The organism is Chryseobacterium hagamense (assembly GCF_007991455.1).
Classification (GTDB): Bacteria; Bacteroidota; Bacteroidia; order Flavobacteriales; family Weeksellaceae; genus Chryseobacterium; species Chryseobacterium hagamense.
On record NZ_BJYJ01000016.1, the window covers coordinates 1 to 49564 of the forward strand.

Annotated in this window: 44 protein-coding genes, 9 tRNA genes and 1 pseudogene; 48 read left to right on the top strand and 6 right to left on the bottom strand. The window is 41.4% G+C overall.

The window, feature by feature from the left end; genetic code table 11:
- Window positions 1-102: 102 nt before the first annotated feature.
- The 32 genes from CHA01nite_RS13705 to CHA01nite_RS13855 all read left to right on the top strand — a co-directional run bounded on the left by CHA01nite_RS13705 (window position 103) and on the right by CHA01nite_RS13855 (window position 24502).
- Complete coding sequence (locus tag CHA01nite_RS13705; protein WP_146942309.1) at window positions 103-735, top strand: conflict system bpX4 domain-containing protein; 633 nt, start codon at window positions 103-105, stop codon at window positions 733-735.
- Window positions 736-744: 9 nt separating this feature from the next.
- Entirely contained in the window at window positions 745-1344 is a 600-nt protein-coding gene (locus CHA01nite_RS13710; protein WP_146942311.1) for a DUF4919 domain-containing protein, read from the top strand.
- A 2-nt stretch (window positions 1345-1346) separates the two neighbouring features.
- Window positions 1347-2060, top strand: coding sequence for a hypothetical protein (locus CHA01nite_RS13715; protein WP_146942313.1), 714 nt, complete (start codon window positions 1347-1349; stop codon window positions 2058-2060).
- Window positions 2061-2167: 107 nt separating this feature from the next.
- A complete protein-coding gene (locus CHA01nite_RS13720) occupies window positions 2168-3301 on the top strand; it encodes an AAA family ATPase (protein WP_146942315.1) in 1134 nt (377 codons plus the stop codon).
- Window positions 3274-4017 (top strand): hypothetical protein, encoded by a 744-nt coding sequence (locus tag CHA01nite_RS13725; RefSeq protein ID WP_146942317.1) that lies wholly within the window; start codon window positions 3274-3276, stop codon window positions 4015-4017. Before CHA01nite_RS13720 ends, CHA01nite_RS13725 begins: the two co-directional genes overlap by 28 nt.
- On the top strand, window positions 4008-6395 hold the full coding sequence (locus CHA01nite_RS13730) for a hypothetical protein (RefSeq protein WP_146942319.1): 2388 nt from the start codon (window positions 4008-4010) through the stop codon (window positions 6393-6395). The genes CHA01nite_RS13725 and CHA01nite_RS13730 overlap by 10 nt, the downstream gene beginning before the upstream one ends.
- Window positions 6385-8082, top strand: coding sequence for a bpX3 domain-containing protein (locus tag CHA01nite_RS13735; protein ID WP_146942321.1), 1698 nt, complete (start codon window positions 6385-6387; stop codon window positions 8080-8082). The genes CHA01nite_RS13730 and CHA01nite_RS13735 overlap by 11 nt, the downstream gene beginning before the upstream one ends.
- On the top strand, window positions 8075-9094 hold the full coding sequence (locus tag CHA01nite_RS13740) for a soluble NSF attachment family protein (protein ID WP_146942323.1): 1020 nt from the start codon (window positions 8075-8077) through the stop codon (window positions 9092-9094). Before CHA01nite_RS13735 ends, CHA01nite_RS13740 begins: the two co-directional genes overlap by 8 nt.
- A gap of 27 nt (window positions 9095-9121) precedes the next feature.
- Window positions 9122-9379: a hypothetical protein gene (locus CHA01nite_RS13745; protein WP_146942326.1), complete on the top strand. Its 258-nt coding sequence runs from the start codon at window positions 9122-9124 to the stop codon at window positions 9377-9379.
- Window positions 9380-10220: 841 nt separating this feature from the next.
- Window positions 10221-10294: transfer RNA gene (locus CHA01nite_RS13755), tRNA-Ile, on the top strand.
- 289 nt (window positions 10295-10583) lie between these two features.
- Window positions 10584-10656: transfer RNA gene (locus tag CHA01nite_RS13760), tRNA-Arg, on the top strand.
- Between the two features lie 5 nt (window positions 10657-10661).
- Window positions 10662-10732: transfer RNA gene (locus CHA01nite_RS20520), tRNA-Asp, on the top strand.
- Between the two features lie 65 nt (window positions 10733-10797).
- Window positions 10798-10869 (top strand) — tRNA-Pro (locus CHA01nite_RS13765).
- Between the two features lie 273 nt (window positions 10870-11142).
- Window positions 11143-11216 (top strand) — tRNA-Lys (locus CHA01nite_RS13770).
- 346 nt (window positions 11217-11562) lie between these two features.
- Window positions 11563-11644, top strand: a tRNA-Cys gene (locus CHA01nite_RS20525).
- Window positions 11645-11812: 168 nt separating this feature from the next.
- Window positions 11813-11897: transfer RNA gene (locus CHA01nite_RS13775), tRNA-Tyr, on the top strand.
- A gap of 318 nt (window positions 11898-12215) precedes the next feature.
- Window positions 12216-12289, top strand: a tRNA-Leu gene (locus tag CHA01nite_RS13780).
- Window positions 12290-12377: 88 nt separating this feature from the next.
- Window positions 12378-12450, top strand: a tRNA-Gln gene (locus tag CHA01nite_RS13785).
- A 399-nt stretch (window positions 12451-12849) separates the two neighbouring features.
- A complete protein-coding gene (locus CHA01nite_RS13790; protein ID WP_146942330.1) occupies window positions 12850-13335 on the top strand; it encodes a ribonuclease H-like YkuK family protein in 486 nt (161 codons plus the stop codon).
- Window positions 13336-13521: 186 nt separating this feature from the next.
- On the top strand, window positions 13522-14256 hold the full coding sequence (locus CHA01nite_RS13795; RefSeq protein ID WP_228458420.1) for an ATP-grasp domain-containing protein: 735 nt from the start codon (window positions 13522-13524) through the stop codon (window positions 14254-14256).
- Between the two features lie 12 nt (window positions 14257-14268).
- A complete protein-coding gene (locus tag CHA01nite_RS13800) occupies window positions 14269-15045 on the top strand; it encodes an ATP-grasp domain-containing protein (RefSeq protein ID WP_146942332.1) in 777 nt (258 codons plus the stop codon).
- Between the two features lie 112 nt (window positions 15046-15157).
- Window positions 15158-15427 carry a cyclic-phosphate processing receiver domain-containing protein gene (locus CHA01nite_RS13805; RefSeq protein WP_307725994.1) on the top strand — a complete coding sequence of 90 codons (270 nt, stop codon included), beginning with the start codon at window positions 15158-15160 and terminating at the stop codon, window positions 15425-15427.
- On the top strand, window positions 15427-16005 hold the full coding sequence (locus CHA01nite_RS13810; protein ID WP_146942334.1) for a DinB family protein: 579 nt from the start codon (window positions 15427-15429) through the stop codon (window positions 16003-16005). Before CHA01nite_RS13805 ends, CHA01nite_RS13810 begins: the two co-directional genes overlap by 1 nt.
- 119 nt (window positions 16006-16124) lie before the next feature.
- Entirely contained in the window at window positions 16125-17141 is a 1017-nt protein-coding gene (locus CHA01nite_RS13815; protein WP_170234735.1) for an RNA ligase family protein, read from the top strand.
- Window positions 17142-17153: 12 nt separating this feature from the next.
- Window positions 17154-17747 (top strand): RNA ligase 1 family protein, encoded by a 594-nt coding sequence (locus CHA01nite_RS13820; protein ID WP_146942338.1) that lies wholly within the window; start codon window positions 17154-17156, stop codon window positions 17745-17747.
- Window positions 17748-18015: 268 nt separating this feature from the next.
- Window positions 18016-18960: an MBL fold metallo-hydrolase gene (locus CHA01nite_RS13825; protein ID WP_146942340.1), complete on the top strand. Its 945-nt coding sequence runs from the start codon at window positions 18016-18018 to the stop codon at window positions 18958-18960.
- 45 nt (window positions 18961-19005) lie between these two features.
- Window positions 19006-19884, top strand: coding sequence for a nucleoside hydrolase (locus CHA01nite_RS13830; protein ID WP_146942342.1), 879 nt, complete (start codon window positions 19006-19008; stop codon window positions 19882-19884).
- A 117-nt stretch (window positions 19885-20001) separates the two neighbouring features.
- Window positions 20002-20565 (top strand): metallophosphoesterase, encoded by a 564-nt coding sequence (locus CHA01nite_RS13835; RefSeq protein ID WP_146942344.1) that lies wholly within the window; start codon window positions 20002-20004, stop codon window positions 20563-20565.
- A gap of 175 nt (window positions 20566-20740) precedes the next feature.
- On the top strand, window positions 20741-21286 hold the full coding sequence (locus CHA01nite_RS13840; RefSeq protein ID WP_170234736.1) for a 3'-5' exonuclease: 546 nt from the start codon (window positions 20741-20743) through the stop codon (window positions 21284-21286).
- Between the two features lie 248 nt (window positions 21287-21534).
- Window positions 21535-22083, top strand: a complete 549-nt coding sequence (locus tag CHA01nite_RS13845; protein WP_146942348.1) for a 3'-5' exonuclease — start codon at window positions 21535-21537, stop codon at window positions 22081-22083.
- Window positions 22084-22383: 300 nt separating this feature from the next.
- Window positions 22384-22659, top strand: a complete 276-nt coding sequence (locus CHA01nite_RS13850; RefSeq protein ID WP_146942350.1) for a hypothetical protein — start codon at window positions 22384-22386, stop codon at window positions 22657-22659.
- 745 nt (window positions 22660-23404) lie between these two features.
- A complete protein-coding gene (locus tag CHA01nite_RS13855; RefSeq protein ID WP_146942352.1) occupies window positions 23405-24502 on the top strand; it encodes a slipin family protein in 1098 nt (365 codons plus the stop codon).
- A gap of 148 nt (window positions 24503-24650) precedes the next feature.
- On the opposite strand, the gene CHA01nite_RS13860 is transcribed toward CHA01nite_RS13855, so the two are convergent.
- On the bottom strand, window positions 24651-25115 hold the full coding sequence (locus CHA01nite_RS13860) for a VOC family protein (RefSeq protein ID WP_146942354.1): 465 nt from the start codon (window positions 25113-25115) through the stop codon (window positions 24651-24653).
- 275 nt (window positions 25116-25390) lie between these two features.
- On the opposite strand from CHA01nite_RS13860, the gene CHA01nite_RS13865 reads away from it, so the two are divergent.
- Entirely contained in the window at window positions 25391-26908 is a 1518-nt protein-coding gene (locus CHA01nite_RS13865; RefSeq protein ID WP_146942356.1) for a TROVE domain-containing protein, read from the top strand.
- A 488-nt stretch (window positions 26909-27396) separates the two neighbouring features.
- A pseudogene (locus CHA01nite_RS13870) lies at window positions 27397-27774 on the top strand (DUF4145 domain-containing protein); the annotation flags it as partial.
- Window positions 27775-29571: 1797 nt separating this feature from the next.
- Here the strand turns inward: CHA01nite_RS13870 and CHA01nite_RS13875 are convergent.
- Both CHA01nite_RS13875 and CHA01nite_RS13880 read right to left on the bottom strand, forming a co-directional pair.
- On the bottom strand, window positions 29572-29919 hold the full coding sequence (locus tag CHA01nite_RS13875; RefSeq protein ID WP_228458421.1) for a helix-turn-helix domain-containing protein: 348 nt from the start codon (window positions 29917-29919) through the stop codon (window positions 29572-29574).
- A 12-nt stretch (window positions 29920-29931) separates the two neighbouring features.
- Window positions 29932-30348 (bottom strand): transposase, encoded by a 417-nt coding sequence (locus tag CHA01nite_RS13880; RefSeq protein WP_146942360.1) that lies wholly within the window; start codon window positions 30346-30348, stop codon window positions 29932-29934.
- Window positions 30349-31062: 714 nt separating this feature from the next.
- Here CHA01nite_RS13880 and CHA01nite_RS13885 point away from each other — a divergent pair.
- On the top strand, window positions 31063-32601 hold the full coding sequence (locus tag CHA01nite_RS13885; RefSeq protein ID WP_146942362.1) for a SulP family inorganic anion transporter: 1539 nt from the start codon (window positions 31063-31065) through the stop codon (window positions 32599-32601).
- A gap of 265 nt (window positions 32602-32866) precedes the next feature.
- Here CHA01nite_RS13885 and fusA read toward each other — a convergent pair whose 3' ends face one another.
- Both fusA and CHA01nite_RS13895 read right to left on the bottom strand, forming a co-directional pair.
- Window positions 32867-34933, bottom strand: a complete 2067-nt coding sequence (fusA, locus tag CHA01nite_RS13890; RefSeq protein ID WP_146942364.1) for an elongation factor G — start codon at window positions 34931-34933, stop codon at window positions 32867-32869.
- A 453-nt stretch (window positions 34934-35386) separates the two neighbouring features.
- A complete protein-coding gene (locus CHA01nite_RS13895; RefSeq protein ID WP_146942366.1) occupies window positions 35387-36325 on the bottom strand; it encodes a LamG-like jellyroll fold domain-containing protein in 939 nt (312 codons plus the stop codon).
- A 349-nt stretch (window positions 36326-36674) separates the two neighbouring features.
- Between CHA01nite_RS13895 and CHA01nite_RS13900 the strand changes: the two genes are divergently transcribed.
- The 7 genes from CHA01nite_RS13900 (at window position 36675) to CHA01nite_RS13930 (ending at window position 42699) form a co-directional block, all read left to right on the top strand.
- Window positions 36675-37349 carry an HAD family hydrolase gene (locus tag CHA01nite_RS13900; protein ID WP_146942368.1) on the top strand — a complete coding sequence of 225 codons (675 nt, stop codon included), beginning with the start codon at window positions 36675-36677 and terminating at the stop codon, window positions 37347-37349.
- A 2-nt stretch (window positions 37350-37351) separates the two neighbouring features.
- Window positions 37352-38176, top strand: a complete 825-nt coding sequence (locus tag CHA01nite_RS13905) for a phosphoribosyltransferase family protein (protein WP_146942370.1) — start codon at window positions 37352-37354, stop codon at window positions 38174-38176.
- The gene (locus CHA01nite_RS13910) at window positions 38166-38720 is read left to right on the top strand and encodes a TerD family protein (protein ID WP_146942372.1); all 555 of its coding nucleotides are present in this window, start codon (window positions 38166-38168) and stop codon (window positions 38718-38720) included. The genes CHA01nite_RS13905 and CHA01nite_RS13910 overlap by 11 nt, the downstream gene beginning before the upstream one ends.
- Window positions 38721-38726: 6 nt before the next feature.
- Window positions 38727-39899 carry a toxic anion resistance protein gene (locus tag CHA01nite_RS13915; RefSeq protein WP_146942374.1) on the top strand — a complete coding sequence of 391 codons (1173 nt, stop codon included), beginning with the start codon at window positions 38727-38729 and terminating at the stop codon, window positions 39897-39899.
- A 13-nt stretch (window positions 39900-39912) separates the two neighbouring features.
- Window positions 39913-40863, top strand: coding sequence for a hypothetical protein (locus CHA01nite_RS13920; RefSeq protein ID WP_146942376.1), 951 nt, complete (start codon window positions 39913-39915; stop codon window positions 40861-40863).
- A 57-nt stretch (window positions 40864-40920) separates the two neighbouring features.
- Window positions 40921-41532 carry a TerD family protein gene (locus tag CHA01nite_RS13925; RefSeq protein ID WP_146942378.1) on the top strand — a complete coding sequence of 204 codons (612 nt, stop codon included), beginning with the start codon at window positions 40921-40923 and terminating at the stop codon, window positions 41530-41532.
- 126 nt (window positions 41533-41658) lie between these two features.
- Window positions 41659-42699, top strand: a complete 1041-nt coding sequence (locus tag CHA01nite_RS13930; protein WP_146942380.1) for a TerC/Alx family metal homeostasis membrane protein — start codon at window positions 41659-41661, stop codon at window positions 42697-42699.
- A gap of 532 nt (window positions 42700-43231) precedes the next feature.
- On the opposite strand, the gene CHA01nite_RS13935 is transcribed toward CHA01nite_RS13930, so the two are convergent.
- A complete protein-coding gene (locus CHA01nite_RS13935) occupies window positions 43232-44233 on the bottom strand; it encodes a catalase family protein (RefSeq protein WP_146942382.1) in 1002 nt (333 codons plus the stop codon).
- A gap of 225 nt (window positions 44234-44458) precedes the next feature.
- Between CHA01nite_RS13935 and bamJ the strand changes: the two genes are divergently transcribed.
- The 6 genes from bamJ to CHA01nite_RS13965 all read left to right on the top strand — a co-directional run bounded on the left by bamJ (window position 44459) and on the right by CHA01nite_RS13965 (window position 49374).
- On the top strand, window positions 44459-44893 hold the full coding sequence (gene bamJ, locus CHA01nite_RS13940) for a BamJ family beta-barrel-assembly machinery protein (RefSeq protein WP_146942384.1): 435 nt from the start codon (window positions 44459-44461) through the stop codon (window positions 44891-44893).
- 183 nt (window positions 44894-45076) lie between these two features.
- Window positions 45077-46027: a hypothetical protein gene (locus tag CHA01nite_RS13945; RefSeq protein ID WP_146942386.1), complete on the top strand. Its 951-nt coding sequence runs from the start codon at window positions 45077-45079 to the stop codon at window positions 46025-46027.
- Window positions 46028-46063: 36 nt separating this feature from the next.
- On the top strand, window positions 46064-46639 hold the full coding sequence (locus tag CHA01nite_RS13950) for a helix-turn-helix domain-containing protein (protein WP_146942388.1): 576 nt from the start codon (window positions 46064-46066) through the stop codon (window positions 46637-46639).
- Window positions 46640-46726: 87 nt separating this feature from the next.
- Window positions 46727-48193, top strand: coding sequence for a serine hydrolase domain-containing protein (locus tag CHA01nite_RS13955; RefSeq protein WP_146942391.1), 1467 nt, complete (start codon window positions 46727-46729; stop codon window positions 48191-48193).
- A 60-nt stretch (window positions 48194-48253) separates the two neighbouring features.
- Window positions 48254-48661, top strand: a complete 408-nt coding sequence (locus tag CHA01nite_RS13960; protein WP_146942393.1) for an Rrf2 family transcriptional regulator — start codon at window positions 48254-48256, stop codon at window positions 48659-48661.
- 62 nt (window positions 48662-48723) lie between these two features.
- Window positions 48724-49374 (top strand): NAD(P)-dependent oxidoreductase, encoded by a 651-nt coding sequence (locus CHA01nite_RS13965; protein WP_146942395.1) that lies wholly within the window; start codon window positions 48724-48726, stop codon window positions 49372-49374.
- The last annotated feature ends 190 nt before the right edge of the window (window positions 49375-49564 follow it).

Consider the following 49564-nt stretch of genomic DNA (forward strand, 5'->3'; position numbering starts at 1 on the left):
GATTGCTGATTGCTGATTGCTGATTCCCCATTTATTGTACCGGTTGATCACTCTTTTCAGGAAAAATTCAGAATTCATAAATAATATTTCTATTTTTGTTGGATGACGGAAAACAGATCGCCTTTCCTGGATACCCTTTTTTTACTTCGTCAGGAAGAATGCATTACTATTTTTTCGAATATCCACAACATTTCCAGAAGGGAAGAAGAGGATGCCCTGGATTATTTTCAGACAGAGTTTGAAAAGGAAAGACTTGAGTTTTTATCCGATACAATAATTTGCGATAGGGAAACCGCGGTGTGGGCGGCGAAAGTGCTTTATCACAGTGCCCAGCTTCACCTGATCAGGGAAAATACAGCTGCCGGCTTAGAAAGGTTAATTCCTCCTTTTACAGGAAAGAGAGATGTTTCCGCTTTACTATCTGCTGATCTTTCACTCCGGTTTTTACCACAGATCGTTTCTGCTTTACAGATTGCTGATCCGGAAGATCCTCTGGTACAAATGCTGGAATCTGTTTTAAAGCAATTCCATTATTCTGCCATAGGATTTGATCTGGAACTGGAAGGCGTTAACTGGGAAGAAGAATTAAAAGATAAAACCTACCGGAAATTATACCTGGAGCGAATTGTGGAGAAAAAAGCTTATAAACTGGCTGAAATCCCGCATATCAATCAATTGCTGATTGCCGAATTCGGCCTTTACAAAGATATATTTTGGAAAGAATTAAAACAATAACTGAATAAAATGGAAACTTACGAGAGCGTATTTGAATTCTTAACGGACCCTACCAAAGAGACTTTTCTAAAATGCAGAGAACTTGTCATTAATGATCCGGCTTATGATCCTTATTCCGAAGATACAGGTAATGTTCAGGATCTTCTGAATGAAGGGAAATTTAAGGAAGTGATCAGCTATGTAAACATTAATGTTTTATTGAGTCCGAGTGTTCATATTTTTAAATATTTTGCTCATCGGGAATTAGGTGATGAAAAAGCGATGCGTATTGAAATGAGTATTGCTCAGATTCTTTTTGAATGTATTGAGAAAACAGGAGACGGAACAAGGAACTTACCATATATTGTGACAAGAATTTCGGATGAAAGAGATCTGATCAGATACCATTTTAACAAAGAAGATACAATGCAGAGGCTTATTAAAACAGAAGATCAAATACTGGACGTTCTTTCGCTGACTGATGGCTCAGAGGTATACTTCGATATTTCTGTTCCGTATCGTAGAATCGCTTTTTCATTCAGTAAAAGAAATACCGGAAAAGAAAAAGCAGAACTAAAAGTTGAGCAGCCAAAAAAGAAGAACTGGTGGAATTTTTTAAATAAAAATTAGTGATGGAAATTAATACTGCTGTTACGGTTGGCCTTATATTTTCTACATATGGCTTTTTATTCTGTATTTTATCTTACTATGTCAACATCGGACTTCTTAATATGAAAGTAACGGAAGTAAATGTCTTTTCAACATTTACCAAACCGGTTTACTCCTATATTTTGCAGAACGGAGTTAAAATAAACTTCGGCTACATCCCCATTAATTATAATATAAGTTTTGATATGGGCAACTTTGTAGTGGATTCCGCTGAAGAAAAGAAGTACCTTAAAAAGCTGACTAAAAATATTGCCCTCTTTCAATTGATGATCGTTGCTTTGCTTATTATTGTTGTAAGCTCTGCAAGTCTGATGTCGGGATATAATCCGGCTAAAATTCTTAACGACTTCATCGACAACGGGTATAATCTCCTAGCAGGGAAACGGAGCTTTTCGGAATTCAGGGCCATCGTCCATTCACAATATGCAATATATGGAAAGCATTTTTATATCTTTTTTGTGCTGATGACATATTTTACCTGTATTTCCTTTCTCATGGCATTATCACCGTTATCGATGTATATGAGCATATTTGTCATGTTGTTTATTCTGGGATCCTATTTGGTGATTGGCTTGAAATACTTTGAACTGCCGGTTACTTTTTATATCGATCTTTTAATTTCACTGATAATAAGCGGATTCATCTACTTCTTGTCATTAAGATTTTTTATTAAATAAATCAGCTGAACCTTCGTTTGTTTTATAAATTGGCACCGCTAAAAAAACAGGTGATGAATAAGCTTTGCAGGCTTTACTTAAAAAGCAACCGTAAAAACAATAATTAAATGACGCAAAATACAGAAAAACTAAATAAAGTACTCACTTACGTAAAAGAGACGTTTATCGGCAAAAACGATGTAGTGGATTTGCTGGGAATCTGTCTGCTGGCCAGGGAAAATGCATTTTTGTACGGACCTCCCGGCACAGCAAAATCAGCGATCGTGAGGACTTTGGCTAAAACCATAAAAGACGGTAAAAACTTTGAGTACCTCCTGACCCGTTTTACCGAACCGAATGAAATCTTCGGGCCGTTCGATATCCGTAGATTAAAAGAAGGAGAACTGCTTACCAATACCGAAGGGATGATGCCGGAAGCCTCATTGGTTTTCCTGGATGAAATATTCAATGCGAATTCAGCGATCCTGAATTCCCTGCTGATGGCTTTAAATGAAAAGATGTTCAAAAGAGGAAAAGAAACCAGGCATCTTCCCGCGCTCATGTTTGCGGGAGCGAGCAACGTCCTTCCTGAAGATGAAGCATTGAACGCCCTGTTTGACCGTTTTCTTGTCCGGATCAATGTAGATTATGTAGATCCCGACCTTCTTCATCAGGTACTTCTGGCCGGAAGAAAGCTGGAAAGCAATATTGAGACGGAAATCCCTGAAATTCTTTCGCAGGAAATCCGGGACCTGCAGGAACTTTGTAAGACCATAGACCTGAGACCGGTTTATGAAGTCTATTTAAATACCATCCTTAATCTCAGGAATACGGGAATTGCCATTTCCGACCGCAGAGCCGTAAAACTGCAGAACCTCATCGCAGCAAGTGCCCTAATCTGCGGCAGAAGCGAAGCCATTCTTTCGGATCTGTGGGTATTGAAACACATCTGGGATACCGAAGAACAGATCGAAATTCTGGAAGGGATCATCAACAGGACCATTGAAAAAGACGACCATCCAAAATCTCATCCGCAGGCCATGCAGAACAAAACGCCGGATCCGGAGGAAGTAATGAAAGATGTAAAAATCTTAGTGGAAAAATGGAATGCAGGATCTTTGAGTTTTGAGGAACAGAATGTGATCAAAGATAAATTAAGATACCTTCAGACCCGTTGCGACTGGATCAGGAATCCCGAACAGAAACAGTATATCCAAAAAGAAATCGAAAGTCTATGGCAAAAGATTCTCCAGGCCCTTTAAAAGAATTCCGGGCAGAAATTCCCCGTGCCGATGAAGATTTTTTAGGTTCGGTCCGCGACTGGAAAAATGTTCAGATTGCTCGGGAAGAGGAGGTGATTTGGCTGAAAGGTTTCACGGAGGAGCAGGCGATTTCTCCGGAAATTCAGCAGCTGCCGGATTTTATAATGTATGAATTAAGAGACGGGCTTTTGTTCCGGAAAGATGCACTGGTACCAAGTAAAAAAATGAGAACGGCTTTGCTGTGGACTCCTATTGACCAAGCATTACGCCTGACCTTTCCATCCTTCAACCTTAATTTTTTCGGGATTGATGAGAAAATTGAAGTTAAATTAAAACCCAGCGAGGAGGAACATCCTGCTGCTGCCTTATTGTCTTCGATAAAAGAAATCAGGGAAGCTTTGATTACACTGCCAAAATTTAAATTGGAAAAAATCGATTGGATGGTCATTAATGATAAAGCCTTATTTATCGGACATCCCCTGCTAAGTTTGCCGGGAAAGACATTCTGGTCCAAAGACGGCCATCTTTTACCGGCAGGATACGATTTTGAATTTAAAAACCTGAGTTCCTTGTTGCAGAGAAAATATAATACAGCCCGCGACCAGTGGCTGCTGTGGAATGAAAACGGAAGTCTTTTATCCCTTGATAAAGAAGACTTCCGGAAACTTTCCGTAAGCTCATTCCGTCTCACTGAAAAATCACAGGAATGGAATTAAATGATTATTTACAGTCATATAAAGATTATTTCTGGGAATGGACGACGGATGAAGACGTCCCGGATGATACCGGCTACCACGAAAATAACCTTGTTTCGATTCCGCAGGTGGGGGCCGTGGCTTACAGAGCTTATCTGATTGAAGTGCTGAAGCAGTTTCAGATGATCGGTCTGCCGTTTTTCACGCCTCTTGTGTTGGCACTGTACGCCACCAACGAAGGCTATCTGGATATTAAAGGAATTAAGGAAGGAATACGGAAGCATCCGCTTGCAACGCATGAACAGGTAAAACACCTCATCCGTCCTGCGTTTCAATTTCTGGAGACCCTGAAGTCTTTACCGGCTAAATATAAAAAAGGAAAAAACAGGATACTTCTTCTGCAGACGGTATTTTCCGGAGCGTTTCGTGCCGTCCCGCCGGGGCAATCGGAATATATCATAAAATTCTACTTGAGACACCCTCAGCAAATGGGCGATTCGGCTCGCAAGGCAGAGCTTACGGTTTCCAGATTTTCGAAGGATCTGAATATTTTAGCAACGTTAAATGAAAGATTTCCTTCAGCAGCAACCCTTATTGAAGCCATGAAAGGGTTTACGGATATTCCGGAACTGGAGGATGAAGTCGCGGAAGAAGAAACAACGGTGGAAACCGGTGCGGATTTCATTCAGGAACTCATTGAAGAACCGAAAACGTTCCAGGTCGGAAGCCTGATTAAGAGAATCTGGAGCGGACTGAAAATTCCGATGCGCCATCTTTCGCCGGGAGAACAGCCGATCGGCGGAATTTCGGATATGACGAATAAAGGCGAGCTGCACCGGATGCTCCTCTCAGAATTTGCCAATGAAGATGATGTCTTTATGAACCGGGTGGCCAACAATGAAGCCTTGTATATCCAACGGGAAATTCCCCCCGAAGAAAATATTTTCGAAAGGGTTATCCTGATCGATACTTCCCTGAAAAACTGGGGAACGCCGAAAGTGTTGGCGTTTGCATCAGCCATTGCGGTTATTAAACATCCGAAGGCCCATTCGGCATGTAAAGTTTTTGCATTGGGCCAGAACATCATCCCGATTGCTCTGGACAAAGTAGATGAAGTCTTGGAAAACCTGAATCAGGTAAGTCCGGTTCTGGAAGTCTCGCACACGCTCGAAAGGTTTTTTGAAGAAGAGCATAAGGAGAAAGATCTGGAAGTATTTTTTATCACCCATCAGGAAAATTTAGCCAATCAGAATCTTCAGCGGGTTATCCATGAAAACAGGGACCGCCTTAAATTTCTGGTGACGACTTCCGCAGAGGGTGAGCTGAACTTTTACAAGCATCATAAAGGGACACGGAAACACATCCAGAAGATTATGCTTCCGCTGCAGGAATTATGGGCAAATCCGCCGAAAAGAAACAGAGAGGGCAATTTTCAAGACAACAGTATTAAAACTCCTGTTCCTGAAAATTATCCCCTTTTGTTTCCCACCCCTAAAGACCGGATAAAAACGTTTTTGTACGAGGGCGATTTCTATATTCTGAGCAACAGGAAACAGCTGCTGAAAACGTACCTGTCTGATAATTATTACAACCGGAATATTTACCGGAATATCAGTACCCAAAAGGGCTGTGAAGTCATTGCTGAAAAAATTTCCGTAAGACCGAAAGGCAGTTTTGCACTGGCTAAAGATAAAGCCGGCGATTATATTCTGGCCCAATACCAGCCGGATAAAAAAATCCTGTCGAAGCTGAATCTGAATACAAAGGAATATAACGAAATGAACCTGACGGGGCAGTATATCCCTGAAGATTTTAACCTGATTTATTTTAACCGGAATTTTTATCTGTACCGATCTGATGCGGTTTCGATTTTTAAGATGAACCTGGAAGGTGAGCCTGCTGCGGAGCCAATAAAAAACCACGATGAAATAGTTAAAACCGGAATCAAGATTGATACTGAGCTCCGCAGGCTAAACAATACGGGAATTAAAATATTGAATAATTTCAACAGGATCGGGATTAGCAATGCCGGGGAACTGATCATTGATAAATTTGCTTTGGGGCTTGTAAGCAAAAATGTGTACGGTTTAAGCAGGAATTATAACAGAATTCAGGTACTGGCCATCCGGAGTAAGAACAAATTCATGTTTGATGACGGCAGCGAAGTGATTACGGATTCCCGTGGAATGCTTACTTTTATCAGCAGTAATAAAAATATCCCGGTATTCTATATGCCTTCCACCCATTACGGATATATAGCACTGGCTACCGAAAAAGAATTCGCCGGATCGGAATATTATCTGCCCAAGAATTCAAAACTGAAAATCAGGGAGACGGATGAAATGTACAGGGAATATATGGGCGCCTTTATCAGGCATGTTTTAGAGTATGGAACTTAGAATCAAACCTTTTCTGAAAAACAGCTATCCTAAAAAAGGACTTTTAATCAAAGGTTCCTCACCGCTCGTATGGCTGCATGAGATGGAACTTTTAGGCATCCGTCTGAATGAGGTCATGGCATTTCCGGTTCCTTCTTCCGAACCGAATGTCTTATACGGGTGTTTCCTGGTTTTCGAAAACCTGGCTCCGAATGACATCGGCAGAAATGCGTATTTCCAATGTATCGATGAAAAATTTTTCATTCCTGAGAATACCACATTCTATCCGAAAATCAATCCCGAAGACTGGCATCAGGCCGATGCCGTGTTCCTGATCATGCATCCTGAATTCGGATTGGTAAAACTAAATGAAGAAATCGACTGGATTTCATTAATTCAGAATCCGAAGCCTTCGGAAGATAAAGTTAGGAAACCGTCAAACGGAGTGCGCATTCCACAGAAAATCGAGCGCTTCACGGTGGAAATGGATGATGAAAAAATCCTGGAATCCCTGGAGAAGCCGCAGACCGAAGAAGAATGGATGAAGAATCTGCCGTTCGACATGAGAAAGGTAATGGCCGGCAACAAAAAGGAAATCGAAAAGTATTTAAAGTATATCGAGAAATACCCCGACCGGGCGGTTGAATTAGGCGTTCCTCTGGATATTATGGGAACATCGAGAGGTGACGGTTTCGGAATTTTCAAATTTAAAATCCCCTGGCTGGAAAAAATCTTCGGTAAAAAAGAGGACGATGGTTTCAGTGAAAAATCATCGAAAAGAAATTATGCATGGGTATTCTGGGTGGTCCTGTTAATGCTCGGGTTAGTCAGAGTATTTATAAATCTTAACACAGACAAGTCTGGAGAATCCCCTGAAATTTCTTCGGGTAAAATTCAGACACCCGACAAAACCATGATGGCTCCCATAGTAGCTTATAAGTCAGGTGTTACGGATATCGATCTGAAGATCGATTCCCTGTACGGAAAGAAACGAAGGGGGCTCATGAATGAACAGATGAATGCTTCATTAAGCATGAGCAAACCCGGTGAAAAAACTTATCAGGAATACCTCAAAAACGGCGGAAGGCCAATCGATAAAATTCAGAATGATATCTCTAAGCTGAATGAGCAGACAGATGTGGCAACGGATTCCCTCAAACGGGTTTACCGCAAAAAGATTGTAAAATATCTGGCACAAAGCGAAGGGAAAATCAGGCAAAAAATAACGGATTCCATCCGGAAGACAGGTTCGGGAAAACCGGCGGATGAAGAAATCGTAAAAACCGTCATGAAGAAGAAAGCCATTCTGATAGAAGATTCCCTTGGAAGGCTTTACGGAACCAAAGAATATCCGCAGCTTCCGCCTACAGTGGCCCCGTCAGATTCCGGAAGCAGGAAGGCTGAAGAAAAAAACACCTCTTTTGCCGAAATCTTCTGGCTGATTGTTGCCATGACAGGAGCCGTAGGATTATATTCCTTTTTTGTGAAGAGAAAACCGCTGAATGCAGGAGGTGAGAATATTCCGGGCAGCACCAAGATTTTTTTAATGATCCTGTTGGTCGTTATGCTGGCGTATATTTTCTACCCGCTGATCGGAATGTTCGGCTACAACTGGTTTGTATGGCTTCTCATCATCGCCATTGTATTGCTGCTTTACCGGCTTTTCAGCGAAGACAAAACCATTTTAAAATCGGATAAAGATGAATAGGCAAAAGTTTACAGACAAATTTATGGCGGCCTTTTTTATCCTCGCCATCATCAAAATCATCGGAATTCTGGCGCAGCTCTTCCATCAGAGTTTTTGGAGCGTCGTTGGGACCCTGGTAATCTTTGTCGTCATTGCTTTTATTATTTTAATCGTACTGATGCAGCTGGAAAAGAAGGAAAAGGAGAACAACGCATCAGGAAAAGGAAGAAGCGGCGGAGGAAATTCTTACCTCGAAGCTTCACTGTTTGATAAGATCAGGGACCGGTATGAAGAGCTGGCCCAAAAATACATCAGGGAAAAAGATTATCAGAGGGCCGCCAAAGTATATATGAATCTGCTGAAAGACTACTATCGGGGAGCAAAAACCCTGGAAGACGGAGGATGGTATAATGAAGCTGCCGTAATTTATCTTAAAAAACTGAAGAATAAATCTGAAGCCGCAAACTGTTATGAAAAAGCAAAACAGTATAAAAAAGCGATCGATCTCTACATCGAACTCGGACAGAAAGAAAAAGCAGGTGATTTGTACCGGCAGATGAACGATACCAAAAATGCCAATATCTACTATCAGATGGTGGCTGATGATTATGTAAATAATAACCAAATGGTCAAAGGTTCTCTCATTTACCGCAAAAAAATGGAAATGCCCGATCAGGCACAGAAAATCCTGCTTATAGGCTGGCAGGAAGACCATGAGGCCTTCAATTGCCTGAACAATTACTTTGCTAACATTTCCGATGTTGTAGAATTAGATCGGCAGATCCGGGAACTGTATGGGAAAACGCCTTCGGATAAGAAGATCATTTACCTGGAAGCCATGAAGCATGAATTTAAAAAAGATCCGAAACTCCAATCCACCACAAGAAATATTGCCTACGAAATTATTGCCGAAAAAGTTGCCACCCGATCGGAAATCGTGAATGAGCTGAAATATTTCAACCCGGAGGATGAAGTGGTTCTGAAAGATATTTCGAGATACAAGATGGGGAGGAACAGGATGTTCAGGAATTAATTAATTTGAAAATGTAAAAATTTGAAAATGGATAAGACTGTTAAATATCTTCATTTGAAACACGACGATAAAAATGCATTTCAGATTGTACGGGAAATGACTGACTCATTAAAGACCCCATTATATGCTATCAGGAAAATAAAAGAATTATTTCCACATCTTTCTTTAACTGAAGCTAAAGAAATAGTGATTATGACCGTTACCAAATACAAAAATTTGTATGATTATCAGGACAGCCTGCTTCCCGACCTTGAGGAATTCAGCAGAATACTTAATGAAGACTAAAATCTATAAAAACTGGAAGACTGAGGGCCCAGAAACGATCTTGATTCTATGACCAGGATCAATAAACACTTCTTTGGCTTCAGAAAAATATTTATCTTTGCCGCAACAAATTTATGACAATACAAAGAGCACATATCAGTTTAAATCTATGCGATCGCCCTGTACTAAAGGGATCGTTTGGATATGAAGGAATGATACCGGATGAGGCAAAATGGGCTTGCTTTGAAAAATATTTACACTAATCCCGTAAAAATTAAATCAAAATATAGCAGAAACGCCTCGGATACCGGGGCGTTTTTTGCATTTGTAGGGCAGAAATTATTTAGAATGAAAAAAAATAACCATAAAAGTGAAAAATTTTTAATAAAAAATGAACAATTAATACGAAAATAAAGCGTGATCAGTAACCCGATGAGAGACAGTCATTTAGGTATATAAGACATCTGCAGGATATGGCGGACAGAAATTCTCTATCCTAAATACTAAATATAAATAACTGATTTCCAAGTATTTAATTTAAAAATAAATTTGCGGATTAAAAAATTTCGTCCTTACTTTGCAACCGAAAATTGAAAGCAACAGGTTTTCAGCTTTTCAAAAAAACTTTTTTAAAACAGGAAAAATAAAATGAAACAATTTAACAACATATTCAATTTATCTTCAGGAGAACACGGTGTGCAGCCGATGGGGCAGGGATATGCGTGTGTTATTCTTCTTGATAGTGAAAGGGATAAAAGGTGCTTATATAAATGGGTCAGCTAACAGACTGACACGTGTAAAAATATAAAGCGCCTCCCGAAAAGAGGCGCTTTTTTAATGCCTGGAAATTAAAAAATAAAACAATCCCGTAGCTCAATCGGTTGGAGCATCGACCTGATACGTCGGAGGTTGAGGGTTCGAGTCCCTCCGGGATTACAAAGGTGAATGAGTCAATGGTCAATAGGGAATTTTGCTTCACAAGTGAATGATGAATTTTAAGATGGAAGGTTAGTCAAAATCACGCCGGGGATAAGCTTCACCGCAATTCCACTCCTCTGGAGGGGTGGCGAAAATTCCGAAAGAATTTTTGACGGGGTGGTTTTTATAAGTAAATGCCCAATGGTGAACTTGCTTCGCAAGTGAATGGTGAATTTTAGAATACATTAAAATTGACCATTGACCAGCAGGAATTGACAGGCGAAGCGGATTGACCATTCACATTAAAGGTTCCGTGGCTCAATGGATAGAGCATGGGTTTTCTAAACCCAGGGTTACAGGTTCGAATCCTGTCGGGATCACAAAAGGTTTATTGAGGTAACGGTAACCTTCCCGACTGTCTCTCGGGTACTGCAGGTTCGATTCCCGCATAGACCGCAAAGGTTCACGCAATGATCAGCACCGGCTGTCTCCCGGGAAAGATAATAAAATGGACCTGAAAACTGGAAAGATAACGGTGGTTGTTTACCCGCCTTGGACGCGGGAGGTCGCAGGTTCGAACCCTGCTTTCCAGACAAAAGTGAATAGCCGATGTTGAGTTTTACTTCGCAAGCGAATAGTGAATTTTAAAGCTGAAGGTTAATCAAAAGCACACCGGGAAAAGCCTTAACCGAAATTCCACTCCTCCGGAGGGGTGGCGAAAATTCCGAAAGAATTTTTGACGGGGTGGTTTTTATAAGTGGATAGCCAATGGTGAATTTTGCTAGGCAAGTGAATGGTGAATTTCAGAATAAATTAAAATTCACCATTGCCCCGAAGGAACTGACTATTCACCTTGAATAATAAATAATCTCATAGCTCAAATGGTTAGAGCACCGGTCTTTTAAATCGGGGGTTGAAAGTTCAAATCTTTCTGGGATTACAAAAAGTGTCTGGTCAACAGTGAATTTAAAATTGACAAGCAAAACGAATTGACGATTCACCATTGACTTCAAACTAAATTAATTGTTTCAAAGAGAGAAAGAAAAGCCTGCCGAGCGCAGACGATCTTTAAGCCAAAAAAACACAAAATATACAGGCGGGTTTTTTCTTAACCTCGGGAACAGAACAGAAAAATGAAATAAAGGAAACATAATATAATTTTTAGTGAAATAAAGCCTGTCCAAGCGCAGAAGTTCTTACATCAGATAAAAAATAAGACAGGCTTTGTTTTTAATGAAGATTATAAAGAGGTGAAGATTACTCTATACTTATTACTCATAAAAAACGATGGTTCGCCGAAGCGGGAGAGTCGGGGCGGTCTGCAAAACCGTTGCGTAAGCTGAGTGGGTTCAAATCCCATAACCATCTCAAGTAACTAAAATGAGATAGTTCCGGAGAAAAGGAAAAGCCTGTCGGGCGCAGAAGTTCTTATATCAAACAAAAAATAAGACAGGCTTTATTTTTCTTCAAAAACAAAATGAGAATGAAGCAAAGGATAATTAAAATTACTCATTACCCATTGTTCATTAAAAAAAAGGAAGCACGCCGAAGCGGGAGAGTCGGGGCGGTCTGTAACACCATTGCTTTTGCTGAGCAGGTTCGAATCCTGCTGCTTCCACCAACCGCTGATAATGTAACGGCAGCATGCAGGAAATGTACTCTTGTTGTTCGGGTTCGATTCCCGGTCAGATGGTCAAAAAGTGAATGGTGAATTTTGCTTTGCAAGTGAATCGCCAAGGTAAGATGTAATGGGGATTACCCCTTCATCCGATCCGGCAAAAAGGTAGAGAAAAGTTTGTCAAGCGCAGACGGTCTTTCAAAAGCATTTTTATAAATAAATACAAGCTTTCTCCAACCTTTATTATGAATGGTAGGTGATAAATGATAATCGATAACAACATATTGTGCAAATCGCTTATCTGTTATCAATTATTAATCCGCAGGAATGGTGGAATTGGCAGACACACCTGATTTAGGCTCAGGTTTTTGGGGGTTCGAGTCCCTCTTCCTGTACAAATATGAGTAATGAATAATGATTGCGAGCGCAGATGATAAGATAATTTAATATTACCTATTACCTATTACTCATTATTTATAAAACTGATTCATAGTGTAATTGGTCAGCACACAAGACTTTGACTCTTGTTGTTCAGGTTCAAGTCCTGATGAATCAACGAAAAAGGTGAATGGTCAACGGTGAATTTTGCTTTGCAAGTGAATCGTCAATCAAAACCAGCATAAAATTGACGAGCGAAGCGGATTGATCCACAGGAATTGACTATTGACAAAAGAGAAGGCTAAAGTTTAATCAAAGCACATCTGGCAAAATCCCTAACCGAAATTCCCCTCCTCTGGAGGGGTGGCGAAAATTCTGAAAGAATTTTTGACGGGGTGGTTTTTAATGTGAATAGTAAATTTTGCTCAGCAAATGAATCGTCAATTAAAAACCAGGACAAAACTGGCAAGCGCAGCGGATTGATCCACAGGAATCGACCATACAAATGGTGAATCTCAGGCCAGAACTACCGATTAAAACAGTAATAAATTAACATTCAAACAAATATGTAGAAAAAATGGAAACGCAACAAGAAACATGGCAGAACATGAACGGAAAAATCTTCCGCAATCCTATCACACAGCTGGTAGAAGAAGCCATCCTCCGCGAACAGGCCTTAGGCCACCGACTGAAAGTATGTGTGGGATCAGATTCTCACGTATATGGTGACGCGATCAATTATGCTACGGCAGTCGTATTCATCCGGGAGGGGAAAGGAGCGTTTACCTTTATCAGAAAAGAAAGAGAATTCCAGCGCATCAGCATTAAAGAACGGATGCTGAATGAAGTGAACAAATCCGTAGAAATTGCCTATGCAATCTGTGCGGTCCTGGATGCCTATGGAGTGGAAATGGAGGTACACGCAGACATCAATACCGACCCCGATTTTAAATCCAATGTGGCATTGAAAGATGCAATGGGATATATTCTCGGAATGGGATATGTGTTCAGAGCAAAACCTTTTGCCTTCGCAAGCTCCAATTGCGCCGATATGATGGTGTAACTAGGCGGTAATCAGGATGATATATGCTGAAGTTTTTAATCATAATTTTAATTTCCGTCATCCGGCTTTTATTTTCAATCTAAAAAAAAATTAAAAACCATGAAAACCATTTGAATCATCAACGGAGAAAAATACTGGCCGGATTATTTTGCAGGATATGAGGTAGTTCGGAAGAAAATTCAGACGTTGGAATGCATCGTAAAGGATTCGTCTCTGTATTTTATCGATGCGGACGGAGCCTGTAAGCCGGATGTTATTTTCTGGCGGTTGGGTGCTGTAAATCCCGAAGCAAAGCACCGGAGCATACTGGAATTGATCGATTATTCGGGAATTCCCTGCGTAAATTCAGCTTCCACATTATTGATGGGATACGACCGGTTGTCCATGTTAAACAGATTGAAGAAACTCGGCTTACCCGTTATTGGTTTTAATGTAGCCACCGGAACGGACCAGCTGAAAAATCTTGAAATGCAGTTTCCTTTTGTCATTAAAGTGGGAAACCATCATGGCGGATACGGAAAAAGCCTGGTTACGGGCGAAGAGCAATGGGAGGAGCTGAAAGACCTGCTGTTTATTCACCACGATTATGTGACCACGGAACAGTTTATCGATTACCGATATGACATCCGCTACCTTGCTGTACATGATAAGGTATGGGCGATGAAGAGAAAAGGCAGGTATTGGAAAGCCAATTCTTTAACCCGGAAATATCAGCTCATGGAACCGGAAGAAGAATGGATCGGAAAAGTAAAACAGCTGCAGGAAAACATTGAGGCTGATATTGTGGCGATTGATGTACTCGAAACGGAAAACGGAGAACGGTTTATTTTGGAATACAATGATATTCCGGGATTGTCAGGATTTCCTGAAACGGTAAAAATAGAATTGTCAGAGATAATAAAAAATAAATTAAAACAGTAAAAACCGATAACCATGTTTTTCTTAGTACAGTCAAATATATATCTGGATCCCGATCATTATAAGATTTTTGATGCTCTGGAAGAACTCAATATCGATTACAGCGTCATCAATATCCCTCCAAAAGCAAAGGAATTGGATTTTGAAACAAAGCGTAATGATGTTTTCGTCTATGGTTCGGTAACGATAGCCAGACTGGCAAAACAGAATACCCACTGGTTTCCGGGTTCTTTTTACGGAGGCAATCACCTTTATAAAGTGTATTCCGGATATTATGGTGAAAACCTTCTCAACACTAAGGTATCAGTTCAGAAAATTTCAGAAGAAATGAGTTGGGCAAAGGAGGAAATAAAATTCATCAAGCCCTATGACGAAGCCAAGGTTTTTACAGGCAGGGTTTTCAGCGAAGCGGAATGGCAGGATTTTGTATTTGAAGCCCTGGAAAATCCATCCAACCGGATTACGAAAGATTCTTTGATCCAGGTTTCCCAAGTAAAAAAGACGATGAAGGAAGCAAGACTCTGGATTGTAGGCGGGCAGATTATTGATGCCGGGTACTATAAATTTGATGAACGGGTTTCTTTTGAAGAAAAAGTTTCGGAAGACGGACTGGCTTTTGCCAGGAAAATGCTCCGGCTTTTCAACCTTGAAGAAGCATTCGTCATGGATATCTGTTTAACGGATGAAGGCTGGAAGATTGTTGAAATCAACTGCATCAACAGTTCCGGGTTTTATCCTAACACCAACGTGAAAAGTATCATCAAAGCATTGAATATTTACTTTTCAAATTAAAAAATAAAGCAATGGAACTGACAAAAGATTACTTTTTCTGGACGATATAAGATCTCCGAAAGATGCCTGTTGATATACGAAACAGGAGATTTTTCAAAGAGATGACTGGCATATCGTCCGGAATTATCAGGAATTCGTTGACCGGATTTTGGAAAAAGGGCTGCCGGAAATGATCTCTTTTGACCATGACCTGGCTGATGAACATTATTTGGAACCGAATTCCCGGGAATATGTTGAAAAAACAGGCTACGATTGTGCCAAATGGCTGGTGGAATATTGCATGGATCATTACCTGGACCTGCCGGAATTTTATTGCCATTCCATGAATCCGGTGGGAAAGCAGAATATCGAAAGCCTTTTAAACAATTTTAAAAAACAGTAATGGATATTTTAAAATTTATACAAGAGATAAAAAAACATCTGAAACTCAGTTTTGATGAGGTGGACGGATGGTTTGGGAAAGACAGGAAAACGTTGGACTATCAGCCCTCAAACGGAGGCTGGACAGTCCGGCAGATCCTGGAACATATTTACCTGACGAACTTCTACCTGCTGATCCTTATTGAAAAAGGTTCAAAAAAGACACTCCGGAACTCCGGAGGTCCCGACCTGGATGTTGAAATACGAGATTATGTTTTCGACAGGGAGAAGTTTGAAGAAATAGGGAAGTACGGTGCTTTTGAATGGATCAGGCCCGGACATATGGAACCAAAAGGAGCTATGGAATTGCATGAAATCAGAAGCCTGATTTCTATACAACATCAACAATGTCTGATCTATCTCGAACGGATGAAAAACGGGGAAGGGCTGCTCTGTAAAACCACAATGACGGTGAACGGATTGGGAAAAATTAATGTTTACGAATATATTTATTTCCTGTCGCTTCACACCAAAAGACACCTGACCCAAATGAAAAATAACGAATCAGAAAGGATACGAACAGCAGGATTTGATATTTAGTCTTTTAAAAAATCTTCGATTTTTCTCTTATGTGCTCTAAAAATAGGCACAATAGAGAAAACTTAAAATCTAATGTGACTTATGTGTCAAAAACCTTAGGGTTAAAAAAAACTAAAAAAATGATTTTTAAAACATACAACTCGATAGAAAATGCGTACCAGGCCCGCGTGATCGAACAGATCACGATGCAGGGCTTCGGGGATGAGGTTTTTATCGTGCAGGAAAAGGTTCACGGGGCCAATTTCTCTTTCTTCACCGATGGAAAGGAAATTAAAATCGCCAAAAGGACCGCCTTTATCGAAAAGGAAGAAAAGTTCTTCAATGCCCGTCAGGTGCTGGAACTTTATAAAGGGAAGGTAATTGAAGCATTCGGAAAAGTAAAAAGTCTTTATCCGGAGGTTGAAATGGTAGTCATCTACGGTGAATTGTTCGGCGGCTACAAACACAAAGCGGTAGATCCGGTAAAGGATGCAATAAAAGTACAGAAGGGTATTGAATATGCACCTCATAATGAATTTTATGCGTTCGACATCAAACTGAACGGGACGACTTACCTGGATACGGAAGTCATCAACCGGATTTTTGAGGAGACCGGATTTTTCTATGCAAAAACCCTTTTCCAGGGAACGCTGGAAGAAGCTTTGGATTTCCCTAATGCATTTAATTCCAGAATTCCCGATTGGTTGGGCCTTCCTCAGCTTGAAGACAATAGGTGCGAGGGAACCATTATAAAGACCCTGAAAACCCGGTATTTTGGTAATGGCGCAAGGGTTATTTTGAAAAATAAGAATAAAAAATGGATCGAGAAATCCAAAGTGGTGAGAAAGCAGGAGAAAACAGTTCAGAAGGAGATCCGGTTCGGTGAAGGTTCCCAAAGAATCTGGGAAGAACTTGAGCAATATGTAACCGTTAACCGGCTGAACAACGTCATCAGCAAGATCGGTGAATTCGAACCTAAAATGGCTGGAAAAGTAACCGGACTTTTTGCACAGGACATCCTGGAGGATTTCGGAAAGGATTTCCCGGAAGCTTTCGGCAGCATTGAAAAAGAAGAACAGAAAAGGATCAACAAAAAGCTGAACGCCATCGTCATTGACATGGTGAAAGCAGAATTGTCCGTTCTGAATAATCATTGAAAACGATTGAAAATGAAAAAGATAAGTACATTATTTAAAAAAGATAAACATAATTTAGGACGGGTTGTTAATGAAATCAATCCTGAAAACCTTTGGGTATTTGAAGGTGAAGCAGTAGCGACGCAGAAGTTCGACGGTTCCGCATGCGCGGTCATCAACGGTAAGCTGTTCAAAAGGTACGATGCCAAAAGAGGGAAAACAGCTCCGGAGGGGGCAATCCCATGCCAGGAAGCAGATCCGGTAACCGGACATCATCCGCATTGGGTGGCGTGCGATCCTGCCGCAAAAGAAGACGCTTACTTTTGGGAAGGTTTTCATGCGTTGGCCGTATCAGGTAAGGTGGAAGACGGTACCTACGAGCTGATCGGTGAGAAGGTGCAGGGAAATCCGGAAAACATTAAAGGCCATCGGTTGATAAAGCACGGAAACAAGATCCTCAACCTGGCGAGCCTGGATTTTGAGTGGATCAAAAGCTTTTTAAGCAACCCTGAAAACAATATGGAAGGCATCGTTTTCCATCACACCGCTGATGAAAGAATGTGCAAGATCAGGAAATCCGACTTCGGGATCCGCAGAAAAGCGGTAAAAGAGTACGTTTTTAAATAATTTGAGTTTCGGTAATCGGTTTACCGGAACTTTTTACGTATTTAATCAGCCATGGATTTTTTTCTGGTGCTTATAGAATAATGAACGGTCATCAAAATCTTATTTTCGTAATTAATTGTTATTGAAAAATTAAGGCGCTTGGTTCAGTGAAAAAGTGTATGCTGAGCCTGTCGAAGTAGCTTTGTGAACTTAAAGACAAAATCTTCGTGAACTCCGTGTTAAATGAACCATGAGGATGAATAACAGATCATCAAATAAAAACTAAAAAATGTTACAGGCAGAAATAAAAAGTCTTTTTAAGGAAGACATCAGTATATTAATAAAAGTCCCGAATTCAGCGAAGCATTACCTGTGTGATTGCGGTGAAGCAAGCTTGCTGACGGTAAAAGAAGTGCAATCGGTATCGGCCCTATTCATCAGCCATACCCATATTGACCATTTTTCAAACTTTGACGGCATTTTCAGGCATCAGATCGGGAGCGGGGAAAAAGTCGTGATCTGCGGGCCGAAAAATATCCACCGGCAGATTGAAGCACGGTTGAAATCCTATACCTGGAACCTGATTGATGAAAACGCCATTGAATATGAAATCCGAGAAATTGTTTCAGAACAGGAAATTAAGGTCTATAAAATCCGGCCGCCACACTGGAATCTTGAATTGATTAAAACCCAGGATTTCCTTTTTGAAGATGAATATTTGAATGTCAGCTTTGCCATTCTGGATCACAAGACCGATTCTATTGCTTATCTTTTTAAGGAAAAGGATTCAGTGAGTTTTAATGAAAACGGTTCTAGATTCAAAAAAGGAAAATGGATCAGCGAACTGAAGGCCGCTTTTGAAAGAAGTGAAAACGATAAGGAGATTGAAATCGAAGGAGCGGTTTATCAGGCTTCGGAATTATTCCATTTGCTGACGCTGAATGAAGGTTGCAGACTCGGTGTCATCATGGATCATGCGGCAGACGAAGGCAACTATGAAAAAATAAAAACGGTTTTTGAAAATGCAGACCGGGTGTACATCGAAACCTTCTATAAAGATGAAGACCGGGAATTTGCAAAAACAAATCACCACAGCTATGCTTCGGCTTCCGGATCGATTATGAAAGCATGCGGAGTAAAAGAAGCCATTCCGGTCCATTTTTCAAGAAGGTACACGGAAATCGACCGGCTGGAAATCGAGACGGCTTTTTACAGAGCGTTCGGAAAAGATTGAGCCGGACTGTTTTTAAAGTCGGAAATAATAACTAAAAAATGAATTATGCAATATAAAATACCTTTTCATTTTGATATGGAAACGGCGGATCCTGATGATGCGATGACATTGGCCATTTTAGCAACGCACCCCAGGGTTCATCTTGTCAGTGTCTCCATACATCCGGGAGGGAAGGATCAGATTGGTTTTGTAAGAAAAATACTCAATATTCTGGACCGGGAAGATATCCGGATCGGTGCAGGAACGCCTAAATCGGACGCCCCGCGTGTCTCGGTATTTCACCGGGATTGGGTCGGAGGATTTAAAGATTCGGAAGCAGACGGCCCTGCAGCAGAAATCATGGCTGACACCCTACGTCAGTTTCCGGATAGCACGCTGCTGACAGGAGCAGCCCTTACCAATCCGTATGCCTTGTATGAAACCGGTGTCTTCTTCAACCGTTGGTTCTGTCAGGGAGGTTTCGCCGGGGACAACATCGTCCCGAAAGAGCACCGGATGCAAAAGTTTGATGGGAAAATAACCTGTGCAACTTTTAATCTGAATGGCAATCCGCTGGCCGCTGAGGTACTGTTTTCAATCCCGATGGCCGAAAGGCGTCTGATCAGTAAAAATGTTTGCCATGCTGCGGTCTTCACTAATGCTGATGCTGAAATGCTGATGCCATTCAGAAATCATAATAAGGGGTTGGACCTATTTTTGAAAGCAGTGGAACTGAAAGAGAAAGCCCTTCATGATACGGTAGCTGCTTTACTGGCCATCGATCCTTGCAAATCACTTTGGGCAGAAGTCATTCCTTACCGTACCCGTGGCGAATGGGGTTCTTGGAAAGCGGAAGAAAATTCTGGAAAAAGTCCTTCATTGATTACTACATTCATTCCTGATCTGAAAGATCTTTGGATGTTAATCAAACCTGAAAACTTTTAGAGTAAAAAGTTTTAAAGACAAGCAACATATTAAATCAGCGCGCTAGTATTGTTATTGTCAAGCTGAAAAATTAAGACGAACAGCAGCATTCAACTTGTAAATAAAAAATTAAAAAAAATGAAACCCAATATATTTTTTACGGCAGACCACCATTTCGGTCACGAAAATATCATCAAATTCTCCGAAAGGCCATTTGCGTCCCTGGAAGAGATGAATGAAGAACTTATCAGAAGATGGAATGAAAAAATAGGACCGGATGATACGGTTTATCATTTAGGCGATATCAGCCTGGGCAAATCGGATTTCACGAAAGGGATTTTAGACCGGTTAAACGGAAACATTCATCTCATCAAAGGCAATCACGAAGGGGCGGCACTCACTTATCCCAAACGTTTTGCTTCCATCAGGGATTACCATGAATTAAGGATCGACGAACCGGAAAACGGGAACGGAAAGCAGAAAATCATTCTTTTTCATTACGCGATGCGGACCTGGAACGGCTCCCACCGCGGGGTCTGGCAGCTCTATGGCCATTCCCACGGAACCCTGCCCGATGATGAAGCGGCGCTAAGCTTTGATGTGGGCGTCGATTGCCATAACTTCTATCCCGTTTCTTACGCGGAGGTAAAAGAAATAATGCAGAAGAAAACATGGACTCCGCCGTTTGCCCCGAGAAATTAGAAAATGGAAGCTGGGTGATGGATGCTGGATGCTGGAAAACTTCCGGTGTTCTTCAGCTCATCATCCAGTTATTATATTAACAATCAAAACAGGAGCTCTACAATGGAACCCGGAGTTGAAGGAATCAAGAAACTTCCATCACCCTGCTTCCATCATCCGGCCCAAACACGCAACAATGACAACAAACAATGAAATCATCGTTATCGATCTGGAAGCCACCTGCTGGGAATACGATAAAATCCCGCCCGGCCAGAAAACCGATATTATAGAAATAGGAATCTGTAAACTGGATACCGATACAAAGGTCATCTCCAGTAAGCAGAGCATTTACGTAATTCCCGAAAGATCAAAAATCAGCAGGTTCTGTACGGAGCTCACCGGAATTACGCCAAAACTGATTGAAGAAAGAGGAATCTATTTTGAAGAAGCCTGTGAGAAGATCAGGGCTGAATATCATCCCGAATCGATTGCCTGGGCCGGGTTCGGCGCTTTTGACAAGGAACAGATCGTTGCGCAGTGCGACCATCTGGGCATCGAAAACCCCTTTTCAGAAAATTACATCAACATCATGCACCGCTTCAAAGCCTACAACGGACTGTACAAAATGATGGGCCTGAAAAGAGCCCTGAAAGCCCTGAACATGGATTTCGAGGGAAACCATCACAGCGGGGCCGACGATGCCTACAACGCCGCCCGGATCCTAAGGGAAATGATGGGATAAAAAAGTAGGAAAGCTGGATGCGGGATGCGGGAAATTACAGTAGTGTGGAATGAACACTGGCTTTTATCATTAGCAGGAGGAGAGTAGGGAAGCGGGAAGTTCAAAGAAGTCAAAACATTCAGCTTCCGGCATCCCTCTTCCAGCCAAAGTAGTAATCCGGCAGGAAATAGATTGGAAATCCGGAAGTTTAAGATATAGGCAAACTGCCAGCTTTCATCATCCAGCTAAAACAATTAAATTTTAAACAAATGAAAACAACAGACAATATATTGATTATCGACCTTGAAGCAACGTGCTGGAACGACCGGCCGCCGAGAGGTCAGGAAAGTGAAATCATCGAAATCGGCGTCTGCCTCATGGATGCCGAAACCGGGAAGGTTTCACGCAGCGAAGGCATTTTGGTAAAGCCTCAATTTTCAAAAGTAAGCCCGTTCTGTACGGAACTGACTTCCATTACCCAGCAGATGCTCGATGACGAAGGGATTCTGCTGGAAGATGCCCTCGACATCCTCAGAGCGGAATACGATTCCGAAAACCTCACCTGGGCCAGCTATGGAAACTACGACCTGAATATGCTTCAGAACCAGGCCAGAAGGTTCAAGGTGGATTACCCGCTGAGCGATGACCACATCAATGTGAAAACCTTATTCGGAGAACTGCATCCGACTGTCCGGAAAAGTGTCGGCATGGCCAGAGCACTGGGTGAACTCAAACTCAAACTTGAAGGCACCCACCACCGTGGTGTCGATGACGCCAGGAATATTGCCAAAATTCTGCATTGGTGTCTTCATCGATAAGGTAACAATTTAGAAATCTAAAAATATAATAATTACTCCCTTTTTGAAAGGGAGTTTTTTATTTCCGACCATGTCATGGCGAGGAGCAAAACGACAAAGTAATCTTAATGAAGAACAGATTGCTTCGCTTTCAATTCGCAAAGACAAAAAAATCACATTTTTTTTACAACGCAAAAACATTGCGCAATTCCCTGTTTACTTTGCATCATCAAAATGAAACGTATGAAAAATATTCAGCTTTTATGCAAATCTTGTAGGGTAGGATTGACTGGCATTTTAACTGTTGTTCCCGAATCCTAATTGAAATGGAAGCCGGGATATGACATTCTGGAAGACAAAGAAGCTGTTGTTCATTTAGGTTATAAAAATTCCGTTTTAACAAATCTTGATGATGAAAAATTAATTGACCATTGTGATTCTGGAAGATTTTCAGGTTGTTGCGGAAATTCAGGATCAAGTGGTGTAAATAAGTTGTGTAAAAACGGACATGAAGTAGGAACTGAAAGTTCATATTGCTGTACTTCTAACTATTTACATTTTAGTCTGGATCATATAATAATTAAAGAAATACTTTAAAAAGGTATTTCTGTAAAAATATCAGGCGGGTCTTGTTGGGTGTTTCTGGATAACACCATTGCAGAAGAATTTGTTGAGAAACATGATTTTGTTCTGTTCAACTTGGCTTGAAGGTTTGAGGTTTTCCAAAAAATCTCGTACGATTCTACAGGTTGAAGGTTCGAGTCCTTCTGTCTCTTAAAAAGGGATATAGTTCAAATGGTAGAACAATAGATTTATGCGTGGGTTCGACTCCCACCCTCACTTCAAATGAGGTAGCTCAGTCTGGTTAGAGCACTACACTTTTAATGTAGGTTGAAAATAGACTCAAAATCTATTTTTTATTAGAGTTTTGAATATTCTCATTAAAAAATATTCAGGGAAAAATCCGGGATTTTTTCAGTTGTTGAATCAACATTTTGAAAAAGCCTGTAAGAAAAGATGTTTTCTGAAAATGAAATGGAGACTAAGAATCAATAATTCTTTGGATGAATTTTTTAAAAAGGACGATCGCCTGCGTGAGCGATGGTAACGGATATCCTTTTTTGCTTGCAAAAAAGATAGATGTGAACGTAGCGACCCGAGCTGCTGGTAAAGCCGAAGCGAGGGACACGCCCAAAATCTGAATAATTAGAAACTGAATTTGAAAATAAGATTCTAAGCTCAATGAATTTTTCTGAATTGCTTTTCTTCCGCAGTTTTTGGAAGAAGAGATTCCGGATTTTCTTTTTTAATTGAAATTAATAACTATTTAAAATATAAAACGATGATAAAAAATGTACAGATTAAGGCTTATGAAACGGGTTTGGTTTTCAAAAATGGAAACCTGATTGATATTTTGAAAGAAGGTAATTTCTGGATTTTTGGAAATAAGTCTGTGGAAATTTATGATATGAAATCTCTGTTTAAATCTAATACTGATCTTAATATTTTGTTGAAAAATGAAAGCCTGAAATCTCTATTGGAAGTCGTTGAGGTAAAGGACGGTGAAATCGTTCTGATGTACGAAAACGGAATTTTTAAAGAAGTTCTGCAGGTCGGTCAATATGCATTTTGGAAAGGAATTTCGAACAGGGAATTTCAGAAAGCAGACTTAACGAAAGTGGAAATTACAGAGAAGATTCCCAGAACGATCCTTGAAAATATAAAACTGAAAAATTTTATTAGAAAATTCGTAATCACCAATCAATACAAAGGTCTTTTGCTCATTGACGGAAAGTTAAACAGAATTCTGGAGGCCGGAGCGTATTACTTCTGGAACAACGAAACTTCCATAGAAGTAAAATCGATTGATACCAGGATGCAGCAGATGGAAATCGCCGGTCAGGAATTATTGACCAAAGATAAAGCTATGCTCAGGATCAATTTTTATGTACGCTTTCAGGTGGCAAATATTCAGAAAGCACTGATGGAGAACAAAGAATATGATAAGCAATTATATATTCTGATGCAGCTGGCTTTGCGTGAATTCGTCGGAGCTTTAACATTGGATGAGTTGCTGTTGAAAAAAGATTCCGTAGGAAAAGAAATTCTTGGAAATTTAGGCAGCAAGGCCGATGAATTAGGCTTGAAAGCTTCTGATGCAGGAATAAGAGATGTGATCTTAACAGGTGAAATGAAGGAAATCATGAATCAGGTTTTGATTGCCGAAAAAAAAGCCCAGGCCAACAGCATTATGAGACGTGAAGAAACCGCTTCCACGAGAAGTTTGCTGAATACAGCGAAACTAATGGAAGAAAACGAAGTGCTTTGGAAGCTGAAAGAAATGGAATATATGGAAAAAATCGCCGATAAAATCGGAGATATTACCGTTTCCGGAAACAGCAGCATTGTTGCTCAGTTGAAAGAAATCTTCACAAAATAAAAAACTAGTAACTGTTATTATAGAGGCGGGTTTTGCGAAAGCAAAGCCTGTCTTGTTTTAAAATCAAAAGAGTTCCGAAGGGACGATTTACACCGAAATCGGATGCTAATCCGATTAATAAATTCAACAGTAAGCAATCAAAACAGATTTAAACTTTAAATCTGTTTTCATTTTTCTCCATCCATGCCTCATATGAAACCACGCCCAATTCCGGTTTTCCTTCGCCTTCCAGAACAGAAATAAACTCCAGCTGGTTGCCGTCCGGATCGTTGAAATAAATCGTCAAAGCCGGCATCCAGGCAAAAACCATCGGTTTTTCGCTCCCGTCTTTCAGGAAATTGTAGGGTTTCAGGTTTTTACTTTTCAGAAATTCAGAGGAGAAATTCAGGATATCATCCTTTTCTACGGTAAAGGCAAAATGCCGCGTCTGCAGGTTTTCTTTCTGTTCCCATAAACCCAGCATCGATGTTTTGTTATTGCCGATCCATAAAAAAACGATCGGACGGTTTTCATCCCGGTGCGCAAATTCCAATCCTAAAACTTCCGTATAAAATGCAACTGCTCTTTCCAGGTCGCTTACCTGGAGGTGGGTTTCATACAATCCTTTAATCATCAAATTAATTTTAATAAAACAAAGCTATCAAATACATTGTCAAAAATTTGTATTTCCCAATTCCTTTACATAAAACAGATCATAGACAAATTGTATTCTCTGGTTTATGGTGTCTCCAATGATTAGTGTTATTCGTGTTTATATCAAGAAATAAAAACTTTTTCACAAATAAAGCAACTACGCAAAAACACTGCGCAACAGCTTTCTTACTTTGCATCAGAAATCAGGGAGGAAATGATAATCCTCTGAAATGTTCAACTATAAAAACAGTAACCATGAAATTTAATTTTTTAAGAAAAGAGAATAAAGCAGTGACGAACTATGAAGGTGCCAAGGCATATACGATGACTCCTGCAGAAGAACTCTACAGTGCTGTTGTAACCACAGGATTATCCAACGCAACCTATGAAAAAGGAAATGAAAGACTGGCGAGAATCCAGTCTCTGATTCAGAAAAACGATCCGGAATTCGTGGCCAGGCTGGCCGTTTACGCAAGGAAAGAAATGTACCTGCGTTCGGTGCCTTTGGTTTTGACGACCGAACTGGCAAAGCAGGCGTCCGGTACCGACCTGGTAAGCAGGACGGTAGACGGTGTCATCCAGAGAGCCGATGAAATCACCGAATTGCTGGCCTACTACCAGATGGCCAATGAAAGAACCGGTCTGAAAAAGCTGGACCGGCTTTCCAAACAGATCCAGAAAGGCCTGGTGAAATCCTTTAACCGGTTTGACGAATACCAATTTGCCAAATACAACCGGAAAGCGGAAGTAACCCTGAAAGATGCCCTGTTCCTCGTGCACCCGAAAGCAAAAGATGAAAACCAGCAGGCTATTTTCAATAAAATCGTTAACGATTCGCTGGAAACGCCGTACACCTGGGAAGTGGGGCTTTCCGTACTGGGTCAGACAAAATTTGCCGATGATGCCGAAAGAAAAGCGGCTTTTAAAAACAAATGGGAAGAACTGATCTTCAGCAATAAGCTGGGATACATGGCAACTTTGAGAAACCTGAGGAATATTCTGGAAGCCGGGGTCTCTTCTCAGGCAATGGAAAAAATATGCATATACCTGTCGGATGAAAAAGCCGTGAGGAATTCAAAGCAGCTGCCTTTCAGGTTCCTGGCTGCATACCGTGAACTGAAGGCCGTCTGTTCCCCTTATCTGCCGTCTGTCCTGGAAGCATTGGAAGAAGCAGTAACGGTGAGTTCGAAGAACATCAAAGGGTTCGGTTTCGATACCTCCGTGGTGATTGCGGCCGACGTATCGGGATCGATGCAGCAGCCGGTTTCCCCGAAATCCAAAATCTTGCTGTATGACATCGGCCTGCTGATGTCGATGATGCTGCAGTCGCAGTGCAGCAATGTGATCTCGGGAATGTTCGGCGATACCTGGAAAAGGGTTCCCATGCCTAAAAGCGGGATCCTGAGAAACGTTGATGCTTTCTATAAAAGGGAAGGGGAAGTAGGGTATTCCACCAACGGTTACCTGGTGATCGAAGACCTGTTAAGCAGAAAGGAAAAAACAGGAAAAGTGATGCTCTTCACCGATACCCAGCTTTGGAACAGCAACGGGACCCGGAACTCTTTTGAAGACTCATGGAACCGGTATAAAAAATTCAATCCGGAGGCCAAGCTGTATATTTTCGACCTGGCGGGTTACGGAAAACAGCCGCTCGATGTCAGGAAAAACGATGTCTACCTGATCGCCGGCTGGTCCGACAAAATTTTCGATGTGCTGAATGCTCTCGAAGACCGTAAATCGGCCGTGGAAATGATTAAAAAAGTGGTGCTGTAAAAGGCACTGCTTTTAAATGAATTATAAGTTATAAATGATGGATGATTTCAAGAATTGACTTGATCAGGAGCTTAATCCCGCTTTCCGCTATATCTTTTTCGCCGGGGCTAAGGCCTTTACAGAAAAAGGATGCCGCTGCAATCGGGGCTAGCAATAACTTTAGTATATTTAACAAACCATATAAGCCTACAATAAATATGATTTGTCCGCATTGTTCAACAGTAGTAAAGTTCGATTGGTCGGTGTCTAAAGCTAGACAAATAAATAATGATCAAACTGAAGGTATAGAAATTTTTTTTTGCAGAGTGTCCGCAATGTGATAAGCTGGTAGTTGGTATCCAAGAAGGAAAATTACAATATCATGCTACTACAGGATGTTATTCAATTCATACTTCATTAAGCCATAAAATTATCTATCCAAAGGTTAATGATTTTCAAAATTCAAGTGACAACCGAAAAAGTACCTAGAAGACTATGAAGAAGCTGTAAAAGTACTTTCGGCTAGTCCAAAAGCTTCTGCTGCATTAACAAGAAGATTATTGCAGAATATTTTAAGAGAAGAATTCAATATTTTAGAAAAAAGTTTAGCTAAAGAAATTGAAATCTTTACTAATAAAACAGATATTCCATCACACATTACAGATGCAGTCGATGCAGTAAGACAAATTGGAAATATTGCGGCGCATCCTTCTAAAGATTTAAATTCAGGTGAAATTGTTCCTGTCGAGAGTGGCGAAGCAGAATGGCTTATTGAAGTGATTGAACAGCTTTTTGATTTTGTTTTTATTCAGCCTGAAAAACTTGAGAAAAGAAAACAGGAATTAAATTTAAAATTAGATAAGTTGGAAAAACCTAAAATGAAATAAACTGACCTAGGAAATGCAGGCGTTAAGAAAATAAGCTATACAAACGTTAAGAAAATTCTAGTGTTTGAAGCGCGACATGCAAATAGAAACGAAGGAGAAATATTAAATTCGCGCGAGTTTAGAATTTTTAGAGCGTATAGATTATTTTTAGCCGGAGTTTCCAAGTCTTGAATTTTTGGTTCTTTTGCTTCAAGGCAAAACGAACAAATAAAATTGATCTGAGCTTAAAATAATTTCAACTGCGTAAAAAGAATGCGTACTGAGGCAATAACTTTGCCTCAACAAAAAACAACAACCATGAGAACTTAAAAAAGGCAAGTGTCGTAAAACAGAATTTCTTCGTTTTGGGGATGGCAATGCAGGTTCGAATCCTGCTCCCGGAAGTTCCGGGATGGTGTAAGGGATCACTCCGTCGGTAAGTCTCTGTTTGCTTTTTTACCTTGCTTAAAAAATAACCGGTGCCGTAAGAAAAGAATTCCTTCGATTTCCACTTGAACCAGAGTCTTTTCGCTGCATCGCCCGGTTTATAAAACCAATGTCGTTACCGTAAGAGTTCCATCGTCAAACTTTTAATTTGAGCAGAATTCAAAAACTCTTATAACCTGTTACTTGGTTTTTTTAAATAAATTTTAACTGCGTAAAAAGAAGGTGCGCTGAAGCCCTAATTTTACAGGAAGAAAATACAATAACCATAAAAACTTAAAAAACAACCCAGGCCTTTAGAAAGGGTTGCTTCGACTTTCATTGAAATAAAAACGCTTTCTGAAGATTGTCCGGTTTAAAGTACTTACAGGTGCCGTAGATAAAAGCTACTTCATTTTTTACAAAGGTTCGAATCCTTTCGCCGGAAGGTGTGGCCGAGGGGTTAGGCTGATTTAAAGACCGCTTTTATCATTATTTGCCTTGTAATTTTTGAAGAGTATAAAAATAAAATCAAGTGTCGTTTCAGAATCATACTTCGATATTAACCATTGGGTCGCAGGTTCGATTCCTGCCATCCCTGTTGTAAACGGGATGTAGCTCAGCAGGTAGAGCAAATGACAGAAGATTCTAACAGGGTTACCTTGATTTAAAAACAAAAGAGTGACGTCAGAGAAAACTTACTTCGGTTAATCTTATGATGTTGGTTCGACTCCAGAATAGACCTGAAAGGGTTTATATAAAGGGTTTTCTCGTCTTTTGCCTCTTTTTTAATTGAAAAATTACAGATAAGTGTCGTAGAAAAAGGGTACTTCGTAAATATAACGGTCCTAAGGTAGCATACTTCGGGCAACCGAACGGGTGAAGTTGGGTTAAAAACCAACCGGGCAAAAGTTTTCGTAAGGAAGCGTAAGTCTCTCGCAGATGTAGAATTGCCGGCTCACTGCCCGGAAGGGTAAGAGCGGTGCTCTGAAAAGAGCATCCATTTTCCGTTTTTCACCTTATCTGTATACAATAAACAGGTGCCGTAGAATAGCGTTGCTTCGCTCATCACGACGGGGTCGCGGGTTCAAGTCCCGCCTTTTCCACCATGTAAAACACAAAATCCAAATAGGAAAAGTAGCTCAGTTGGTTAGAGCACGTAATGACGCTTTTCGGTAATTGCCCTGTTGTTTTAAATCTAAAGTGTCGTTAGGGAAAAGATCCTTCGTTACCATTGAGAGGGGAGGAATAGCGCAGCAGATCCTTTCTGCAAGGCTATCCGGTTCGACTCCGGCAGAACGGTGCCCCATTTTTTCTTTTTCCGCCCATTACCTTTACACAAAAAATCCGGTGAACAGTTTCACCGGATTTTTTTTCGGGGCACAGGTCCCGGAATTATTTTTTTGAAGTGATCTTCTGATACTCTTCTTCAAATGTTTTCTTCCATTTAGCAATGGTTGTTCTGCTGATCTTATACTTTTTCGACATATAATTCGTAGAAAGACCGTGTTTTTCCTGGTATTGCAGAAGCTTAAGCATGGTCTTCTTATCATACGTCTTCAGTTTCTGGTTGTTTCTTAAACTTTCCTTGGAAGATTCGAAAACCAGGTCGTTAAACTTCAGGATATCCTCCGTCGTTTTCAGATTCTTAATCAGACGCTGTACTTTGGGGTCTTCCAGTTTTCCGGGATCCCGCTCTTTCAGCATATCACGATAAATTTTCGTATAGTTGGGTCGCATCATACTTTCCGGAATTTAAATTTTTTGAAGCCAACGGTGCAGCGTACTTTTAGGAATGGAATATTCCTCAATGATTTCACTGTGCGTCATCTCACCGGATTGTATTTTCCCGATAATAAAATCCTTAATCTCCTGGGTGTAAATGTTTTTCCTGAAATAAGGAATTTTGTCGGACTTTGGATTTTTAGCTTTATCCACCGCAGAAGGCGGAGAGTAAAGAATGAGGTGGGAACTGTAGATTCTGAAAAAATCATATTCCAGTAATTTCGAGCATCTCAGCAGAAGATCGGTATCCAGAGATTTGCTCTCATATATTTTTTCTACCGCCTCTTCATCTTTTTTAAGAAAGCTGCATACTCTTTCCGGGCTCATTTCCAGTTCATTAACGCGCTCCTTAATAAACTTTCCGATATGTATTTCTTTGTACAACATTATGTATTAATAAATCTAGGTGTTATTCAATCAATTTTCAAATTTAACCACAGGGTTATGTTATTTTCATTTCTTCTAGCTGGCTTTAAAAGTGGGATGGAAATTATGAAGTGTAAATAAATACGACAAAATTCAGATTCCATCTGCAAAAATGCGGTCCGGATACCATCTGTCTTTTGAATCATAAAGAAATCGCATGTTATTTCTGTTTGGCATTACCCGACTTTTCATTTCTACCTACCATCATCCGCCTTCAAACATACTATTCCAACCTTCTTAAAGTATGGATAATAATATATGCTTCCTTAAATTTTTTCCGCGTGCTATGTTTCTTTACAAAGTCAAATATAGAAAAAAATTATATATTTTATCCAAAAAAATGAGTTCGAAATTTAGTCAAACGCGAAAAAGCATTAAAAACAATGATAAATAATCCATATTTGGTGAAAAAAATACAATATCAAAAGATTTACTTAGCAAATTTTTAATCAGCCCGGATAAGAGGTGCCGGCAGATCCAGTTTTTAACACCGTCATACTGTCTATATAAACGGAGAAAACCTGCTGTCTGTATGTAAAATCAGAGCCGGGTTTATCAAAAGTATGGAATAAAATCCAATTCATGATTAACCGCATCTGGATAAATTAATAATTCTTTGATCAAGCAGGAATAAAAAATTGTAGGAAATGAATCTTACTGCTACCTTTGCCGTGCATGAAAAATACCATCGCTCTGTTCGACTTTTCGAAAAAAATCAATTACAAAAATGAGTTGCTGGCTGGCCTAACCGTTGCCATGACCATGATTCCCGAATCGCTTTCCTTTGCCATCCTGGCCGGACTTTCTCCTCTCACGGGATTGTACGCTGCCTTTATGATGGGGCTTGTGACCGCTGTTTTTGGCGGACGTCCCGGAATGGTATCCGGAGGGGCCGGTGCTACCATCGTCGTCCTGATCGCTTTGATCAAGAGCCATGGCGTAGATTACCTTTTTGCCACCGTTATATTGGCCGGGATCCTGCAGGCGATGGTAGGCGTTTTCAAATGGGGGAAATTTGTACGGCTCATTCCGCAGCCCGTGATGTATGGTTTTCTTAATGGTCTTGCCGTTATTATTTTCATGGCTCAGGTTGAGCAGTTTAAGATAGCCGGTGCCGATGGAGTAACCGGCTGGCTGCAGGGTGCCCCTTTGTATATAATGTCCGGACTGGTAGCATTAACGGTGGCTATCGTCTACTTTTTTCCTAAACTCACCAAAGCGGTTCCGGCCTCCCTGGTTGCTATTGTTCTTATTTTTGCCATTGTTTCAGGGTTGGGCATCCCAACCAAAACCGTTGCCGATATCGCCAGCATCAGCGGGAGTCTGCCCCGTTTTCATTTTCCGCAGATCCCTTTTTCCCTGGAAACCTTTCAGGTAATCTTTCCGTATGCCCTGATTATGGCAGGTGTCGGACTTATAGAATCGCTGTTAACCTTATCGATGGTAGATGAAATTACCAATTCCAAAGGAAATGCAAACAAAGAATCGGTAGCCCAGGGGCTTGCCAATATTACCAATGGTTTTTTCGGTGGCATGGGCGGTTGTGCCATGGTTGCCCAGACCCTCGTCAATTTAAATGCCGGTTCCAGAGCCCGCCTTTCCGGAATTATTGCTTCCTTCACCATTTTAATCATCATTCTCGTCGGTGCGCCATTTATTGAAAAGATTCCAATGGCTGCCCTGGTCGGAGTCATGATGGTCGTGGCGATCAGTACTTTTCAGTGGGTTTCCATCAGCATCATCAATAAAATGCCGAAATCCGATATTTTTGTTGGGATGACGGTTGCGCTGGTAACCATTGTTTTACATAATCTGGCCCTGGCCGTTTTGGTAGGGGTGGTGATTTCCGCTCTGGTTTTTGCCTGGGATAATGCCAAAAGAATCCGTGCCCGGAAGCACACCGATGAAAACGGGATTAAATATTACGAAATCTTCGGGCCGCTGTTCTTCGGTTCGGTGACGGCATTTACCGATAAGTTTGATCCTTTGAACGATCCTGAACAGACGGTGATCGATTTTAAAGAAAGCCGTATTGTGGATATGAGTGCCATTGATGCTTTGGACAAATTATCAAAACGGTATGCCCAATACGATAAAAAGCTTCACCTGAAACACCTCAGCGAGGACTGCCGGAAAATGCTGAAAAATGCCGAAGTCGTTATTGAAGTCAATATCCAGGAAGACCCGACGTATAAGGTAATGCCGGAGAAGTGAGAAGCCGGATGCCGGAAGCTGGGTGCTGGAAGTTGATCATAATATAATATACCAGAAAAAATCTTTGATTTTTCTCTTATGTGATCTGAAATATTTTCAGGATATCAATTATACTTCTGTGGCTTATGTGTCATAAAGATCTGATCGTTCCGGCTTTATGATAAAATATCTACGCAAATCCGTGGAAAAATTCACTATTCACCATTGATAATTCATCTATAAAACCCAACAAGGACTGCAAAATAAATTTTACAGCCCTCGTTGTTCAGGTAATTAAGGTATTGACCATGAAATCCGGCACCAAAGCATAGTGCGACAACTTCATGCTGATCGAAGCCCTTCCGCTGGTTAAGGTCCTCAGGTCGGAAATATATCCGAAAGTGGAAGCCAGCGGGACTTCCGCGGTGAAGATCTTCCTTCCTGATTTTTCATCAATCGAAGTGATTACTCCCCTTCGTTTATTGATGTCTGCGGCTACAACACCCGTATATTCCTCAATGCTCAGGATTTCCACCTGCATCACCGGTTCCATTAATTTCGGTCTGCACGCTCTTGCGATGGTCCTGAAACCATCTCTGGCAGCGGCTTCAAAATCCTGCGCATGGGAATCATTGCTGTGCGTCGAGCCATCCAACAGAACAATCTTCATGTTTTCCAGCGGACTGCCACCGATAGGCCCGTTTTCCATAGCTTCACGGAATCCTTTTTCCACGGATGGAATGAATTCGCCGGGGACAGCACCGCCTTTAATCTGATTGATGAATTCCAGACCGGGTTCGTTGTTTTCCCGCGGACCGATTTCAAAGGTGATGTCTGCAAACTGTCCGCTTCCGCCGTTCTGCTTGGAGAGTTTTTCCCGGTGTTTTCTGGTTTCCGTAAAAATCTCCCGGTAAGAAACCTTTGGTGTTCCCTGGTTGATCTCAATGCCGTGGTTCAGACGGATTTTTTCCAGTGTCACTTCAAGATGCAGCTCTCCGAGTCCGCTCAGCAGGGTTTCTCCGGTCTGCGGGTCTCTCTCGACGACCAGAGAAGGGTCTTCTTCCTGGATCTTCGCCAGTATAAGGCCGAACGACTTTTCATCAGCATTGGTCCTCGGCTCGATCGAAACGCGGATCACCGGAGCCGGAATCGTAATGGATTCTAGCAGGACGGCACGTCCGGAAGCAGACAGGGAATCTCCTGTTTTCGCATCTTTAATTCCGGTTAAAGCCACAATATCCCCGGCTTTCCCTTTTTCCACCGGTAAGGTCTTGTCCGACTGCATCTGCAGGATCCTTGAAATCCGGAAATTTTCACCGGTTCTCACATTCTGTACCGTATCGCCGGGCCGGATGCTTCCCGAGTAGATTCTCAGCATGGCCAGTTTCCCCATGTGCTTATCAATGACCACTTTGAAAACCAATCCGGAAAAAGTCCCGTCTTCATTTCTTTCCAGTTCAACGGCATCTCCCGTTCCGGCATCTTTTGCTTTCATAGCAGGCAGCTGGTTTGGAGCCGGAAGATAAGTAACCACGGCATCCAGTAACGGCTGAACCCCTTTGTTTTTAAAAGCCGAACCGCACAGAACGGGAACCAGAGTTCCGGACTGGCAGGTTCTTTTAATGGCATTTAAAATCATTTCTTCCGTAATTCCTGCTTCCGTTTCCATGAACGCCTCAAAGAACGTTTCATCGTATTCTGCCAGGGATTCCATTAATTTCAACCGGTATTCTTCAGCTTCAGCCTGATAATGTCCGGGAATTTCTTTTTCCGCAATGGTTTCCCCGTTTTCATCGGTCCAGTACAGGGCTTTTTGGATAATCAGATCGATCACGCCTTCAAAACGGTCTTCCGCCCCGATCGGAATCTGTAAAGCCAGGGGAACGGCATTCAGCCTGGTCCGGATTTCATTCAGTACGGCAAAGAAATCCGCTCCGGTCCGGTCCATTTTATTGATGAAACAGATTTTGGAAATGCCATGTTTTTCAGCCTGGAACCAGACATTTTCCGTTTGCGGCTGAACCCCTGAAGAAGCACAGAAAACAGCAACCACACTGTCCAGTACTCTTAGGGAACGTTCTACCTCTACGGCGAAATCAATATGCCCCGGCGTATCGATAATATTAATGTTGAAGATGCCATGGCCCTTTTTCCATTGGGTGGAGATGGCTGCGGAAGAAATCGTAATCCCGCGGTTTTTCTCCTGGATGTCTTTATCCATCGTTGTATTCCCTTCATCTACGTTTCCGATTTTATGGATCATACCGGTGTAATAAAGTAGCCGTTCGGTTAAAGTTGTTTTTCCTGCATCGACGTGTGCGATGATCCCTATATTCCGTGTGTTGTATTTCATTTTGTTTGATTTTAAATTGTTGATTTTTTCGCTGCTTTAAAACCGGTAAGACATAGGTGTTTTCTTTCCCTACCTATTAATAAGTGAGATTGAAAATATGTTTTTCCGTTAAAATTTCAGGCAGCTTCCGGTTGGGTGATTGCTGAAAAAAGGGTAGCAAAAAAGACCTATCTGAACAGACAGGCCTTCGTTATATTGTTGTTGTAAAGGTCGATCGTTATTCAGATAAATATTCAGTGCTACCAAAGTACACCGCTCTGATAGGATTGCTTAAAGTGATTATATTTATCATTTTTGTTGACATTATTGATTGTTAACCGGTTGCGAAATTAGTAAATTTTTTTAAAAATCAAAAAGAATTTTAATTTTTTTATGGTAGCGGTAATCCGGAAGGAAATGAAAAAGAAAATCCGCCCTGTTTTAAAGAGCGGATTAATGTATTGATCGCCAGAATTATTCTTTAATGAATTTTAAAGTTTTTACCCCTTCGATTTCCAGAAAATAAATTCCTTTGGAAAGGGCGGATACCTCAATTTTTTCTTTGTCCGAAACCTGTCCTTTGGATAAAAGCCTTCCGGTGGCATCGGTAATGGTATAAGCTTTTGAGCCTTTTACCGGAGCATGAAGTTCGATATAATTTTTAGCCGGATTCGGAGCAATGCTGCCTGAAACCGGTTGTGTTTTTACCTCCTTGGTAGAAAGGGTAGCGCTGTAAAGCTGGTTGATCTCCCCTGCAGAAAGGGCTCTGCTCCATATCCCTACATCGTCTATATTGGCCGCAATGTAACCTCCGCTGATGGCCCTTCCGATATAGATCGGTAAAGCAGCCTGTGTCGTACCGGTATAGGCATTGGTGTTGGTTCCTACCGATACGCCGTTTTTATAAAGCGTCATGCTCTGGTTGTTGTATACCGCAACATAATGGTCCCATTGGGAACCTGCTGCATAAGTCGGGCTGTTTACCCAGGTCCACGAAGCTCCCTGTTTGTTGGTTCCGTAAACAATTTTTGAAGTGTCGGACTGGATCAGCCAGATAAAATTGGAAGAAGCACTGGAGCCGCTCATCATCGCCACTCCGTCGGAAGTTCCTGTTCTGTTGATCCAGAAAGAAATGGAATGGGCTCCGGATTGAGAAAAAGCGAAAGACAGGGCACTGTTGGTCAGATAGCTGCTGGTCCCGTTGAATGAATAAGCGGAATTGGCATTTCCGTACCGGTCGGCGGTAAGGGTGGCACCGTTCACCGTTAAGGTATTGTTATTGCCGCTGGAATCATTGGCGTTCCCGTTAAATCCCCACCAGGCTACCAATCCTGAAGCAGGGACATAGGCCGGCGTTTGTGCGTGAGAGATTCCTGCCATAAGCGCACAGGCTAACAGATAAATTTTTTTCATAAATTATTTATTTTAACACTTCAAATATAAAAATAATAAATGATAAAAATAGAGTATTTGTGGTATTTATAATGTGATTAATTTAATTTTAATGTCTAAAAATTAGATAATAAATATTTAATGGAAATATATTTTGAATAATTATTATCTCTAAATTTATGATAAGCTCTGTCAGTTTTGTTAGATTCTCTCTTCATCGGTATCTTAAATATTCTTAAAAAAAAACAGGGTAAGAGAGAAAATTCTATCTTTGGAGAGAATTGAAACCATTCGTTAAAACTGATGATGAAAAAGCATGAGCCGACTCTCTTTTTCAGGAAAGGCTAAATGAATTTTAACTTGTAACATTTTGAAAACAGATATAGACATCCGCAGTCACTCCCATTTTTCTTTTGATCTGTGGCTTACCTTAATAAAATCTCACCCGGAATTCAAAACAAAAAGAGTGGAACTGTTCGCGTCGTTTTTCGGGGTGGACAAGCCACTGGACGAGGTATCGAAAGTCGTAAAATATTACGATGACCTGTGCAATACCATCAATGAAGTCATTGGCGGGAATGTGGATACTTTCGAGATTTATCTGCTGATTTTAAATGCGCTTGGAATAGACCTGAAGACAATCCGGAAAGATCAGCTGAACGGATTTTACCAGAAAAGCGAGGACTTGTTCCTGGAATACAGGCCTGTGGTGATTTTTGAAAACCTGCACCGGTTTTTCGATGAAATCAAAAGTCAGGGAAAGACCATTAATATCCTCAGCAATACGGGGTTTATCAAAGGCAAAACCATGAGGAAATTCCTGATCGGTGAAAATCTTGACCCCTATATCGATTTCCATGTTTATTCCGATGAGATCAACTGTTCCAAGCCGGATCCGAAGATCTTTCAGGAAGTAAAAAACCTCATCAACAATCCTGAACTGGAACTAAAACAGGTCCTCCATATCGGCGATAATCCGGTAGCCGACTATAAAGGCGCAAAAGATTTCGGCTTCAATGCACACCTTATTACCTACAAAATATAACAATGAACAGAAGATACAGCTTACACCATATTCATTCGGCCGATGAATTTACTTTTTCGCCCGGGGAATACAGTTTTTTTAAATATGGCGATACCACCTATGCTGAGAAATTTGCCAAAGACCTGTTTGAAGGATTTATTTCCGAAAATGAATCTGTTTTAAATACCGATAAAGAAATTGTGGTGCTGCCGAGCCCGTATATGGCGATTCCCACCGCTTCCAATTTCCTCTGCTTTTATTTTAAGAAGCATCTGGATTTCTATCTCTTCCGGAAAGGGAAACGGTCGAGCATCCTTTCAAAAATCAACAGGAACCATACTTATACAACGGATTATGGGAACCTGAGTTTCGAAGACCGTAAAAATTTAATCGCCAACGATACTTATTACCTGGATAAGGATTTTCTTCGGGGAAAACTTTGTATTTTTATAGATGATATTAAAATTACCGGAAGCCACGAGTTTACCGTGAACAAAATCCTGGATGAATACAAGGTGGAAGCCGATTTTTTATTCATGTACTATGCGGAGCTGAAGAATTTCGAACTGGATCCTAAAATTGAAAACTATTTCAATTATTATGCAGTGAAAAATGTTCAGCATATCACCGAAGTCATGGCAAAACCGGGCTTTCAGTTCAATACAAGGATCGTAAAATATATTTTAGGCCTGGATTCAGGTAATTTTGAGTATCTTACGTCTAAAGTAAAAAAAGAGCAGATGAACCGTCTCCTGGAGCTGGCCATCAGCAACAATTATCATTTAATAAAAGAATACGAAAACAATATAAACACTTTAACACAAACCGAACTATATTATGGCTATTAACTTACAGAAAGGACAGAGAGAAAATATAAATGCACCGAAATTCACCGTAGGTTTAGGATGGGACACCAATAATACATCAACGGGAACGGCTTTTGATCTCGATGCCTCTTTATTTTTATTGGGCGAAAACAAGAAGCTGGTTTCCGATAACCACTTTATCTTTTACAATAACCTGGAATCTCCGGATAAGGCCGTAGTCCACTCGGGAGATAACCTGACGGGAGACGGAAACGGAGATGATGAGCAGATCCGGATCGACCTTACTAAAATTGATCCTGCCGTAAAAGAAATCACCGTGGTCGTGACGATCCATGAGGCCGATTCCAGAAGACAGAACTTCGGGCAGGTAAGAAACTCATTTATCCGTATCTTCAATACCGAGACAAACGAAGAAATTTTAAAATACGAGCTGGACGAAGACTTCTCCATAGAGACCGCCGTGGAATTCGGGAGGATCTACAACAGAAACGGGGAATGGAAGTTTGAGGCCGTAGGTTCCGGACAGAGAGAGGGCCTTGAAAAATTTGTAGCAATCTATCAATAATTTACCATGGACAATCAGGAAAATCAACCTATAGATCCGCTTGGATCCATCGAGCCTTTAAAAACATTCGAACCGACGCCGATGGCACCGCCCCCAGGCATGGCAGCACCGGGTACGCCGCCGGCACCTCTTGTAGACCGTGACGGAAACGTCAATCTCACCCAGCTGAAATCCGAAGAGCGCCAGAAATATGAAACCCTGGCCGATTCTATCGACGAAACCAATCCGGGATCGATTGTCAACTTCGGATCAGAGCTTCAGAGAACGCTTTCCAACCAGAGCGACAGCTTCCTGGGAAATGTAAGAAGATCCAATTCCGGGGAAGTAGGAGAGCTCATCAATAATTTGTTGGTCGAGCTGAACTATGTGGATGTTGAAGAATTAAACCAGAATAAATTCAAAAGTTTCTTGAGCAAACTGCCATTCATGAAAAGCGTGATGACGCAGATCGAGAATTTATTTGCCAAATACGATAAGATCATCAACAATATCGATCAGATTGCCTACAAAGTAAACGCAGGAATCATTACTTCCACAAAGGATAATGCCGTTCTGCAGACCATATTTGAAAGCAATGTGAACGCCATCAAACAGATTGAGGAACTTGTGATTATCGGGAACCTGAGGATGGAAAAAGCCGGTGCCGAACTGGCTCACATGGAAGCCAACCCGCAGGAATTCCAGGATTACCAGATCGCTGACAAAAGGGATTTCATCGCAAGACTCGACCGTAGACTGGCCGACCTGAAAGTGGTTCGTCTCATCATGATGCAGTCGCTTCCGCAGATCAGGCTGGTGCAGAACAACAACGTTTCGATTGCCGAAAAGGCACAGACGATCCTTACGACCACACTGCCGCTATGGAAAAACCAGCTTTCACTGGCTGTGGCGATGTACAGGCAGAAGCAGAGCATTGAGATCCAGCAGAAAGTTTCGGCAACCACTGAAGATATCCTGAGGAAGAATGCGGAACGTTTAGGGCAGAACTCCGTGAATGTGGCAAGAGCCAACGAGCAGACCATCGTTTCGGTAGATGTTTTGAGGGAAACAACTTCAAAACTGATCAATACACTGAACGAAGTAAAACAGATCCAGAAGCAGGGTGCCGAAGGACGAAGAAAGCTGGATCAGGATCTGATGACCCTAGAGCACGAACTGAAAGCCAACGTAAGAGGATAACCGCAGCAGCAAGGTGAATGAAGATGCCGTAAATATCATGTCCCAAAGCAAGAGAAGATTAACAAAGCTTAAACTTCTCGCGAATTTTTTTGAAAATGTCGATATCATTTCCATCTACATCAAGACGGATATTATCCACAACCTTTTTCAGGAAAACAAAGGACTGGATTACAGCAGGCTGGAACTTTTTCACCTGCAGTTTACCGACAGCCTGATCGAGCTTTTAACGAAGATCAAAAGGCAGAAGGAAAATGACATGCTGGCGGTAATCAACGAAATGGAGGTCAACAGCAAATACATCTCCGGATTCGAGGAAAAACGGGCAGACGGTTTTGAGACCGACCGGAAAATGTACAGCGGTACTTTTTCCAGTCAGCTGAAAAACCTGTACACCGATCTTACGGAAGATAAATTCCGGCTGAAATGGGATCATATACTGGATTTCCATAAAAAATACGCGGCTGAGTTCTACCGACCGGATGTTGATGAAGAGCTTTTGAAATCCGGGAACTTTCCGGCCTATCAGTATCAGGAGTACCGGATCGAAAGAAAGCTGCTGGGAAGGCTGAATATCCAGAGCTTTAAAGTCCGTTTTGTCTGTGGCTATACAGTTTCCGGTAATGAGTATGAGCTTTTTAAGATCTTCCAGTCCGAAGATTATTTTATCTTCGATGTCGAAGGCCGGAAAATGTATCTGCTGGAGCCTAAAAAGCTGGAGAAACTGGATAGCTCACCCAACGAATCGAATCAGGGAACCATTGTTTATCAGCTCAGAAGAAAAAACGAGCAGCTGGAAGAAACAATGAACGAAAGAAAGAAAGTATTGCCCGAACAGGTGACCGGTGTGCTGAAAGATTACATTAAAAATCTGGAAAATACCGATATCATGAGCAGGATGTTCGACATCAATGAAGAAACGAATATTCTCCGTGCGATGCTGAATTTAAATTTAAATAACAACTAAGCGAAGATCATCGTGATGCTTTGCAAAAAAACAAATTAACAAACTAAACATAAAAAGATGGCTATCAACTTACAAAAAGGTCAGAGAATAAACCTGACCAAGGAAAACGGAACCACGCTTTCACAGGCCTGTGTGGGAATCAACTGGGGCGCAATCGAGAAAAAAGGTTTTTTCGGTGGCGTTAGCAGGGAAGCGGTGGACCTGGACGGAAGCTGTATTTTATATGATGCTAACAAAAATGCTACTGAAATCATTTATTTCGGGAACCTGAAGTCTAAGAACGGAGCCGTAAGACACAGCGGGGACGATTTAACCGGTGACGTAAACGGAAACGACGGACTGGATAATGAGGTAATCACTGTAGATTTCAGCAACCTGGACTCCAATGTAGAGCATGTGGCCCTGGTGCTGAACAGCTACAAAGGTCAGGATTTCGGGACCATTCCTTTTGCTTCCATCAGGATCTATGAAGGAACGCCAACCAACGTAAGGGAGGTTTTCGCTAAATACGATATTGCGAATGACGCTTCTTTCAAAGGGCATGTTGCCATGGTAATGGGTGTTTTCTACAAAAGGAACGGCGAGTGGAAATTCAATGCGATCGGAGATCCGACCGCCGACCGGAAACTGCAGGAAACCATAGAAACGGTAAAACAGAAATATTTATAGAAAAATAAAATCAGCGGAACAGATTAACTGAAAATTATTCTGGTCCCCTGATGGTCATATAATTTAAATGGCAATAGCTGTATGGAAACAGCTGTTGCTTTTATCATATAACAACATAGAGTAAAAGTGGGACAAAATACGAGTATATTGGATCTTCATCCCGGTCTGGTTTGGGGATTCGCGGTAACAGTGGTTATCATGTTGCTCCTCGACTTAGGGGTTTTCAATAAAAAAAGTCATGAGGTTTCTTCCAAGGAAGCCACAATCTGGTCAATTGTATGGATCTCGCTGTCCATGCTTTTCTCCGGGGTAGTCTACTGGGTGTACAACTCAGACCTGGGGCCTGGCAGCCACGAGGTGGCGGTAGAGAAATTTACCCAGTACCAGGCAGCCTACTGGATCGAGAAGGCGCTTTCGGTGGATAACCTGTTTGTTTTCATCCTGGTTTTCGGGTTCTTTAAAGTTCCGAAGTACCTGCACCACAAAGTGCTGTTCTGGGGGATTATCGGGGCATTGATCTTCAGGGCGATTTTCATTTTTGCGGGAGTCGGTTTGATTGATCTGACTTACCTGCCGGAAATGACTATTTTCGGACATCCGGTAAAAATCAACATTGTGATGGCACTATTCGGTTTCTTTCTTGTTTACGCGGGAATCAAATCCTGGGGCGGCGGAGATGATGACGAAGATGAAGACTACAGCAATACGGCAGGAGCACGGCTGATCAAAAGATTCTGGAAAGTCTCCGATAACTACGTTGGCGATAAGTTCTTCACCGTTCAGAACGGAATAAAAATGGCTACGCCGCTTTTGGTCGTGGTGGCCGTTATTGAATTCACCGATGTACTTTTCGCAGTAGATTCCATTCCGGCGATCTTTGCCATTTCCAATGATCCGTTTATCCTGTATACGTCGAATATTTTCGCGATTTTAGGTTTGCGTTCATTGTATTTCCTGTTGGCGAATTTCATTCACATGTTCAGCAAGCTGCCATACGGTCTTGCCGTGATCCTTACGTTCATTGGGGTAAAAATGCTGATTGCGCCGTGGATTCATATTCCGTCTCCGGTATCCTTGGGGATCGTAGGCGGGGTTCTGGTTATCTCGGTGATCCTGTCCCTGATCTTTCCTGATAAAAAGGAAGAAAAAGAAGAACTCGAAGATTGATTTTAATTTAATCGATAAAACAAAAAGGCTTTACCGGAGTGTAGAGCCTTTTTTTGTGCGACAGTCAATAGTGAATTGTCAATGGTCAATTCCTGCGGGTCAATTATTAATCTTAACGTGAATTCGGCTATATCAATATCATATTCAGGTATTTACTTAGTTCAAAAATAAAATCAAAGCTGATTCAGCCAGGATTATGGATAGAATTCCTCCGGGTAAAACGAGTAACAGTTCACGCTTCTGATAGGATTTTATCCTATCCTGTAATAAGCCATCCTTTCGGAATTTTAAAACAATATAAATCAGATCCTGGTTTAATGCTGTTTATTCAGGATTAAATAAGAATTCACCTTATAGAATGGCAAAATGTTTAGTTTGATTATCAAGACCTCCGGATCTATTTTTGACAGGAGAGACTTCCCGCATCCAGCTTCCCTCTTCCAGCCTGTTAACTCCGGTTCTTCTTCGAGTTCACGTTAATCTTAATTACATTTTATAATTGACCCTTCACTTGCAAAGCAAAATTCACTTCTCACTTATTGTATTTCAGAAGCTTATTGATCTTCATTCTCGTCTGCATGGAAATTTTATAGGCGTCTTCACGGAGCTTCTGTAATTTTCCGACCGGTTGGAAGAATATTTTGCTTTCAAAAGGATTGAAAGAAAGCATTTCGTTTTCGCAGGCATACGGATCAAGGAGGTTGCCCTGATCAATTTTTATTTCTCCTATTTTAATGAAAGGGGTATTTTTCCATTCCACATTCAATTGGTTGACCGGCTGATCTTTCAGGTCGTAACAAAGCTGGATCATTACATCAGCGGTAAAAGCATTCGTATTCAGATAGTTTTCCACGGCATCTTTTACTTTCAGCTTTTTTCCGAAATTTTTGGGGACGGACTGAGGTTTCAGCTTGATTTTCATCATATAATCGCCCAGACGGTATACACCCACCGAATGATAATCGAAAGAAAGGAAAAAATCATTCCGCTTTCTCCAGAGCTTAAAAATATTCTTTACAAACGAGCCGGTAAACGTTGATGGAATCACCTTGAGAATCTGCATCATTAACGAAAAGGAACTCCATTTCTTGATGAAAAACCGGTTTACCGAAGTAAACAGTTTCAGAAAGGTACTGACGGAATTGATCGGAAACAATGGGAAATTCACCAGCGGATAATTGGCCACCAATACCCCGTTTTCATCCTTGATCTTTACGGCAAATCCGTAAGCCGGAATGTCTTTTTTACCTCTGATGATTTTGGGGTGGGCATTGGAGAACCGTAAGGTAAGATCGTACTGGCTCTTATCGAAAAACGGTTGTAAATATTCGGGAAGATTACCTGCAATGATAAATTTGCCTTCTGCAACGGCATAGGTTTTAGCGTGAGCATTACGGGTTGCATAACCGACATCACTCACGGAAGACGACTGCTCTACAAAATCGGCAATGCTTTTTTTGTTGATCTCAAGGAGTTCCCGTTCCTCATCAGTCAGCTTATCAAAACGCTTATTGTATTTTAATGGACTTGGCATTTAGTTTTTAAGTCCAATTATAACGCCAACTTTCCGTAAACGTGTTAAGCCAGTATTAAACATATCTGAACTTTACGGGTTTGAAATGTATGGATTGATAATCAGAAGGTTGAAATATCGGAAAATTCAATTTGAAAATATGCTTATTGTTGATGATGCCGGAACTTCCCGTTTCCGGTTTCCATGATCCCGGGTTAAAATCCTATCTTTGTAAAAAATTTAATTATGGGCGTAGCAGATATGTTATTCAAACGTAAAAAAGAGCAGGCAGAAAAAAACCTGAAAGACGGTCAGGAATATATGGCTGAATATGGTAAGAGGGAAAGTGTGGTTGAATTGCCAAGCGGATTGCAGTATGAGATTATTACCGAAGGCGACGGACCGAAACCGGGACCGAGATCTACGGTAAAATGCCATTACCACGGAACCACCATTACTGGGAAAGTATTCGACAGTTCCGTAAAGAGAGGGACGCCGGCTTCATTTCCTTTGAATAAAGTCATCAAAGGATGGACGGAAGCCCTTCAGCTGATGCCGGCAGGCAGTAAGTGGAGACTGATTATTCCACCGCATCTTGCCTACGGAGACCAGCAGATCAGTAAGGAAATCGGTCCGAATTCCACCCTTGTTTTTGAAGTGGAATTACTCGATATTAAATAGGCCATCCTTAAAAATAGCTTAAAAATTTACCCGGATTCCGGGTAAATTTTTTTATTTATGTATCTTAGTCAATGGCTTTACCAGAAGAATTTAATGTAAGCATAAACACAGGATCTGTTGTTCAGGAATTGGAATATGTATTTCGGAACAGATGCGCTTTCCATTGAGTTAAAGAAGTACAAAATGAAAAAACTGTTTTACTTTTTGCCGTTGCTCTGCCTGCTGGCATCCTGCGTTTCAAAGAAAAACCAGGCCATCAAGCAGAATATCCTGACCCTCAGGGACAGCTACTGCAAAGCACCATTCAAATACAATTACGACAATAAATTACCCTCTTATAATTCGGACTCCATCATTGCGGCCAATAAGGAGCTGAAAGGGATTTTCTCCGACCAGAGCATTCTGATCCTCAATGCACTGGATAACCTGGACGAAGTGCATGAAATCATAGATCTTAAAAAAGACTCTTCCTTACAGGCACAGGTAAAAGTATTGCAGCTGAAAACCCGGATCAACAGCAAAATAACGATTGCCCTGACCGAGCTGGACGCTGTAGCTGCTGAATTCGACTGTGAGGGGGAGCGGGTGGCACAGATCGGAAACTATGTGGATAACCTGAACGATTCCAGGAACAACAGGCTCATTCTTTACTCTATTGTAACGGGAGCGGCTGCATCAATAGCCGGAGGAATAGTAAGGAATGACGTATGGAGCAGTGCGATCGACATCGGCGGGGGAGGCCTGGGAGCGGGCTTCGGGCTCGCGACTCTTAATCCTAAAGGCCGGAAGGTGGAATTTATCCATCAAAGAAACCTGCTGAGAGACATCTGGAGAGAAAAGCTGGAATCCCCGAACTTCCCGCCATTTATATGGTATATGTATACCGAGAAGAGGTTTTCAAACAGGGAAAAGCAATCCATTATTTCCAGTATGAAAGAACGCTGGCTGCATTACCAGTTTGATGATGATAAACAAAAAGCGGATCAGTCGGTGATTTTCAGCGACGGCGGTTTTTACCGGTCGCAGGATCTCCATAACCGTGCGGCGATGCTCAACCAGATGCAGTCGGCTACACGAACCATCAACCAGAATATCAATTATCTGCTGCTGGATCTGGACCAATTGATTTTATAATCCTGAAACCGTAAATTTGTGCCAGTTTGATAGTTTATGTCGGAATTAAAAAAAATAAGGGAGCTGAAGAATCTTACCCAGGAAGAGCTGGCTGAAAAATCAGGGCTTTCGGTAAGGACCATTCAACGGATCGAAGCCGGTGTGCAGCCAAAAGGATATACTTTGAAATCACTTGCTTTGAGTCTGGATATTCCTGAAACCGATCTGCGGATTCCTGAAATTCAAATCCGGAAAGAGGCTGAAGTTGAAGAACCTCCCGGAACACCGGAAAAGGAAAAACCCGTTAATTTCACATTGGTGAAGCTCATCAATCTTTCTTCAATTCCTTTTGCGTGGTTTCCGGTGGCCAATGTGCTTCCGCCTTTATTGATCATGCTGTTTACAAAAGAGAAATCCCGGATCGTCAAACAGATCATTTCCCTCCAGATCTTTTTAGCCATTATTTTTCCCGTTATTTTTATGATAGCTGCACTTTTCAAACCGGGACATTCTGTTGTTTTAGCCGTTATGGTTCTGTTGGTCCTGATGAATATGTACATCATATTGCGGAATGCTTATGAAATAGACCGGAAAAAGAAGCTTTTCTATCGGCTGAATTTCAGTATTTTATAAGTTTGTCGTAAAATTGTCGGGTTTTTGTCGGGTTCTGTTTTTTGAAAGGGATTTCATAATTCCGAATCTTTGTCAAAAATTTAGACAATGGCAAAAAGATTCTTTCCGTACATCATGTTCTTCTTATTTTTCTCCGCGAATACAGAGGCTCAGACCGATAAAAATTCAGACTTGTTTTTAGAATTGAAAAAGCAGGACAGCGTGTTTTTTGAAAGGGGCTTCAACAGCTGCGATATGGCATACCTTGAAAAGTCGGTGGATAACGATCTGAAATTTTATCATGATAAAGGCGGCTTTCAGGATAAGAAACTGTTTCTGAAAAGAACCCTGGAAAACATCTGTTCCGATCCTCTTAAAAAACCGGTCCGCAAAGTGGTTCCGGGCAGCCTTGAAGTTTTTCCTCTGTACAGCGATGGGAACCTGTACGGTGCAATACAGACCGGCGAACATCAGTTTTACATCCGCGAACCCCATAAGGAAGACGTTTTGGGCGGCAGGGCAAAATTTACAACAGTCTGGACCAGGAAAGACGGGAACTGGGTGATGAGCGATGTGCTGAGTTATGATCATGGAGGTCCCGGCCATACGGCAATAACAGATCCTCTTGAACAGCTGCTGAAAGACCATAATATTTCTGCATTAGGATTAGGGGTTATTAAAGACGGAAAACTAACACAGGTAAAAGTGTATGGCAACCGGGGCGGAAAAACAACAGCACCTTACAACAGTATTTTTAATGTAGCTTCCCTTACCAAACCGGTCACTGCGCTCACGGTTTTACGTCTCGTAAGCCTGGGAAAATGGAATCTCGACGAACCGATTGATAAATACTGGACCGATCCCGATATTGCAAAAGATCCAAGACATAAAAAACTGACGACCCGGATCATTCTCAGCCACCAGACGGGTTTTCCGAACTGGAGATGGCAGAAACCGGATCACCGGCTACGTTTCGAATTTGATCCAGGATCGAAATATCAATATTCCGGCGAAGGCTATGAATATCTGCGTAAAGCCATGGAAAGTAAATTCCATAAAAGCCTGGAAGAATTGGCGAAAGAGATGGTTTTCGAGCCTGTGGGCATGCACGATACAAGCTATATCTGGAATGGAAAAAAAGATGCCGAAAGAATCGTTACCGGTTATGACAGGGAAGGTAAGCCTTATGACATTGTGAAAAACAATACGCCAAGTGCTGCGGATGACCTGATGACCTCCGTAGAGGATTACAGCCGTTTCCTGATCGCTGTAATGGATAACAAGCTGCTTTCCAAAGAAGTATTTGAAGAAATGAAAACCGCGCAGGTAGAAACCAAAAAGAATAAATATTTCGGGCTTGGTTTTGAGATTTATGAACTGGGAGACGGCGAAATCGCCCTTTCACACGGTGGCACGGATAAAGGTGTAAATACGATTGCCGTATTATTACCGAAAACCAAAAATGGAATAGTAATTTTCACGAATGTTGATGACGGATACAGAATTTATGAGCCCCTGATTAACCAGTACCTGGGTGAAGCGGGAAAAAAAATAGTAAGAATAGAAACTGAATAATTAAAATGTAATAAAATTTGTTACATTAAAATATTTGTTTACCTTTGTCCTGTAATTATCATGAACAATACAAGATTTGCCACGGCGATACATATCATGACCCTATTGGCGGAAAGTCCGCAGGATTGGCTTACCTCCGAATGGATGGCAGGAAGCATCAACATCAATCCTGCAGTAGTCCGTAAAGAATTGAGCGTGTTGAGAGAAGCAGGGTTAATTGTCAGCCGGCAGGGGAAAGAAGGAGGAAGCCGGCTGGCCCGGAATGCAGAGGAAATCTGCATTTCCGAAATTTATCTGGCAGTAAAAAATACGGAGGTCCTGGGTAAAAAAAATAATCATCCGAATCCGGCATGTCCGGTAGGAAAAGAGATCAACGATCATTTAAAAACCTTGTTTTCTGAAACCGATCAGCTGGTGCTGGACTTTTTGGGCAATAAATCCCTTAAAGATTTCTATGATCAGTTCTGATAAAATTTTTTAGCCATAAATGTAACAAGTATTATTACAATTTAATTTAAATAAAAGTTATTATGAAAAAAGTAGCCGTTATCGGAGCCACAGGATTTGTGGGGACGCCATTAGTGAAGGAATTAACCGACCGGGGTTATGAAGTTGAAGCGATCGTAAGGGATGCTTCAAAAGTTAAGCAGAACGAAAAAGTAACTGCCAAAAGCGTGGATGTAAATAAGGTGGACGAACTGGCGGAAGCCTTAAAAGGAAATGACGCAGTAATCAATGCCTTCAATGCAGGATGGACCAACCCGAATTTATATGATGATTTCCTGAATGGTTCGTTGAATATTGAAAAAGCAGTAGAAAAGTCCGGTGTTAAACGATTCATTACCGTCGGTGGGGCGGGAAGCCTGTATATCGATGGGAATCAGCTGGTGGACGGTCCCGATTTTCCTGCCGACATCAAACCGGGAGCCACTGCTGCGAGGGACTATTTAAATAAAATCAAAGAAAACACAACCCTGGACTGGACGTTCTTCAGCCCGGCTATTGAAATGCATCAGGGAACAGCCGGCGTGAGAACCGGAAAATACAGAACGGCGCTGGAAAACCCGGTATTCGATGAAAACGGCAGGAGTGTTCTTTCCGTAGAAGATGTCGCAGTGGTTCTGGCCGATGAACTTGAGCAGAACAACCACATCCGCGAGCGCTTTACCGCAGCATATTAATTTAATTCAACTCAGTAAAAGGATTTTAGCACTGCCCAAGCAGTATTTCCAATAAAAAAAGGATGCTTTTCGGGCATCCTTTTTCCTTTTTATATTTTTGCCATAAGCCATAAGCCATAAGCCATAAGCCATAAGCCATAAGCCATAAGCCATAAGCCATAAGCCATAAGCCATAAGCCATAAGCCATAA

Excerpts from the sequence above, each read along its gene's own strand:
- CHA01nite_RS13705 (WP_146942309.1), top strand. The coding sequence starts at position 103 with ATGACGGAAAACAGATCGCCTTTCCTGGATACCCTTTTTTTACTTCGT.
- CHA01nite_RS13710 (WP_146942311.1), top strand. The coding sequence starts at position 745 with ATGGAAACTTACGAGAGCGTATTTGAATTCTTAACGGACCCTACCAAA.
- CHA01nite_RS13715 (WP_146942313.1), top strand. The coding sequence starts at position 1,347 with ATGGAAATTAATACTGCTGTTACGGTTGGCCTTATATTTTCTACATAT.
- CHA01nite_RS13720 (WP_146942315.1), top strand. The coding sequence starts at position 2,168 with ATGACGCAAAATACAGAAAAACTAAATAAAGTACTCACTTACGTAAAA.
- CHA01nite_RS13725 (WP_146942317.1), top strand. The coding sequence starts at position 3,274 with ATGGCAAAAGATTCTCCAGGCCCTTTAAAAGAATTCCGGGCAGAAATT.
- CHA01nite_RS13730 (WP_146942319.1), top strand. The coding sequence starts at position 4,008 with ATGGAATTAAATGATTATTTACAGTCATATAAAGATTATTTCTGGGAA.
- CHA01nite_RS13735 (WP_146942321.1), top strand. The coding sequence starts at position 6,385 with ATGGAACTTAGAATCAAACCTTTTCTGAAAAACAGCTATCCTAAAAAA.
- CHA01nite_RS13740 (WP_146942323.1), top strand. The coding sequence starts at position 8,075 with ATGAATAGGCAAAAGTTTACAGACAAATTTATGGCGGCCTTTTTTATC.
- CHA01nite_RS13745 (WP_146942326.1), top strand. The coding sequence starts at position 9,122 with ATGGATAAGACTGTTAAATATCTTCATTTGAAACACGACGATAAAAAT.
- CHA01nite_RS13790 (WP_146942330.1), top strand. The coding sequence starts at position 12,850 with ATGGAAACGCAACAAGAAACATGGCAGAACATGAACGGAAAAATCTTC.
- CHA01nite_RS13800 (WP_146942332.1), top strand. The coding sequence starts at position 14,269 with ATGTTTTTCTTAGTACAGTCAAATATATATCTGGATCCCGATCATTAT.
- CHA01nite_RS13810 (WP_146942334.1), top strand. The coding sequence starts at position 15,427 with ATGGATATTTTAAAATTTATACAAGAGATAAAAAAACATCTGAAACTC.
- CHA01nite_RS13815 (WP_170234735.1), top strand. The coding sequence starts at position 16,125 with ATGATTTTTAAAACATACAACTCGATAGAAAATGCGTACCAGGCCCGC.
- CHA01nite_RS13820 (WP_146942338.1), top strand. The coding sequence starts at position 17,154 with ATGAAAAAGATAAGTACATTATTTAAAAAAGATAAACATAATTTAGGA.
- CHA01nite_RS13825 (WP_146942340.1), top strand. The coding sequence starts at position 18,016 with ATGTTACAGGCAGAAATAAAAAGTCTTTTTAAGGAAGACATCAGTATA.
- CHA01nite_RS13830 (WP_146942342.1), top strand. The coding sequence starts at position 19,006 with ATGCAATATAAAATACCTTTTCATTTTGATATGGAAACGGCGGATCCT.
- CHA01nite_RS13835 (WP_146942344.1), top strand. The coding sequence starts at position 20,002 with ATGAAACCCAATATATTTTTTACGGCAGACCACCATTTCGGTCACGAA.
- CHA01nite_RS13840 (WP_170234736.1), top strand. The coding sequence starts at position 20,741 with ATGACAACAAACAATGAAATCATCGTTATCGATCTGGAAGCCACCTGC.
- CHA01nite_RS13845 (WP_146942348.1), top strand. The coding sequence starts at position 21,535 with ATGAAAACAACAGACAATATATTGATTATCGACCTTGAAGCAACGTGC.
- CHA01nite_RS13855 (WP_146942352.1), top strand. The coding sequence starts at position 23,405 with ATGATAAAAAATGTACAGATTAAGGCTTATGAAACGGGTTTGGTTTTC.
- CHA01nite_RS13860 (WP_146942354.1), bottom strand. The coding sequence starts at position 25,115 with ATGATTAAAGGATTGTATGAAACCCACCTCCAGGTAAGCGACCTGGAA.
- CHA01nite_RS13865 (WP_146942356.1), top strand. The coding sequence starts at position 25,391 with ATGAAATTTAATTTTTTAAGAAAAGAGAATAAAGCAGTGACGAACTAT.
- CHA01nite_RS13875 (WP_228458421.1), bottom strand. The coding sequence starts at position 29,919 with ATGATGCGACCCAACTATACGAAAATTTATCGTGATATGCTGAAAGAG.
- CHA01nite_RS13880 (WP_146942360.1), bottom strand. The coding sequence starts at position 30,348 with ATGTTGTACAAAGAAATACATATCGGAAAGTTTATTAAGGAGCGCGTT.
- CHA01nite_RS13885 (WP_146942362.1), top strand. The coding sequence starts at position 31,063 with ATGAAAAATACCATCGCTCTGTTCGACTTTTCGAAAAAAATCAATTAC.
- fusA (WP_146942364.1), bottom strand. The coding sequence starts at position 34,933 with ATGAAATACAACACACGGAATATAGGGATCATCGCACACGTCGATGCA.
- CHA01nite_RS13895 (WP_146942366.1), bottom strand. The coding sequence starts at position 36,325 with ATGAAAAAAATTTATCTGTTAGCCTGTGCGCTTATGGCAGGAATCTCT.
- CHA01nite_RS13905 (WP_146942370.1), top strand. The coding sequence starts at position 37,352 with ATGAACAGAAGATACAGCTTACACCATATTCATTCGGCCGATGAATTT.
- CHA01nite_RS13910 (WP_146942372.1), top strand. The coding sequence starts at position 38,166 with ATGGCTATTAACTTACAGAAAGGACAGAGAGAAAATATAAATGCACCG.
- CHA01nite_RS13915 (WP_146942374.1), top strand. The coding sequence starts at position 38,727 with ATGGACAATCAGGAAAATCAACCTATAGATCCGCTTGGATCCATCGAG.
- CHA01nite_RS13925 (WP_146942378.1), top strand. The coding sequence starts at position 40,921 with ATGGCTATCAACTTACAAAAAGGTCAGAGAATAAACCTGACCAAGGAA.
- CHA01nite_RS13935 (WP_146942382.1), bottom strand. The coding sequence starts at position 44,233 with ATGCCAAGTCCATTAAAATACAATAAGCGTTTTGATAAGCTGACTGAT.
- bamJ (WP_146942384.1), top strand. The coding sequence starts at position 44,459 with ATGGGCGTAGCAGATATGTTATTCAAACGTAAAAAAGAGCAGGCAGAA.
- CHA01nite_RS13945 (WP_146942386.1), top strand. The coding sequence starts at position 45,077 with ATGAAAAAACTGTTTTACTTTTTGCCGTTGCTCTGCCTGCTGGCATCC.
- CHA01nite_RS13950 (WP_146942388.1), top strand. The coding sequence starts at position 46,064 with ATGTCGGAATTAAAAAAAATAAGGGAGCTGAAGAATCTTACCCAGGAA.
- CHA01nite_RS13955 (WP_146942391.1), top strand. The coding sequence starts at position 46,727 with ATGGCAAAAAGATTCTTTCCGTACATCATGTTCTTCTTATTTTTCTCC.
- CHA01nite_RS13960 (WP_146942393.1), top strand. The coding sequence starts at position 48,254 with ATGAACAATACAAGATTTGCCACGGCGATACATATCATGACCCTATTG.
- CHA01nite_RS13965 (WP_146942395.1), top strand. The coding sequence starts at position 48,724 with ATGAAAAAAGTAGCCGTTATCGGAGCCACAGGATTTGTGGGGACGCCA.